This is a genomic window from Bacteroidia bacterium (genome assembly GCA_040880525.1).
Classification (GTDB): Bacteria; Bacteroidota; Bacteroidia; order CAILMK01; family JBBDIG01; genus JBBDIG01.
The window spans coordinates 1-42,967 of sequence record JBBDIG010000013.1 but is presented as its reverse complement, the minus strand read 5'-3'; the positions used below and the strand labels follow the sequence as shown (position 1 = coordinate 42,967).

33 protein-coding genes, 1 tRNA gene and 2 pseudogenes are annotated in these 42,967 nt (G+C 45.5%); 19 read left to right on the top strand and 17 right to left on the bottom strand.

Annotation, left to right across the window (positions count from 1 at the left end; all coding sequences use genetic code 11):
* Window positions 1-103 precede the first annotated feature (103 nt).
* From WD077_02405 to WD077_02395, 3 genes are all read right to left on the bottom strand, one after another.
* Window positions 104-736: an MCP four helix bundle domain-containing protein gene (locus WD077_02405; protein ID MEX0966061.1), complete on the bottom strand. Its 633-nt coding sequence runs from the start codon at window positions 734-736 to the stop codon at window positions 104-106.
* A gap of 162 nt (window positions 737-898) precedes the next feature.
* Window positions 899-2,194, bottom strand: a complete 1,296-nt coding sequence (locus WD077_02400) for a cation:proton antiporter (protein MEX0966060.1) — start codon at window positions 2,192-2,194, stop codon at window positions 899-901.
* Window positions 2,195-2,247: 53 nt separating this feature from the next.
* Entirely contained in the window at window positions 2,248-3,387 is a 1,140-nt protein-coding gene (locus tag WD077_02395; protein ID MEX0966059.1) for a PQQ-dependent sugar dehydrogenase, read from the bottom strand.
* A 435-nt stretch (window positions 3,388-3,822) separates the two neighbouring features.
* Between WD077_02395 and WD077_02390 the strand changes: the two genes are divergently transcribed.
* From WD077_02390 to WD077_02365, 6 genes are all read left to right on the top strand, one after another.
* A complete protein-coding gene (locus WD077_02390; protein MEX0966058.1) occupies window positions 3,823-4,371 on the top strand; it encodes a DUF4168 domain-containing protein in 549 nt (182 codons plus the stop codon).
* A gap of 32 nt (window positions 4,372-4,403) precedes the next feature.
* On the top strand, window positions 4,404-4,847 hold the full coding sequence (locus WD077_02385; GenBank protein ID MEX0966057.1) for a DUF4168 domain-containing protein: 444 nt from the start codon (window positions 4,404-4,406) through the stop codon (window positions 4,845-4,847).
* Window positions 4,848-5,241: 394 nt separating this feature from the next.
* Window positions 5,242-6,414, top strand: a complete 1,173-nt coding sequence (locus WD077_02380) for an acetyl-CoA C-acyltransferase (protein ID MEX0966056.1) — start codon at window positions 5,242-5,244, stop codon at window positions 6,412-6,414.
* 71 nt (window positions 6,415-6,485) lie between these two features.
* Window positions 6,486-8,270, top strand: a complete 1,785-nt coding sequence (locus WD077_02375) for an acyl-CoA dehydrogenase family protein (protein ID MEX0966055.1) — start codon at window positions 6,486-6,488, stop codon at window positions 8,268-8,270.
* A 257-nt stretch (window positions 8,271-8,527) separates the two neighbouring features.
* A complete protein-coding gene (locus WD077_02370) occupies window positions 8,528-8,668 on the top strand; it encodes a hypothetical protein (GenBank protein MEX0966054.1) in 141 nt (46 codons plus the stop codon).
* Window positions 8,649-9,182, top strand: a complete 534-nt coding sequence (locus WD077_02365; GenBank protein MEX0966053.1) for a hypothetical protein — start codon at window positions 8,649-8,651, stop codon at window positions 9,180-9,182. Before WD077_02370 ends, WD077_02365 begins: the two co-directional genes overlap by 20 nt.
* 689 nt (window positions 9,183-9,871) lie before the next feature.
* Here WD077_02365 and WD077_02360 read toward each other — a convergent pair.
* The 6 genes from WD077_02360 to purH all read right to left on the bottom strand — a co-directional run bounded on the left by WD077_02360 (window position 9,872) and on the right by purH (window position 17,029).
* Entirely contained in the window at window positions 9,872-11,041 is a 1,170-nt protein-coding gene (locus tag WD077_02360; protein MEX0966052.1) for a tetratricopeptide repeat protein, read from the bottom strand.
* 12 nt (window positions 11,042-11,053) lie between these two features.
* Window positions 11,054-11,602 carry a hypothetical protein gene (locus WD077_02355; GenBank protein ID MEX0966051.1) on the bottom strand — a complete coding sequence of 183 codons (549 nt, stop codon included), beginning with the start codon at window positions 11,600-11,602 and terminating at the stop codon, window positions 11,054-11,056.
* 220 nt (window positions 11,603-11,822) lie between these two features.
* Window positions 11,823-12,593, bottom strand: a complete 771-nt coding sequence (locus WD077_02350; protein MEX0966050.1) for a hypothetical protein — start codon at window positions 12,591-12,593, stop codon at window positions 11,823-11,825.
* Window positions 12,594-12,641: 48 nt separating this feature from the next.
* Window positions 12,642-13,766 carry a hypothetical protein gene (locus WD077_02345; GenBank protein MEX0966049.1) on the bottom strand — a complete coding sequence of 375 codons (1,125 nt, stop codon included), beginning with the start codon at window positions 13,764-13,766 and terminating at the stop codon, window positions 12,642-12,644.
* A 701-nt stretch (window positions 13,767-14,467) separates the two neighbouring features.
* A complete protein-coding gene (locus tag WD077_02340; protein MEX0966048.1) occupies window positions 14,468-15,490 on the bottom strand; it encodes a rod shape-determining protein in 1,023 nt (340 codons plus the stop codon).
* Between the two features lie 9 nt (window positions 15,491-15,499).
* Complete coding sequence (gene purH, locus WD077_02335; protein MEX0966047.1) at window positions 15,500-17,029, bottom strand: bifunctional phosphoribosylaminoimidazolecarboxamide formyltransferase/IMP cyclohydrolase; 1,530 nt, start codon at window positions 17,027-17,029, stop codon at window positions 15,500-15,502.
* Between the two features lie 315 nt (window positions 17,030-17,344).
* Here purH and WD077_02330 point away from each other — a divergent pair, with 315 nt between their 5' ends.
* Window positions 17,345-18,901 carry an ATP-binding protein gene (locus WD077_02330; protein ID MEX0966046.1) on the top strand — a complete coding sequence of 519 codons (1,557 nt, stop codon included), beginning with the start codon at window positions 17,345-17,347 and terminating at the stop codon, window positions 18,899-18,901.
* 155 nt (window positions 18,902-19,056) lie between these two features.
* Here WD077_02330 and WD077_02325 read toward each other — a convergent pair whose 3' ends face one another.
* Entirely contained in the window at window positions 19,057-20,169 is a 1,113-nt protein-coding gene (locus WD077_02325) for an AI-2E family transporter (protein MEX0966045.1), read from the bottom strand.
* Window positions 20,170-20,345: 176 nt separating this feature from the next.
* Between WD077_02325 and WD077_02320 the strand changes: the two genes are divergently transcribed.
* The gene (locus WD077_02320) at window positions 20,346-25,964 is read left to right on the top strand and encodes an MG2 domain-containing protein (GenBank protein MEX0966044.1); all 5,619 of its coding nucleotides are present in this window, start codon (window positions 20,346-20,348) and stop codon (window positions 25,962-25,964) included.
* Between the two features lie 125 nt (window positions 25,965-26,089).
* On the opposite strand, the gene WD077_02315 is transcribed toward WD077_02320, so the two are convergent.
* The 3 genes from WD077_02315 to WD077_02305 form a co-directional block, all read right to left on the bottom strand.
* Window positions 26,090-26,689 (bottom strand): SPOR domain-containing protein, encoded by a 600-nt coding sequence (locus WD077_02315; protein ID MEX0966043.1) that lies wholly within the window; start codon window positions 26,687-26,689, stop codon window positions 26,090-26,092.
* Between the two features lie 405 nt (window positions 26,690-27,094).
* On the bottom strand, window positions 27,095-27,973 hold the full coding sequence (locus WD077_02310; protein MEX0966042.1) for an alpha/beta fold hydrolase: 879 nt from the start codon (window positions 27,971-27,973) through the stop codon (window positions 27,095-27,097).
* Window positions 27,974-28,069: 96 nt separating this feature from the next.
* Window positions 28,070-28,630, bottom strand: coding sequence for a cyclic nucleotide-binding domain-containing protein (locus WD077_02305; protein ID MEX0966041.1), 561 nt, complete (start codon window positions 28,628-28,630; stop codon window positions 28,070-28,072).
* Between the two features lie 243 nt (window positions 28,631-28,873).
* Here WD077_02305 and WD077_02300 point away from each other — a divergent pair.
* Window positions 28,874-29,008, top strand: a pseudogene (locus WD077_02300) (toxin-antitoxin system HicB family antitoxin).
* Between the two features lie 151 nt (window positions 29,009-29,159).
* Here WD077_02300 and WD077_02295 read toward each other — a convergent pair.
* The 3 genes from WD077_02295 to WD077_02285 form a co-directional block, all read right to left on the bottom strand.
* Window positions 29,160-29,233 (bottom strand) — tRNA-Arg (locus WD077_02295).
* 225 nt (window positions 29,234-29,458) lie between these two features.
* On the bottom strand, window positions 29,459-29,620 hold the full coding sequence (locus WD077_02290) for a hypothetical protein (GenBank protein MEX0966040.1): 162 nt from the start codon (window positions 29,618-29,620) through the stop codon (window positions 29,459-29,461).
* Window positions 29,621-29,655: 35 nt separating this feature from the next.
* Window positions 29,656-31,371, bottom strand: coding sequence for a T9SS type A sorting domain-containing protein (locus tag WD077_02285; protein MEX0966039.1), 1,716 nt, complete (start codon window positions 31,369-31,371; stop codon window positions 29,656-29,658).
* A gap of 41 nt (window positions 31,372-31,412) precedes the next feature.
* Between WD077_02285 and WD077_02280 the strand changes: the two genes are divergently transcribed.
* From WD077_02280 to WD077_02235, 10 genes are all read left to right on the top strand, one after another.
* Entirely contained in the window at window positions 31,413-31,556 is a 144-nt protein-coding gene (locus WD077_02280) for a hypothetical protein (GenBank protein ID MEX0966038.1), read from the top strand.
* A 23-nt stretch (window positions 31,557-31,579) separates the two neighbouring features.
* Window positions 31,580-31,819 carry a hypothetical protein gene (locus tag WD077_02275; GenBank protein MEX0966037.1) on the top strand — a complete coding sequence of 80 codons (240 nt, stop codon included), beginning with the start codon at window positions 31,580-31,582 and terminating at the stop codon, window positions 31,817-31,819.
* A gap of 18 nt (window positions 31,820-31,837) precedes the next feature.
* Entirely contained in the window at window positions 31,838-34,345 is a 2,508-nt protein-coding gene (locus WD077_02270; protein ID MEX0966036.1) for a PIG-L family deacetylase, read from the top strand.
* A gap of 55 nt (window positions 34,346-34,400) precedes the next feature.
* Window positions 34,401-35,072, top strand: a complete 672-nt coding sequence (locus tag WD077_02265; protein ID MEX0966035.1) for a rhomboid family intramembrane serine protease — start codon at window positions 34,401-34,403, stop codon at window positions 35,070-35,072.
* A gap of 131 nt (window positions 35,073-35,203) precedes the next feature.
* On the top strand, window positions 35,204-36,520 hold the full coding sequence (locus WD077_02260; GenBank protein ID MEX0966034.1) for a peptidoglycan DD-metalloendopeptidase family protein: 1,317 nt from the start codon (window positions 35,204-35,206) through the stop codon (window positions 36,518-36,520).
* Window positions 36,521-36,758: 238 nt separating this feature from the next.
* Complete coding sequence (locus WD077_02255; GenBank protein ID MEX0966033.1) at window positions 36,759-38,051, top strand: hypothetical protein; 1,293 nt, start codon at window positions 36,759-36,761, stop codon at window positions 38,049-38,051.
* A gap of 105 nt (window positions 38,052-38,156) precedes the next feature.
* Entirely contained in the window at window positions 38,157-38,699 is a 543-nt protein-coding gene (locus WD077_02250; protein MEX0966032.1) for a glutathione peroxidase, read from the top strand.
* Between the two features lie 118 nt (window positions 38,700-38,817).
* Window positions 38,818-40,275: an Asp-tRNA(Asn)/Glu-tRNA(Gln) amidotransferase subunit GatB gene (gene gatB, locus WD077_02245; protein ID MEX0966031.1), complete on the top strand. Its 1,458-nt coding sequence runs from the start codon at window positions 38,818-38,820 to the stop codon at window positions 40,273-40,275.
* Window positions 40,276-40,308: 33 nt separating this feature from the next.
* On the top strand, window positions 40,309-41,625 hold the full coding sequence (locus WD077_02240) for a TlpA disulfide reductase family protein (protein ID MEX0966030.1): 1,317 nt from the start codon (window positions 40,309-40,311) through the stop codon (window positions 41,623-41,625).
* Window positions 41,626-41,630: 5 nt separating this feature from the next.
* Complete coding sequence (locus tag WD077_02235; GenBank protein ID MEX0966029.1) at window positions 41,631-42,362, top strand: RluA family pseudouridine synthase; 732 nt, start codon at window positions 41,631-41,633, stop codon at window positions 42,360-42,362.
* A gap of 106 nt (window positions 42,363-42,468) precedes the next feature.
* On the opposite strand, the pseudogene WD077_02230 reads toward WD077_02235, so the two are convergent.
* Window positions 42,469-42,681 (bottom strand): annotated as a pseudogene (locus tag WD077_02230) (Fic family protein).
* Window positions 42,682-42,967: the final 286 nt, after the last annotated feature.

The window sequence follows — 42,967 nt, the reverse complement described above, 5'->3', positions numbered from 1 at the left end:
TCTTTAACATGGAGCAAAAATAACATATTGCTACCTAAGCGCCTATACCTATAAAATTAATTTTAACCATAATTTTAAATAAAAAAATGGTTTTGCAATTATTTTAATTCAAATTATAATTTTGGTCAAATTTATCTTTTAGCGATTGTGAGGCCAAAAGCAATCCCTGAAGTGCCAATCCAATTATAATTAAAAGTGCCATATCAAATTGCGAGGATACAGCGCTACCGAGCATTAACTTTTTTGATTCGTCCTTTATTCTCGCGCCCTCTGCCACTTGTATATCCGAGAGTTTAGAGAGGATCAGCAGCGATGATCTTATTTTTTTTTGCTCCTCTGCCCTTAAGGAACCACCATTGCTTTCTGCCTTTTTCCCGTCATCCAGAATATCCTTTAGCCTTTGAAAATATATTGCCTCAGCGGTGGTGAGAAAAGTAACTTCATATTGTGCGATTAAGTCATTTATTTCATTATCTAATTTATGCAATTCTTTTTTGGTACTTCTGCTATTTCCGGAATTTGAATTTATGATTGCCTCTTTTTTATGCAATAATTCCGAAAGCTTGTATATATAGCTTTCCACTAAAAGCCGGTCTTCATAAATGGAAACAAATGAGTGATTAAGTTTTTCCAATTTATTTCGTTCTGAAAGATTGCTCCATACGGCCATCGCCAATACTACGATCAGCGTCACTGCAATAATCAATTTTTGCTTTCGGCTGTATATCCATTTCATAAGTTCTCGTCTTTAAGTTTTTAAACCAGTTGTTCTTTTCTACCCACCGGTCAAAATTAAGTATTTGGCCGCAGAATAACCGGTATTGATGAAAATCGAAAAGCATTCCAGAAATGTGTTTTCAGGTTCGTCTATGGATGTAACTACGTTGAAAATTCAGTTTCAGGTGCGCATTTTATCTAGCTTCTCAGTTATGGGCGTGGCAGTGATTCCATGTACAAATATTGAAATTACGATCACCAGGGCCACCAGCGCCCAAAGCGTTTCGGAACCGGCAAAATCCTGCTGATTAAGGGCGTAGGCAAGATAGTACAATGATCCAATTCCCCTGATCCCGAGGAAGCTGATGGCCAGTCGCTCGCGCCACGGAGCAGCTTTAGATCCTGCAAGCCCGGCCATGCCGGCTACCGGACGTACAACGAAGATGATCAGTACGGCACAAACGATCAGCTTCCAGTTGAGTGCGGCCAACAGACCCCCTGCAATGGCAGCGCCCAGTGCCAGCAGGATAATGGCAGTTAAGATGCGTTCTAATTTTTCAGTAAGAATATGCATTGGTTTATGAAGCGGGTGGTGAGGTTTATATTGCCGAATCATCACAGCGCCTACAAAAGTTGCCAGAAATCCGTAGCCGCCAAAAAATTCAGTGGTTCCGTACAAAAGCAGCGTAGCAGCCAATGCGCCCAAACCGGTCATGGCTTTGGCGATATGGCTATCGGCCGGAATTGCCATCAGCAAACGGGCCAGCAAATAACCCAGCCCAAGTCCTATAATTACCGCCACCGCCATTTCGTACAGCACATGGATCGAAAGCCAGGTGCCGAACCAGCCGGCCGGATGAGCACCGGCAATCACCATGGCAATGGCCATATTTGTAAAGGGAAATGCCAGGCCGTCATTGAGGCCGGCTTCAGAGGTGAGCGCAAACCGCAGTTCATCCTCGGCTTTGTGATGCGCACGTTGGGAATCTTCATCATCCGGTGCAGATTTACCCGGAGAAGCTACCTGCACTTCTGAGGCGAGGACAGGATCGGTAGGGGCTATAACGGCTCCGAGCAGCATGGCCGTGGCAGGTGCAAAGGCCAGAAACCACCACCCGATAAAGGCTGAAAGCGCGATCGTAATGACCATCGTAATGCCGAGCAGCCGCCAGGTTACGCTCCATCCCTTCAGGCTTGGCGGACGGTCAATCTTCAGTCCTGCTCCCATGAGCGATATAATCACGCCCAGTTCAGTGAGGTGTTCAGCAAACTTGCTTTGTGCATTGACATCCGGTGCATCTAAACCGAAGGGCAAGGCAACAACAGCATAGCCAAAAACGAGCAAACCAATTGGCATGGAAAACGGGAAGCTGGCCAATATCCGGGGAAGGACTGAAACCGCAATGATGGCAATACCGATGATTACCAGCCATAAGCTATAGCTGCTGAAGGTGTGCAGCGCTTCTTTTATTTCCATTTATAGATCAGGATATTAAAGCCATGAACAGACCTTATAGATTCCTCTTCATCTTATTTGGTCAGCCGCAAAATTTTGCCATTGTTCTGGTCCGTTAGCAAATAAACAGAACCATCGGGTGCTTGCTTTACATTCCTGATCCGCGCTCCCAGATCAAGCCTGTCAGATTCTTTGGCCTGTTCGCCATTTACCGTTACTACCACCAGGGCCTTTGAGGACAGGCCGCCAATCAGCATTTTCCCCTGCCATTCCGGGAATATATCTCCGGTGTAAAATTCCATACCGGAGGGAGAGATTACCGGTGTCCATTTCACTACAGCATCTGTAAATTCGGGGCGTGTCGGAGGATCTGGTATATCGGAGCCGTCATAGTTTTCGCCCCATGACACGATGGGCCAGCCATAGTTATTTCCAGCCGTTATCAGGTTTAGTTCATCACCATCTTGCGGGCCCATCTCGGCCACCCAGAAGTTTCCGGTATTCGGATCAATAGCCGCAGCCTGGATATTTCGATGACCATAAGTCCAGATGGCATCTTCAGCATCATTCTGATCAGCGAATGGATTATCCGGTGGAATAGAGCCGTCCCGGTTAATGCGCACAATAGCACCGAGATGATTGGAAAGATCCTGTGCCGGATCAAATTTGAAACGCTCAGCAAGTGTCAGAAATATCTTGCCTTTAAAAAAGACGATCCTGCTTCCAAAGTGATTCGAACCATCCACCTTTGGCTCCTGCCTGAAAATGACCGAGAAGTCGCGGATGCTGTTGCCCTCAAGCCTTCCACGGCCCAGCGCTGTAGAAGCAGTATTATCCGGGCCGGGTTCCGCATAAGAGAGATAGACGAGGCTGTTTGTCTCAAAATCAGGGTCAAGGGCTACATCCAGCAAGCCCCCTTGTCCTTTGGCAAAAACTTCGGGAACACCCTGGAGCGGATCAGACAGCGTGGTATCGTTTGAGAGGATCCTGAGCTGGCCGGAGCGTTCGGTAACCAGCAACCGGCCATCCGGCAAAAAGGCCATTCCCCAGGGATGCTCCAGGTTTTGGGCAATCTCCCGGACCGCTACTTCGCCCTGTTCCGTTTCTACTTTCTTTTTCTGTCCGCAGGCTGAGCCAGAAACTAACAGGAAAAAGAAGGTTGCTGCCAGATAAATTTTTACCTGAGAAAGAATGTATTTTTCTGAACTATTCATAGTGCTTTTTTTGAAAGACTATAACACCTTCTGAATATCAATGTTGAAGTTTTTTTGGCTCTTTGAAAATCCAGATATTGGATTTCTTAAATAATTTGCACATTTTATTTAGTTGCTTTTTTATACCTATATTTAATATTATAATATATGTGTAAAATCATGAAATTATTGATGCGGCCTATGTGTGAAAAACGGGCAGGAAGTCTGCTTAAATCAACAATGCTTTTTGGTATTGATTCTGATAAATAATGAAGGTTTTTCCGATCGCAGGAATTATTTTAAAAATTGTTCTGAAAAAAGTGCAATATGATAATAATTATGGCGTTACTGCAATATTTTTTATCTTCGCACCCTTTTAAATTTATTTCAACATTTTTTAAGCGTTCCGGTTAAAAATTCGGGAAGGTTTATTCACAATCAAATTCAATTAAAATTATGAATTTAAAGTATTTTGGAAGCATCATTGCGGGCCTGCTCTTAATGTTTGGCTGCCAACAGGAAACAGCAGAAAATAACAATGATCAGGAGGTGGATGATCAGACGGCAATGGAACATGATCCAGCCGAGGCCCCACAAGATCCTGAGCCATTTCAGCAACAGCAGCCAGAGGCAACGGAGGTAAGTGATGAAGAACTTCAGCAGTTTGCTGAGGTGGTGGAACATGCCCAGGTCATCAACAAGGAAGCACAAGATGAAATGGTAACAGCTATTGAAAGTGAGATGGATGTCCAGCGATTCAGCGCAATACAGCAGGCAGAGCAGGACCCCACACAGCAAGCAGACGCTACAGAAGAAGAGCTTCAGCAGTATAATGTCGTGAGCCAGGAAGTGGAAATTATTCAGGCCGGGGCGCAGCAAAAGATGCAAGAGAAAATAGAGGAAGCAGGACTGGAAGAAACGCGGTATCAGGAAATTGGAATGGCACTGCAAGCCGATACACGGTTACAGGAAAGGTTCCGGGAATTGCAACAACAACCGAATTAATAATTTACATCACCTAAATAAAAATTGAAGCAATGAAAAAGATCACGAGTTTATTAATGATTATTCTTTTTGGTGCTACGGCTGGTTTCGCCCAGACGGAGACCCAGAAGGAAGTTTCTGAGAAGGAAATTGAACAGTTTGCTGCGGCATTCCAGGAAGTGCAATCCGTTAATCAGGAGGCACAGCAGAAAATGGTAGGCGCAGTAGAAGAACAAGGCTTTGACGTGCAGCGCTATAACGAGATTCAGCAGGCCCAGCAGAACCCTGAAGCCGAGATTGAACTTACGCCAGAAGAGAATAAAAACTATGAAGCTGTAGTTCAGGAATTAGGAACGATCCAGACCGAAGCCCAAAAGAAGATGGAAGAGAAGATCGAAGAGCATGGATTGAGCATTGAGCGCTATCAGGAAATTGCATCGCAGATGCAGAGAGATCCTGAATTGCAAAAGAAACTACAGGAGCACATGCAAGGCTAAGAACTGCAGGAAAATGAGCACTTAGCCGGGAAATAAGAGGACAGTTAAATTCCCCTTTTGTTCCCTGTTTCAACACCTGAAGCGAATGTCGTATTTGATATTCCTTCAGGTGTTTTTTTGTGCCCTGAAATACGGACAACCAACATCAGCGTAATATCCGGCCATTGAAACCTGAGCTTGGCTATCCAGAGTGGCACGGGTACATGCTTCCCCTTCAATAGCCCTGTCCTTCATTCAGGGCAGGGTAAAAACGAGCCCTCTTTTCCTCAAGGCTTCAGCCCTCTTCGTACCATTGGATATTGTGGGCAGATCAAACCAATTCTTTTCACGTTCATTTAAACACAATGGGGAATCTCTATTTGAGAATTTTCCCTGAAATTAAATACGATAACTTATGGACGCATTCATAATAAAAGGATTCAGAACAGCGGTTGGCAAGGCTGGTAAAGGCGGTTTCAGGTTTTACAGACCCGATAATATGGCGCGCGATATAATCCGGCATTTGCTGGAACAAACGCCTGAACTGGACCCGCAAAGAGTGGATGATCTGATTGTAGGCAATGCCGTACCGGAAGCAGAACAGGGCCTGCAGATCGGGAGGATGATCGCGCTCATGAGCCTTCCGGAGCATGTGCCGGGCATGACGGTCAATCGCTATTGCGGCTCCGGATTAGAGACCATCGCTATTGCTACGGCCAAGATAAAAATGGGCATGGCGGACTGCATCATTGCTGGCGGCACAGAAAGCATGAGCCTGGTTCCTACGGTGGGCTGGAAGACGGTTCCCAACTACGAGGTGGCGAAGGAAAATCCGCATTACTACCTGGGCATGGGATTAACGGCTGAGGAAGTGGCAAAAGACTACAAAGTGAGTCGGGAGGACCAGGATGAATTTTCTTATCAAAGCCATCAGAAAGCGCTGAAAGCCATAAAGGAAGGACGATATAAAGATGAAATAGTTCCGGTGGAAATTGAGGATGTATATGTGGCCGAGGGAAAACGCAAAACCCGCAATTTCACAGTAGATACGGACGAGGGGCCGCGCCCGGATACTTCGCTGGAGGTGCTTTCCAAACTGAAGCCCGTCTTTGCAGCAGGCGGTTCGGTAACGGCCGGAAATTCCTCGCAGACCTCTGATGGCGCAGCTTTCGTGCTGGTGATGAGCGAAAAAATGGTAAAAGAACTGAAGCTGGAACCGGTGGCCCGGCTGGTAAGTTGTGCGGCTGTCGGTGTGGATCCGCGCGTGATGGGCATAGGCCCGGTGAATGCTATCCCGAAAGCGCTGAAGCAGGCAGGATTGAGCATTTCGGATATCAACCTCGTGGAATTGAATGAAGCCTTTGCTGCCCAGTCCCTTGCAGTAATTCGTGAGGCGGGCCTGAACCCTGAGATCGTAAATGTAAACGGTGGTGCCATCGCCCTCGGCCATCCATTGGGTTGTACCGGTGCCAAGCTCTCGATAAGCATCATTAATGAATTGAGGCGCAGGAATCAGAAATTTGGTTTGGTAACCGCCTGCATCGGTGGAGGGCAGGGAATTGCGGGAGTGATTGAAAGGCTTAATTAAGTTTTCCCGTTAGCCAGTTGAGATTTAGTATTCAAATATTTTAATGTTCAAAAATTTAAATACCAATCAGTATGAAAGGTGGAGAATGGCTAATAAAAGAAATAGCTCCTGAAGATATTTTCACACCATCTGATCTGGATGAAGAATCGAGAATGATGGCAGATGTTGCGCATGAGTTTATTGAGAAAGAAATATGGCCTCATGTGGAAGATATTGATAAGCAAAAGCCGGGATTAGTACAGGAACTCCTGGACAAGGCAGGTGAAATGGGCCTGCTGGGCACAGCGCTGCCGGAAAAGTATGGTGGCCTCGGCAAGGGATTCAATACCAATACGGCTATTTCTGTAGCCATTGGCAAAAGCAATTCTTTTGGCGTTTCGCTGGCGGCCCACACAGGCATCGGCACGCTGCCTATTCTCTATTACGGCACTGAGGCCCAGCGCCAGCAGTATTTGCCCAAGCTTGCTACTGGCGAGCTAAAAGCGGCCTATTGCCTCACAGAGCCGGGATCCGGATCGGATGCACTGGCAGCCCGGACAAAAGCCGAACTCTCCGAAGATGGTAACCACTATTTACTGACCGGCCAGAAAATGTGGATCACCAATGGCGGATTTGCTGATCTCTTCATCGTATTTGCCCAAATTTCAGGCGATAACCTGCCGGACGACAAGCAGGGCTTTTCTGCCTTTATTGTGTCGGCTGATAGCGAAGGGCTGAAGCGTGGAGACGAGGAACGAAAGATGGGAATCAAAGGCTCTTCTACCACGCAGATCTTTTTTGACAATGTAAAAGTGCCGAAAGAAAACCTCCTGGGCGATGCCGGGAAAGGGGCCAAAATCGCTTTTAATATTCTCAACATCGGGCGCTTCAAACTCTGCGCTATGGTAGTGGGCGGTGCCATTACCTGCCTCAACAGGTCAGTGCAATATGCCAATGAACGGCAGCAGTTCGGGCAAGCCATTTCTGGTTTCGGAGCCATTCAGCATAAACTGGCAGAACAGGCCATTCTCATATTTGCAACAGAATCGGCCACCTACCGGGTAAGCGATCTCATCCGCCAAAAGGGCCAGGAAATGGAAGATGCAGGCAGCGAATACTCTGAGGCATTAATGGGCGCTGCGGAGGAATATGCCATTGAATGCGCCATGCTGAAGGTGCTTGGATCCGAGATGCTGGACTACGTGGTGGATGAGATGGTGCAGATCTATGGTGGTTATGGCTATAGCGAGGAATATCCCGCTGCCCGCGCCTATCGCGATTCACGTATCAACCGCATTTTTGAAGGAACCAACGAGATCAACCGGCTGCTCACGGTGGATATGCTGATGAAGCGCGCCCTTAAAGGCCAGCTCGACTTAATGGGCCCGGCAAAGGCGGTGCAGGCAGAGCTGATGTCAATCCCCGACTTTGGCGAAAGTGATGAAAGCCCCTTTGCCGCAGAACTGAAGGCTATTGCTAATACTAAGAAGGCGATCCTGATGGTGGCCGGGGCTGCCGCACAAAAGCTGATGCAGGACCTGGAAAAGGAGCAGGAAATCATCATGGATATAACGGATATGATGATCAAGGTATTTGCTGCGGAATCGGCATTGCTGCGGACAATGAAGCGCACCGGGAGCAGTGGCGAAGACGAATCTTCGCCCTACATGTGGATGACGCAGGTTTATCTGAGCGATGCTCTGGAGCAGATCAACCTCTGCGGCAAGCACGCCATTGCAGCTTTCACCCACGGAGACGAACAGCGCATGATGCTGATGGGCCTCAAGCGCTTCACTAAATTCAAAATAGTAAACACGGTGGCGTTAAGGAGGAAAATTGCGGGTAAATTAATTGAAAGCGGGAAGTGGGTATTTTGAAGAGTTGTTTTAATGCCTGCGCTGATTTTAATTATTTATGATATAGCACAAGCTGGGATGTTCGCGCCAGAGGTTGGGAGTTTATAGGCACGACAGCCTCGTGCTAAAGTGGTTTCATTACAAAGGGAAATTTGACCATATTGTGGTTACGCTTACCGAAACTGCATATTTGGATTCAGGGACTACGGTTATGGATACAGTGAATTTACAGCGCTGCAGAGGTAAACGTTTATTCGAGCTTACCAACCATTTGGGAAATGTACTCTGCTGTTCCTGATTATCGTGATGATTATAATAAAAATCTTCAAGAAACAGGGAAGTATTTATATGATAATAGAGAGAAAATTCTAAAAGGTGAAAACCCGATGGCTAAAGAAGATGAAAGCACCACAGAATAAGGCTTGTGGAGTAGTTTTACTTCCCGTATTAATAACACTTTTTTTAAATTCCTGCTGTTCTACTAAAAAGGAATATTATTCAAATTACGAGGAAAAAGAAGAACGTCTAAAATACATTTATCAAATAAATACAATAAATGGAAAAAGATGCGGGAAATTTGTGTGGTTAGCCGAAACTGGTGATACAATAGAAATTTCATACTTTAAAAAGGGGAAGCTCAATGGAATTTCTAAATCTTTTTTTGAAAATGGAAGAATACAAATAGAAGTTGAATGTTTTAATGATATATTTCATGGAACCTTAAGAGAGTACTATGAGAATGGGCAATTACGTTGTGAACTTCTTTATAATTTAGATAGGCTGTGGGAAATTAAAGCTGTTTATGATAGCTCTGGAAATGTTTTGAATCCCGGTAATTTGAAAGAAGGAAACGGATTAGTAAAAATTTTTTATCCTGATGGACAAGTTCAATATAAAGGGGCATTTGAAGATGGGGTAAGGTCTGGTTATTAGAAATTTTTTACTGAATCCGGTAGTATGATTGATTCCATAAAATATCAGGATGGTTATCGGGAAGGTTCTATAACAATAGAAAACACATACTGAAAATACCTCGCTCCGCGCTGGTGCGAGTTTAGCGATAGCGTAACTCGTACCTTTACCAACTAAGCAATGCACGAAGAGATCACAGAATTTTACGCACTTTCAAAACTGCCAGATGAGATAGAGACCGAAATTTCAGGCAGTGATTATGATGAACTGATGAACTGATTGAACGATTAGGGCTGAATGGCACGTTGTACGTTAGAAAGTCGTCTGGATCAGGAATTATGTGGAAGATTAAAAGTGAACAACAAATTGAAACCCTCAAGGATGTTCTTACGGAATAGCATAATATTTCTGCTAATTTTTACAGGTAGCATTTTCCAGATGTCCTTTGCCTGTGAAATTAAAGGACAGATCTTTTTTCATGGCTATAAAAAGAAGCCTGTGGTTGGTGCAATCGTATATGTACTCAGAGAAGAAAAGGTGATTCAAATGACCTCCACTAATATAGACGGCTCCTATCGTTTTGACTTTGATGGAACTGGCAAATATGATATTTTGGCTAGTTTTGAAGGTTCTCAAAGCCTTTATAGAGATGTACCCTGTGGCAAGACTATTTCTATCCCTGATCTTTTTATCAATTTGGGATGGCCTTATCAGGAAACGGCTCCTTCAGCAGAGAGGGCAAGGATTATCCTGGGTATTTCTTCTTTAAATGCTTTTAATGGTAGAAGAAACAACACACCTCCTCCGATAGAGGAATAAATAGTAATCCGGCTAATTTGCTTTTGCTTCTGAAGGAGTTCAATCTCCGTTTGCTTTTTGGATAACTGCAACTCTGACTGAATACTGAGAACAGCTTTTAAATTGTCAGCAGATAAAATGGAATCCCTGATGCCGTAATATTTTTCCTGGTAGACGTAGGCCCGGGCAAAATCTCCCTTTTGCAGGTAAAGGGTTGAGAGCATTTTGGCGGCAGGTTCAGAAACGAGGAAAAACCCACGGGCATAGGAGATTTCAAAAGCCTCCTCTGCTTTCTGTATAGCCTGGTTTACCTGACCTTTCTGCTTATACACTAAACTTAAACCATAAACGCACTTAGAAATTCCCTCCAACTCATCCTGATGAGACCGGAAGCCTGATAAAGCTTTGCTGTAATAACTTTCAGCTTCATCATACTTACCTGACTTTAGGTAAAGATCAGCCAATCCTACTTCAGACTCCAGAAGGCGTTTAGGAATGCCGGAATCTTTAAAGAATTGTTGTGCCTTAAGCAGGTGGCTTTCGGCCTGATTAAAATTCCCTGTTTCAGAAAAGCACAGGCCTGATAAGTAATGCAAGGTTGCCGTCTGCACATCATTAGCGGCTGAACCTGCTATTCCCTTGCTGAAAAAATATTCTGCATCCTTAAACTTCTTCTGGTTAAAATATACCAGTCCTAAATGCATTTCACATTTAGCTATACCACTTAAATCGCCTTGTTCTTCATAAAATCCCCGGGCAATCCTGACCTGGTGAATGCTTTTGTCAATCAATGATTTTATGAGGTAATATTGAGCAAGGTTGAATGCGGCATCAGCTTTACCCCGGGTGTATTGCGATTCTTCACTTTGCTGCATAGCAAGTGTGGCAACTTTGTATGAAGAATCGAGCAGGTTTTGCTTCCTAAGCCCGGCCGAAAGGCCATTCAACTCATCCACATTGGAAAATTCTGGTTTTTGAGCTGAGTTATCCAGCTTTTCTGAATGAACTGGCAAGGCGATTAAAATGATAAACATCACCGGCAGAAGCAAGCGCTTGACGAATGTTCTGAAGGTGATGTTCATCTTACATTTTCTTTAATAACCTAATGGACGAACGTTAACACAGTTAAATGGACAATATCCGGTTAGCTTAACACTTGTGGCATTGAAGAGCGCTTCATGTACTACAATATTATGTTGTATGGAGGGTTCGCAATGGATAACCAAACCTTCACCGTCAATATATCCGGCATACATCATAATGCCATTGGCACGCGGATGTCTTAGAAAAATACCGTCTATCAATGGTTTTGCAAGAAATGCAGCATGTCGTTCATTGCCTTCAAGCCTGCCAGGGGTTAAGAATTCTGCGGTTAACCTCTCTCTGACTTCTATAGTACTTTCACTGGCTGCCTCTCCCAAATCGTTATCCTCATATCGTTCACCATCCTCTATGCATACTTCTTTATGATCTCCATCTGACCACATGAGTTTTTGCATCGTGATTAGCCCCAAACCGACTGTAGTGGCCAGAAAAACTCCGGAAAGGAATTTAGCCCCTCGAGTCCTTACGAAAAAAAATAATACTGTGAAAGCTGCGCTTCCAACAGTAATGGCAAGGTGAAGTAAATCAATGTCCTTCATAGCATTGGTTGATTATTAGGTATTTTCCGGTAAAATTATGAAATATTTCAATTGCTAGAGTAGAAAATTAATTGGGCTGAAACCGCTGTCAGGAGTGGGTTTGCGGCTAAAATAGGAGTGATGCCCTTTTCTGAAAGGCCCTTGCATGAGCCTGGAATACATTAAAAAGAGGGACTTAGTAAGAGGATAACCGGAGATCAGTTATCCTCTTACAAAATCCTTAAAGTGCCAGGGAAATAGAAGCTGAAGTAGTAACCGGTGCAAATCCAAATAAATTAACATTTGTTTTACCATTGTTATCACCATTCAGTTGTCTTCCATCCCTGTAGTATTCTTCTTCGCCCCCAACCCTGGCGTATTGAAACCCGTAGGAAACTTCTGCCCCAATTCCCAGTTTCTTGGAAACCATATACCTTACGCCTCCAAATCCTTTGATGCCTATGGAAAAACCACCGTCCATTTTGGTTGTTCTTACCTGTGATTCTGCAAAGGGGTTGTCGGGATCAGTGATGCTGTCGTTTGATTCACTTACAATTTTACCCAGAGCAGTAAAGGGTAGCTGTCCGCCTATATAAGTACGGAATTTTGACCCGTTCTTTTCTGTTCCATCTGCCGCTACACCGGTAATGTAATGACCAAAGCCCAAAGCAAACGTCATGGAGGTTTGGCGCACCCTATAGATGCCGGCCTGTGTTCTTGAAGTTCCCGGATTAAAGAAATCGGTACTACTGCTTGTATATTCTTCTTGAGCTGACCAACGGGTGATACCGGCTCTGGTTCTGAAAAACTTAGTTTCAGATGTGTTAAAATCAGCCACAAGATCACAGGATAAAACCCTTAGTTTAATGTTAACATCAGATTCATAATAGTCATCTTGGTAGGAAGAATTTATACCCCCTCCTGCAAATTGATTCAGGCGGAGTGACAAGACAGATTGCGAACTTCCTAATAAAGGAAGTAAAAGCAGTGTAAACATTAAGATTGTTTTCATGACATGTAAATTTTAAGTGTGAATATGAATTATGAAGTGCGGTGTAAATTACTTTTCCGGTTTGTCAGTCTTTTTTGAATTAAAGCCCATTATCAACCCAAGTCGCTGGGACTTTTTCCCCGGAATGACATAGAGGTTAAGTGGGATATTTACCCTCCCTGATTTAAAGCTCTTTCCCAGGGCAAATACAAAGGCAGAATGTAAACCCGGGAACCCCCGTATGTCAGTGTTTTTTACAAATTCAACATCACCGTGTTTTTCCTTATTGTAGTCCCTTTTTAATATCCATTTGCCTTGATAATGAAAACCTTCGGCAATTCTATTTAACGTGAAGTGTGGCCCGAAACCAAACTCCCAACCATTGTAGTTATTACGAAAACCATTGAGGAGGCTGAGACTTGGTATAAATAGTCCTTGATCCATTCCTGATATAGCCGGAATGATTTCGAAAAGAGCCTGAAAAGCTCCGGAATTCAAATACTGGATTTCCTGCTGATAGCCAAACACGAACATGAACGGATAGCCATCAAAACCACCCTCGCTCTTAGGCGCCATCAAACGATTGGCTGCCTCGCCTGCAATAAAGGAAATTCCTGTACGCGGACCATTGAGTACCAGCCGGGTTTGTCCGGGATTGTTGATTTCGCTTTCGTATTCTGTGATCAGCGAGAGCTTGGAAGCCACATCAGTGTTATAGGGCAGTCCAAACAGTTTCTGAACGCTCACCTGAACCATTTCCTGAATACTCTCCGGTAAATATAAGTATTCATCAATTTGCACCTTCTCAATGCCTCCGGCACTTACATTTATTAGCCGCAGCGAAATAATAATCTTGTCACCAAACTTTTCGATGGCGCCACCGATCATTTTATCAGCGTTTACCCCTTTTCCAACTGCAATCAGGCAATTCATTCCGAGGCAGGTGGCTTGTGTATAGGTTGTATCTCTTTCGAAATAAGTGGCAAGATCGTGCTTGTCAACCACTGCATATAAGCCGGTTTTTTCGATTTCCAACCGCACCAGGTTGCCGGCACTTTGCTCGTCAAGCATTCCGCCATTTGCCTCAATGTTGAGTACACCTAATACAGGTTGGGTTTGAGCATTCGACTTCATACAAACTAGCAGAGAGATAGTGAAGAAGCCTTTGATCAGGAATTTGATAGAAGTTTTCATAACTGTTCATTTTTAAAGTTTACTCACAAATGAACAGCGACATAAAGATGTATGAAAACTAAGTTTTAAGGCAAGTACCTGACTTTTTTACAGAAATTGCAAATTCAATGAAAGTTCAATATTTTCCGGAAGTTTTATCTGAAAACCAACAATGTGGAGTATTAAAAATGGCAAAAATTGCTAAAGTTATTTTATGCAATTGCTTTCTTTGCTGATATTCAGCGTGAATAGAAAAACATCCATTTGGATTATTAAGGAATGTTTTGGTTTTAAGAGAAAAACAAACCTATGAATGAGCCGCTACAACTCCAGATTTCCCTGTTCCAAATGATGGAAAGCCTAAAACAGGGAAGCCCTTTAAGAGCACCCGTCTTCGCAGCATTTACATTCCCCCAATCTGGCGTGAGGTTTTCCTCATGTCTTCCACATGACTCTTTCATTTCAGGACCCCGAAACATCAGTGGCCCTGACCTTTAGGGCAGGGTAAAATGAGCCATCTTTACCTAAGGGCTTCAGCCCTTTTTGTACCCTCGGGTTTGCCGGAAAGAGCTAAAGCCCTGCAAGGGGTTTGGAGCATTTTCCTCCGCCCTGAAGGACGGAGTTACTGATCGAAGAGTGGTGCCTGGAAATCACAAACGAACGCTTGCGACAGAGAGCCTCGAAGCCAAAGCATGGCTACCCAGGGCGGCCCACCCACTCCCCTACGTCATCAGGAACTTGAATCGATGGATATTCTTCAGGGCGATGCCGGTACCGCGGACTACTGCGCGCAGGGGATCTTCGGCTACGTAAACCGGCAGCTTGGTCTTTTTGCTGATGCGTTTATCAAGGCCGCGGAGCAGGGCGCCTCCACCGGTGAGGTAAAGGCCGGTTTGGTAAATGTCGGCTGAGAGTTCCGGGGGTGTAATTTCCAGCGCTTTCAAAATAGCCTCTTCTATTTTTGCTATGGACTTATCCAGCGCATGGGCAATTTCGCTGTAGCTCACGGTTACGGACTTTGGAATGCCCGTCATAAGGTCGCGGCCATTTATAGAGAAATCCGGGGGCGGGTTCTCCAGTTCCGGCAGCGCGGCCCCCACTTCTATTTTGATCTTTTCTGCAGAGCGTTCTCCAATCAATATGTTGTGCTCCCTGCGCATATATTCAGCAATGTCGTTTGTGAATTCATCACCGGCAATTCGGATGGACTGGTCGCATACGATGCCACCCAGGGCAATTACCGCAATTTCGGTAGTACCGCCTCCAATGTCAATCACCATGTTGCCCACTGGCTCTTCCACGTCAATGCCGATACCGATTGCTGCTGCCATTGGCTCATGGATCAGGTAGACTTCCTTGCTGCCGGCCCGTTCGGCAGAGTCTTTTACCGCACGTTTCTCCACCTCCGTAATCCCGGAAGGAATGCAGATGACCATGCGCAGGTGGGGCGCGAAAAAGCGGTTGCGCTTGTTTATCATGTTTATCATGCCGCGCAGCATCTGCTCTGCCGCCTCAAAATCTGCGATTACCCCATCCTTCAGCGGGCGGATGGTTTTGATGTTCTCGTGGGTTTTCCCGTGCATCTGCATCGCCTGGCTGCCAATGGCCACCACCTCTGCCGTCATGCGGTTTTTCGCAATGATGGAGGGTTCATCCACCACCACCTGGTCTTTATATATAATGAGGGTATTGGCCGTTCCGAGGTCAATTGCCAACTCCTGTACAAAAAAATCGAACATTCCCATTTCTAAAACCTAATGTTTAAAGTGCCTGGTACCAGTTACTACCATTGCAAGGCCATGTTGGTTGCAGTAGTTTATTGAATCTTCATCGCGGATGGAACCTCCGGGCTGTATAACTGCGGTTATGCCAGCCTTGTTTGCCATCTGCACACAATCAGGAAAAGGGAAAAAGGCATCAGATGCCATTACTGCCCCTTTCAGTTTCAAATCAAAATTAGCGGCTTTTTCTATTGCCTGCTTCAAGGCATCTACACGCGATGTTTGCCCTACGCCAATTCCCACAAGCTGTTTATTTTTTACTAAAACAATAGCGTTGCTTTTTGCGTGCTTCACTATTTTATTTGCAAAAATTAAATCGGCAACTTCATTTTCAGTGGCCGTTTTTTGGGTAACGTTTTTTAAATCGCTTATTGATTCCGTTTTAATATCCTTGTCTTGCATTAAAACCCCGTTCAATACGCTCCTGAACTGCGATTGTGGCCATGCTGTTTCCTTTTGCTTCAGGAGGATCCTGTTTTTTTTCTGTTTTAAAATATCCAGGGCTCCGCTGTCAAAATCCGGTGCAATTAAAACTTCAAAAAACAAGTTATGAATTTCTTCGGCCAGTGCTGCAGTCAATTTTTCATTGGTAATAATAATGCCTCCAAAAGCGGATACCGGATCGCCAGCGAGTGCATCTTTCCAGGCTGCTTCGGGATTTGCCCTTGTGGCAACCCCGCACGGGTTGTTGTGCTTTATCACCGCAAATGATCCCGATTCCAGGTCATTCATCAAATTAATGGCAGCGTCAATGTCCAGCAGGTTGTTGTATGAAAGCTCCTTGCCGCTCAACTGTTCAAGCGCCTGCTCCAGTTCTCCGATGAAGAAGCCGTTCTGGTGCGGGTTTTCGCCATAGCGCAGCGGTTTTCCGTTTTCCATTCCGGGCATTGCCGGTGCCTCTGCTGAACCTCCGGAAAAGTAGCTGCCAATATTTTTGTCGTAATGTAAGGAAATTCTGAATGCTTCGCCCGCCAGCAATTTCCTTTCGTCAGTATCAAAGGAGAATTTTTCCTGAGAGAGTTTTTCTTCAAGATATTTATAATGTTCCCTTGAAGGAATGATGACCACATCCTGGTAATTTTTGGCTGCGGCCCGAATCAGTGCAATGCCGCCAATATCTATTTTTTCAATAATATCTTCATGCCCGGCTCCGCTTTCCACAGTTTCTTCAAAAGGATAAAGATCAACGATCACCAACTGGATAGGCATAATGCCATGCTTCGTCATCTCATCCTGATCAGTGCGGTTCCGGCTGCGGCTGAGGATGCCGCCAAATATTGCTGGATGCAACGTTTTTACCCGGCCATCTAAAATGGACGGATAAGACGTAAGTTGCTCTGCATCTGTTACCTCAAACCCCTCATTGCGAATAAACTTTGCCGTCCCACCGGTAGAGATGATCTGAACGTTGTGCTCCTTTAGCAACTTGAGCAGGGGGGAAAGTCCTTCCTTGTGGTAAACAGAAATTAGCGCGGTGCGGATTGTGGTCTGATTGTCTGCCAATGCTGATAATTAAGCCGCAAAAGTAGAAATTATTCGTATCATGAAGACTACGAATCTTGACGCCTGAGCTTTTCATTTCTTTTCAAAATCCGGAAGAAAATCCAAAAATCCTGCAGACACAGAGACCTTATAAAATAACTCTCCTGAGCAATGGCGTCATCGGGTCTGAAATTCTGATTTGGCACCGGGTTCCCAGGTATGGACTGAAAATATCACCAGGCTTTTCTGTTAATTATTCAACCATTTGCACTTATTGCAATTTAATTGAAGGTAACAACTGAACAAAAATATTATACATTAAACCTTATAAGGATTTTGGCACCTCAACAAAATTTGGTAAATGCAACTGATACAGAACGGTTTAAGGCTATCTTAAACCAGGTTCCCGCTTGGGTGGCCTATATAAATGCGGATTTGCTGTTTGAATTCTCAAATAATCATAACAAGGTATTGCCGGGCCTGCCGGGGAATGACGTACATGGGAAACCCATCAATGAAGCACTTGAACCTCCGGCACTGGAACGGCTTCATCCCTATATTCAGAAAGGCCTTGAAGGAGAAAGAGTATCTTCTGTGGAGCCTGTGATCAATACCAGCGGAGAGCAGAAGACGCTGAAAATAGAGACGGTTCCGGACAAAACTCCGGAAGGTGCTGTCCGGGGGCTGCTGTTGATGGTGGAAGAAGTGACCAAATCTATATGGAAGGAGAAAAAACCCGCAGGATCATCCTCTGCGGGGGATCTGCGGTTGGGCAGGCAGCAACTGGTAGTGGAATCTATTCCTCAAATGGCCTGGACTATGATGGGTGATGGCGTGCTGGATTATCATAACCAGCGATGGTTTGAATATACCGGGATGAGCATTGAGGAGGTGCGGGTAAAGGGATGGTTTCCCATTGTGCATCCTGATGATTTCCTGAAGCTCCGCAGAAAATGGGAAAAGGCCACTGAAAAGAAACAGCCCTATGAATTTGAATTGCGCCTGAAGAATGCCGCTGATGATAAATATTACTGGCACCTCCTGCGCAGCATCCCTGTCCGGAATGAAAAGGACGAGATACAAATGTGGGTGGGCACCGCTACCAATATTCATGACCAGATCACTTTCCAGGAAAAACTGAAGGAATCTCAGGAGCACCTGGAAAAGATGGTGCAGGAACGGACGGCTGAGATCATCAGTGCGAACCAGGAGTTGGTGAATACTAACAATGAACTGAATCGCTTTGCGTACGTCATATCGCACGATCTGAAGGCTCCGTTGCGCGGAATCAGCTCCTTAGCTACATGGCTGCATGAAGACTACGAAAAGGAACTTGGGCCTGAAGGCCGCGAACAACTCAACCTCCTGATGCAACGGGTGAAACGGATGCATGACCTTATTGAAGGAATTCTACAATACTCACGTGCCGGCCGCGATATGGACGAGGAGGCAAAAAAGGTAAACGTGAAAAAAGTAGTGGAAGAGGTGATCGCCAGCCTGCCGAAACCCGATTCCGTTTCTATTTCCGTACCCAGCACCATGCCTGTGCTCGAATTTCAGGAAACCAAAATTTATCAGGTATTTCAAAATCTGGTATCGAATGCCATAAAATTTAATGATAAGCCAAAAGGAAAAATCGAAATTGGCTATGAAGATGAACCGGGGAAGTACCTGTTTTATGTAAAAGATAATGGCAGTGGAATTTCTGAAAATTATCACTCCAGGATATTCCAGTTGTTCCAGACGCTGAGCGCTGAAGAAGATACCGAAAGCACAGGTGTGGGACTGGCCATCGTCAAAAAGATCATCGAAGCTGCCGGAGGGAATATTTGGGTGGAGTCAACCGAAGGTGCCGGTTCAACTTTCTTCTTTACGATATTAAAAAAGCAATAAACTGAATTCCGGCAACTTTGATAAGAAGAAAATTTTATTAAAATGAAGTGCGGACGCACGCTCACTTGAGGAGGGGGCCAGGTAATGATAGAGAAAACTTAGTGTGACTTTGTAACTTGGCGCCTAAATCTTTAAAATGATCCGGGTCTTTTAAATCATTGATCGTTCTTTCCAAACCATCTTTTGAATTTACTTTTAATGCCCTCCCAGGAAATGGAATGATGTTCCGTTCCGGTAGTGCTCATCAGGAAAGCCAGAGGTTGCAGTGTAGGTATGTGCTTAAACACGATCAAGAGCATGGCTAAATACGGAATTACGACAAACATGCCTGCCAACCCCCAAATTGTCCCCGAAATAATAAGGGATACAATGGCCACCATCGGATTGATCTTCACCTGCGAACCGGCAATATTGGGTGTTAAAATATTATTCTCAACGAATTGAACGATGAAAAAGAACGGAATTATTCTCATCGCAATATTGATATCCTGCGTAGCCAACGCAAAAACCAATACTACCAGATAGCCGATAATAGTTCCGAGGTAAGGAATAAAATTAAAAATAGCGGCAATAAGGCCAAAAAGGATGGCGTGTTTTATTCCGATTAAATAAAGCCCGGTAGAATTTATGAAAGAAAGGATCACCACTACAAAGGTCATTCCGCTCAGATATTTTGTGGCGACATGAGATATTTCGGTAATCATATTTTCCACTGTATGCCTGCTGCGGTCAGCAATCATCTGGTGAAGAAATATTCTGAATTTATCCCTGTAAAACAATACCAGGAAAACGTATACAGGCAGCAGAAAAAACTTGAATACTGTAGTTGCCGTGGCCGAAAAAACCATTTTTCCGAAATTGCTGACAGAATCATATATCGCGTCTGATTGTTTGCTCAGCATCTCATCCTGTTTTTCTTCCGTTACGCCTATCCAGTCATTTATGGTTTGTTGAAATTCGCTGAGGTTTTCTTCAACCTTTTCTTTCATACCCGGCACATCGCTCATAAAGCTGCCGATGAGTTTCGCCATTAAGAAGATCACTCCAAACAAGACGGCTCCGGCCAACAGGATCACCATTAAATTGGCCAGTATCCTTGGCACCCCCTTCTTCTCCAAAAACTCCGCAACAGGATATAGCATAAAGCCCAGCAATACGGAAAGTGCTATTGGGATCAGGATATCACGGGCTACTATCAGACAGAATAAGATTGTGATAATAAGCCATAACAGCAACAGTATTTTTACGATCGGTTGTAAGTTTCTCATACACAAATAATAATTGCCTGCCCTTTTTGGTTGAAGTAATTCGCCAACAAAGTTTTAGTTTGAATTCTGAATTTAATCCTCTCCACGGTTATTTTTAATGGCCTTCCATTATTCTCCCCGGATGCCTATATTTAGCCACTATTTCCCAAACACTTTAAAAGATTTTATCTCTCATTATGGTTCATCAAAAAATTACTTCCGGTAAATGGCTACTCTTGCTTATTGCTCCCCTGTTTTTCAGCACCTGTTCCAAGAAGGCTCCCGAAAAAGTAGAGATAGACCCGGCCTACGGTGAGTTCATCTCAGGCTATACCAGTGGCGTTATTTCCAGCAACGGAACGATCCGCGTGCGGATGGCTGAGCCCGTTGCGGATCCTTCACAATTCAACGAGCCGCTTAAGGATAATCCCTTCAGCTTCGATCCCGGAATAAAAGGTGAAGCCTATTGGCTGGATGATTTCACCCTGGAATTTAAACCTGCGGCTCCGCTCCCGTCTGGCGAAGAATATCTTGCTAAGCTGAAGCTGGGAGATCTGATTGAGGTCCCTGAAGAATATAAGTTGTTCTCTTTCAATTTCTCTGTGTTGCAGCAATCTCTGGAGGTGAGGATAGACCAACTGCAGGCTTACAGCAATACAGAGCTGACAAAGCAAAGGCTGATTGGCCGGGTGCTTACGGCTGACATGGCCGGGGAAGATGCAATAGAAAAGGTTTTGAGCGCTTCGCAAAATGGTAAGGATCTCCCTCTAAACTGGCTTCATAACGAGAACACCACCACACATGATTTCGTGGTTGAGGAAATAAACCGTGGTGAAAAAGCTTCGGAAGTAAAACTTACCTGGAAAGGTACACCGCTGAATGTGGACGAGGACGGAGAACTGGTTTATTCCATTCCGGCTCTGGGAGATTTCTTTGTGATGGATGTGCGCGTGGTACCGCATCCTGAACAACACGTCATTATCCAGTTCAGCGATCCGCTGCTGGCTGACCAGGATCTTGAAGGATTGGTGACACTCACCGGGACCGCAAATCCGCGGACACTCGTCAATGGCAATCAATTGCTGCTCTACCCCGGCATCCGGCTGAAGGGAGATCAGACCGTGAAAATTGCACAGGGAGTAAAAAATGTACTCAATTATAAACTGAAAGAAGCCAAAGAATGGAATGTCCACTTTGAAGAAATGAAACCTTCAGTGGAACTCGTGGGCAACGGAACGATTATGCCCAACTCAGGTGGGTTGTTTCTGCATTTCCGTGCCGTCAGCCTGAAAACAGTGGATGTGATGGTGCTGAAAATTTATGAGAATAACATCCCGCAATTCCTGCAGGTAAACGACCTGCCGGGCGATTATCAGATGAGCCGCGTGGGGAAAACGGTATTGCAAAAGCAGGTTTCGCTGGAAAATATGAACCCCGCTGATCTTGGCCGCTGGGCCACTTATTCGCTGGACCTGAGCAAACTCATTCAAACTGAACCGGGTGCTATTTACCGGGTCAGGATAGGCTTCAGAAAAGACTACAGCACATACGATTGTGAAAACGGAACAGCCGAAACCACAGATGATGACGAAGATTATTATGAAGGAGATTATTATTATGAAGAAGATGGAATGACCCCGGTAGGAGGCAATAGCTGGAATCACGATGATGATTTCTGGAACTACTATGACCAATATTATTCCCGCGGCTACCGATATAATCAGCGCGACAATCCTTGCCATGAATCCTACTATGGCGCGCGAAGGGTTGTAACCCGTAATGTGCTGGCCAGCGACCTGGGCATAATGGCGAAAAGCGGAGAAGATAGCAAACTGCTGGTTTTTGTAAATGACATCAAAAGCACGCAACCCCTGGGCGGAATACAACTCGATCTATATGACTACCAGCAGCAGGTAATTGACCAGGCAGAAACCGGTGCTGATGGCATCGCGGTTTTCCAGGCCTCGGAAACGCCATTTTTAGTGGTTGCCAGGAAAGGCAGTCAGCGCGGATACCTGCGGCTCGTTGATGGCGGTTCGCTGCAACTGAGCCAATTCGATGTATCGGGCGAAAAAGTGGAAAAAGGGCTGAAGGGATTCATTTATGGCGAACGAGGCGTGTGGCGGCCCGGGGACTCCTTGTATCTCACCTTCATCCTGGAAGATACGGAGGAGAAAGTGCCGGATAATTATCCCGTAATAATGGAACTTTACGATCCGCAAAACCAGCTCGTAACCAAAAACGTCAACACCCACGGCAGCAGTGGATTTTATGCCTTCAGAATGGCTACACCGGCTACGGCCCGCACAGGCAACTACCAGGCACGCATAAAGCTGGGCAATGTGGTTTTTAATAAATCATTAAAGATTGAAACCGTAAAACCCAACCGCCTGAAGGTAAAACTTGATTTTGGAACGGAAGCGCTGGTGCGGGGTGAATCAAATTCAGGGATGTTGCAAATCAACTGGCTGCATGGCGCAGCAGGAAGAAACCTGAAAGCGGATATTCAGGTGAGTTACTCAACTGGCAAAACAAACTTCAGCAAGTTTCCCACCTTCCGCTTTGACGATCCGATGCGGACATTTAATACCGAGAGCAACCAGATTTTTGATGGGCAGGTTGGCGAAAACGGACACACATCATTTTCATTTAAACCGGAAGCGGGACACAACGCGCCCGGAATGCTCAATGCCAAATTCCTGACAAAGGCCTACGAGCCGGGAGGAGATTTCAGCACCAACACAATGACCATCCCTTATCATCCATTTAAATCATATACAGGAATAAAAATGCCTCCCGCTGACCGCAGCCGGGGCACCTATCTCACGGATACGAACCATCTTGTGAAGCTGGTGGCTGTTGATAGCGATGGTCAGCCGCTGGCAAATAAAGAATTAAAGATACAGCTTTATGAGCTACGCTGGCGCTGGTGGTGGGACAGGTATGATAACCAGGGAAACTATAACAGCCGGGTATATGAAAATGAACGGCAAACGGCCTCCGTCACCACCAACAGCCGCGGAGAAGCTTCATGGATACTGCGGGTTGACAACCCGCTTTGGGGCCGTTTCCTTGTCCGTGCGTGCGACCCGGAATCCGGACATTGCGCAGGAGATGTTATTTATTTCGACTGGCCGGGCTGGGTGAGCCGCCAGCGCCAGAATACCCCCGGAGGCGCTTCCATGCTGGCTTTCAGCACAGACAAGGAAAAGTATAATGTGGGCGAAAAAGCTGTGCTTACCATTCCTTCAAGTGCAGGTGGGCGTGCACTGGTTAGCCTTGAATCCGGCAAAAGCGTAGTGGAAACCCATTGGGTAGAAACGCAGCAGGGCGAAACCCGTTTCAGCTTTGAAGTGACTGAAAAGATGGCGCCCAATATTTTCGCCCATGTTACCATGCTCCAGCCTCATGCACAATCCATTAACGACCTTCCCATCCGGATGTATGGCATCATGCCGCTGCTCGTGGAAGATCCGAACTCACACCTCGAACCCACTATACGAATGCCGGACGTGCTGCGACCCGAAAAGCCTTTCCAGGTAAACGTAAGTGAGGCTACAGGAAGACCCATGACCTATACGCTGGCAATGGTGGATGAAGGATTGCTGGATCTTACGAATTTCAAAACTCCGCAGCCCTGGGATCATTTCTATGCAAGAGAAGCCCTCGGAGTTAAAACCTGGGATATTTATGACCAGGTAATGGGAGCTTTCAGTGGCAGGATGGATAAGCTCCTCGCAATTGGCGGGGATGGCGAAATCGTGAAAAAAGATGACGGGAAGGAACTCAACCGGTTTAAGCCCGTGGTAAAATATATCGGCCCTTTTCATCTTAAAAAAGGAGAAACCCAGACCCACACACTGGATATGCCGCAATATGTAGGATCCGTAAAAGTCATGGTAATAGCAGGTTTCGAGGAAGCTTATGGTTCTGCAGACAAGGTAGTACCGGTCCGCGCTCCGCTGATGGTCCTGGGCACATTGCCCCGCGTATTAGGTCCTGATGAAATGGTGAAACTGCCGGTCTCGGTATTTGCAATGGAAAGCCAGGTGAAAAACGTGCAGGTGGAAATTACCACCAATGATATGCTGACCATAGAAGATGGAAGCTCCCGTTCGCTTTCATTTTCCAAAACCGGAGATGAACTTGTTACTTTCTCATTAAAAGTGAAACCCCTGACCGGAGTGGCCAAAGTAAAAATAAAAGCGAGAAGTGGTAGAGAAACAGCAGAACAGGAGATCACCCTTGAGATCAGGAATCCTAATCCTGAAGTTACCAATGTATTCGATACGGTATTGGAGGCCGGAGCTGCCTGGAATATCAATTATGCACCAGTGGGAATGGCAGGCACCAACTATGGTGTACTGGAGCTGAGTTCAATCCCACCGCTGAACCTGGATGAACGGCTGGAATTTTTGATCCGGTACCCTTATGGATGCATCGAGCAAACTACCTCCTCGGTATTTCCACAGCTTTTCGTAGAGCACCTGATGGACCTTCCTCCTGCTGAAAAGGCACAAATAAAGGCGAATGTGGCAGCGGGGATAGCGCGCCTGAGTGGCTTCCAGGTAAGCGGGGGCGGATTTGCCTATTGGCCCGGCCAGCGGAATGTGGACGACTGGAGCAGCAGCTATGCAGGCCATTTTCTTGTGGAAGCAAAGAATCTCGGCTATTCGGTGCCGGAAAATATGCTGAGCCGCTGGAAAAATTACCAGACCAACATAGCCAATTCATGGGTGGCCGGAGGTGGCGATTATGGCTACCGCAGCGACTTTGTACAGGCATACCGGCTATATACGCTGGCCCTCGCAAAATCTCCGGCTCTGGGCGCCATGAACCGACTCAGGGAGCGAAGTGAACTCACGCCCACAGCACGCTGGCGGCTTGCTGCTGCATACCAGCTTAGCGGTAAACCCGATGTAGCTAAACAACTGGTAAGAGAGCTGCCCCTGCGCGTAGAGGCATACCGCGAACTTTCTTACACTTACGGCTCCGGAACACGCGATGAAGCAATGATCTTGGAGACACTCACGCTGATGGGTGAAAAAACCAAAGGTGCCGAACTGCTCAAACATGTTTCGGGCGAACTCAGCAGCAACCGCTGGATGAGCACACAAACTACTGCTTATACCCTGATGGCAACTTCTAAATTTCTGGGAAATTCTACGCTACCCACAAAAATGGATTATACCTACAGCCTGAATGGCGGCAGCAAAACCAATGCGGCCAGCAATACACCGCTGAACCAAGTTCCGCTCAGCATCAAAGGCACCCAGGGTGGCAACGTATCACTCAAAAACAATAGTGACGGGATATTATTTGCCCGTGTCATATTGCATGGGATACCCATTACGGGAGATCAAACATCGGCTGACAATGCACTGAAGATTGACGTGAACTATAAACTCCCAGACGGCACTCTGCTCGATCCGCAGTTTCTTGACCAGGGAACGGATTTCGTAGCAGAAGTCACTATTTTCAATCCCGGCTATCGCGGTCATTATCAGGAAATGGCGCTCACGCAAATATTCCCTTCGGGCTGGGAAATCATCAACACGCGTTTGCTGGATTTCGACTCCGGAAGCAAAGAAGACAAAGCAGAATACCTTGATATCAGGGACGACCGCGTGTATACATTTTTCGACCTGAGCAGGAACGATTCAAAAACTTTCCGCGTAATGTTGAATGCCAGCTACCTGGGCCGCTATTATCTTCCCACCGTGAGTTGCGAAGCCATGTATGATGAAACCATAAACAGCCGCAGACCGGGCCAATGGGTAGAGGTGGTTAAAGCCGGAGATGCCCGGATGAACTAAAATCTGCGATTCCGGTCTGGCCACAGGAGAAATGAACCTGAAGCATACCAACTAAAAGCCCCTTCCCGTGCAGAACAGGATGGGGCTTTTGATTTTATAAAAAGGCGCCTGAAAAGTAAAACCGGCTATTTTATTTTTACATAGATCCACGCATCAGGAACTACATCCCTGCGGATGCGCAAAATGTTCTGTTCGGCCTCCTCAATCGTTCCGGCCTGCTCCACATAGATATAGTGAAGGTTCCGCTCTTTATTATACAGGGATTGTGACTGGATTCCTTTTTCACTCATTTGGTTCTGAAGCTTTGCCGCATTTTCAGGAATTTCAAAGGCTCCAACTACCAGATAAATATCGGCATTGCTGAAATCAGGATTTTCCGTTGAATGCTTATTCTCAATGTCAAAAATATCAATTGGAATATCAGATTTTTCAGGTTCTGGCGCCACTTCAGGAATATTGTCCGAAGCGATTAACGAATCTACTTCCACCTCTTCGGGAGTTTCCAGTTCCGGCAATACCATCCCGTTGACAATCTCCATTTTTACATCGGCCAAAACTGATTGTACCTGAAGATTTACCTTATGATTCTCACTTTCAGCGGCACTCGTTTCCGAATTCGAAACGCGTTTAGATTTATTATCCTGCTTGTTGAACGGAAGAACCTGCGCCTGGGAAATTGTGATGGCTCCCATTGCAATAGCCATTGTCAGTAGTGCTTTTTTCATTTTAACTTATTTTTTAAATGTTCCGGGTAAAATTCATTTTAGGCTGATTTTACAGCTTGGTTACACATGTAAGAACGAGTTCAGCATTTAAGCCTGTTTCCTGTTCCGAATCTCGTTTTTCGATCCGCATCCGAGCGATTTTGTAATGAAAAAAAGCAGGTAAAAACCGCTACTGCCAATCCAGATTCTTTGCTTTTCAAGGCGTTTACGGCTTTTGACGATGCTTTTTCTTTCAGCACATCATAAAGATATGGCGAAATAAAACCCGGAACAGCATCGCCACCGCGCCAGGTGCAACAAGAGGCTGTAAGGAATCCCGGTTGCAGATTATATTTTCATCCACTTATTTAAAAAGTAAATTGGCTCTGCTGATATTTTAAAGGAAGAGCGTTATGCCTCAATAGCTTACTCATCACTCAGAAAGTCTTTCATTGCAATGATGGCCTCCCCGGACATTTCTTCCTGCACAAAATGCCCGCAATCCATTTCCACGATCCTGGCTTCAGGAAGCCTTGTCCTCCATTTTTCCAGGTAACCCGTTGTGATGAATTTATCCTTCGTGCCCCACACCAGGAGCCACGGCTTATCGCTGATTTTGTGCAACAATTCCCATTGTTCCTGATACCAGGAAGATGCGCCAACCAGCGATTTCGCCAGCCTCAATAGTGGATAGCGGGAAGTTTTGTCAGGAAAAGGAAGGAGATATTGCCGGTGAATATTTTTCGTCAGATTGGCTTTATCCGCAAATCCTTTCTTCAGCAAAACTTTGGGTGAAAAATTCATTCGCAGGTAGAGGAACCGGCCCAGCGCGCTGTTCACGATCTTATCCACCTTTCTGGCTCCGGGGTCAGAGGCCGTCTCCCACAGCCATGTATTGAAGAGAACGATTTTCTTTATCCGCACCGGTTCGGCTATAGCGGCAGACAATCCGATGGGGCCACCAAAGTCATGTACCACCAGGGTAATATCTTTCAGGTCCAGCGCCTGTATAAAGGCGGACAAATTCCGGGCGTGGGCCTGCGGTGTTCCCGGAAAATCCTGCGGCTTATCTGAGAGTCCGAAGCCGAGATGGTCTATCGCGATGCACCGATGGCTTTTGGAAAGCTCCCTGATCATATCGCGATAAAGAAATGACCATGTTGGCGTTCCATGTACAAACAGGATCACCTCTCCTTCTCCTTCGTCAACGTAGTGCATCCGTCCCGCTTCCAGTTGGAAATAATGGTGGGCGAACGGATATTGAACCGTGTCAACCCAAGATTGGGCTTGCATTGTATTATTCATAGTAATCAGCATTATTAAAGTGAAAAGATGTCTCATCATTTTTTTGAGGCAAATCTCACCTGACAAATGCCGGCAAACCTTTGTCTATACCAAGATTTAAATGGTTACCGATGAAAGGAGCTTACTGAAATTTGTGGGGTTTATGCGCAGGTATGAGGCGAGATCCTTGTGCGGGATCATATTCAGCAGGTGCGGACTTCGCTGCATCATCGTTTTAAAACGCGTCTCAATATCGAAAGCCATTAACTCGTGATGCCGCTGTATCAAACCTATAAGTACCATTTCGGTGGCAATTCTGAAGAGTGTTTCTTTTGGCCTGTAACGCGCCATCATTTCCTGGTGCATCCTGTAAGACAGGCGCAGGAACTTGCTGTCAGTGATGGTTTCCAGGAAATACTTTGAAGGCTTCTGCGGCAGGAACGAATCCGGGATCCCGGAAAATGATGGCGGGTATGTGAAGGCGATTACATGCTCTTTCCCATCATCAATGTAGTAGGACTTTTGAATTCCTTCCCGCACAAAGAACATGTGCCGCTGCACCTGATCTTCGGCAGTGATAATGGTTTTTCTTTTTACGCTGAACTCCTCCCAGCATGAAATGTACTCGTCAAGGATCGCATCGTCCACCGCATGGATGGCTTTGAGGAATTGTTTCATAAATCTTCTATTAATTTTATGAATTAATTTTCAGTTGTCTTTAAATTTCAAATCCCTCCCGGAAAACAAATTTAGGTTATTGGGTGAGGGTGAGCCATACTTTCCCGCTTCGATGTCCGGCTTTAAGTAAACCTTCGCTTAAAACCTAATTTTGGTTTTCTTAAGGATATGAAAAAGAATTCACTTACCTGTAAAAACTACATTACCACGGTTTCTTTCAGTGCGTAAGATAAGGATCCCGGGAAAGGTTATAGGGGTTCATTTAACGTACGAAAAATGCCTGAACTGCATCAAAAGGCGATGAGAAGGGCTTTGGGATCCGGGCTTTCTTTAAATAAATTTGTGAAGCAAGCAATTTCAGATAAGGTGAAAAAATAAGGCTTGTTCTTACCCCGCCCTGAAGGACAGTGTTACTGATCTTTTGCCGCCTAAAGAGTTTTTATCACGATAGAAAAAGCGAAGGACATGCGCGGCAGCGGCACCTAAAACAAAAAGCCTTGCGAAGATTAACTTCACAAGGCTTTCTATGTGAACCCGAAGGGATTCGAACCCCAAACCTCCTGATCCGTAGTCAGGTGCTCTATCCGGTTGAGCTACGGGTCCAATGCCTTTGCAAAGCACTTCCCCAGATTGCTGAACAAGGTCAAATCCGTTCGCTGCCGGAACATACCCTTGGTGGTCATCACTGAATATTTGGTTCCTGCGCTGGAAAGCTGCTCTTTGGTGCTATGCATCTCAGGCTGCCTGGTAATCAATTAAAAAAAGAAAACCGGCTTGTAGCAGAAGCTACAGCCGGTTCCTGGTTTTAATAGCATATACTGTTGCTTATTAAGCCTGGGCCATTTCCTTTTTTCCGCTGCCTTTTTTGGCAAGTTCCAGCTTCTGGATGTTGCTTTCCGCAATATTTGCGGCAACTTCAAAAGCTTCTGCGTAGGAATTTCTGCAAGCCAATACCTGGTTTTTCTTAATAACCAAATACAATGTGTCCATGATAATGTAAAATTGATAAATGTGAAAAAAAATGATTAGCTTCTTTTGATTAGCCTCTTCGTTACTTTAGCGCCATTTTGCTCAAGCACAAGGAAATAAATTCCGCTTTCGAGGCTTCCACCTTCTAAGTATGTGTATGCGTTAACTCCTCTGTTGCTGTTGATGATTTTGGTGTGGAGCAGCCTGCCATTAAGATCCAGGAGAGTAAGGTTTACGGGAGACGTATTGCCGGCCCGGTAGCTCAGGCTAAATTGCGATACGAAAGGATTTGGGCCTATTTCCTTTAATGCCAGCGGCTCTGCATTGATATTAGTATTTCCACGGTTTACCCACTTTACCGGAAAGGCCTCGATTGCGCCATCAAAACCGGTCTGGCGAAGTTGATAATACGAGGTGCCAGGCAACGGACTTTTGTCCAGAAATGCATATTTTTTCGTTTGCTGAGAAGTGCCTGCACCCTTTACTGTGGTGAGGTGGCTGAAGGTATGGCCATCACTGCTGCGTTCCAGCGTAAAGTAATCGTTGTTCAATTCTGAAGCGGTAGCCCATGCCACCACCACATTGCTATTAAGCGGCTTCACGTCATACGTGAGAAGATCTACAGGCAGCGGATTGCCTTCCGGGTTCTCAGTTTCTTCACCAGGACCCATGATATAGCTGGCACTGTTTCGCTTCTCAAAATTTCCGGCAGGGCCGAAGGTTATTTGATTTTTCTGAGTGGTTTCAACAATGCCTCTTTTAAAACTGAATTTTCCTTTAATAAATACAGTGCCTTCAAGCACCACTTGCGGAACAGAGGCTGAACTGTTATTGATTTTAACATTATTATAATATATACCGTCAGTTCCTGCACCCGCACTGGCGGACAGCAACTGCTTGTCAGAGCCGGCAAGCACAAGCGTGGCATTTTCCGTGGCTGAGAATAATCCAAAGTTCGCTGGCGCTGCCATCCGATGAATATTTCCGTTGAGCGTAAGAACAGATTGATCATTGAGTAAAAGCGCAGCCTTGCCTTCTTCCGATGCGGAGAATTTAATATCTCCCGCTATGGCCACTTCGCTGGTGTGGTCCTGCTTAAATGAAACAATGGCCCCGGCCCCGTTCTGTTGCAGGTTGAGGTTTCCGGCTACCTGGGTTGTGGCATTGCCAAAAGTGTAGTACATAATGCCGGCCTGCTCTTCTGCATTCAGGTTTATATCACCGGAAATTTCGCTGTTGCTGCTGTCAAACCAGAGGTAGGTCCATGAGGTGCCCTCCCCTTTCACATTAAAATTACCGGCTACTTTTAATGCCCCTTCCTGATCTACCAGTACCGCGAGACTTTTGGAATCGCCATTCATATCTATATTAATGTCTCCGGAAACCTCCAGTGTTTTTTTGGCGCCAATTGTAAATGTGGTAATAGAGGAAGAACCGGTAATAAAAATCGATCTGCACTTTTCATTACGTTTCACTCTGACGTCAGCGCCTTTAATATAAACAATATCATTTTCGCCCGGTATGGAATGCGCCTTTTCGCCATCATGCCCGGTTGATGACCAGGTATTTTTATCGTTCCAGTCTCCGCTGGTGCGCGAATAATATGTCATATCAGTTCCAGCCAATACATCCTTTATACCTCCTACATTCAGGAAAATAAAAAAGGCAAGGATCAATCCCGTACCTGAGCTGGTGAGGGCCGCAATCGTTACCGCCCGCGTCATGTCCGTTTTTTGTACCTGCTTCTGTTTTGAGTAAAGCTTGTGTTTCATACTTAAAATTTTAATTTTATGGATAAGTAAAAGCAGGAGAAATGCACCTCTCAGACAGCATTATTCTCCCTTTACCAATTGATAGTTTTATCATCAGCAAATTTAATTGCGGTGCAGCCGCAGGCGTGGTAAAAGAGCCGCGCTCTGCCTCAGATGTAAGACTTTGGAAAATGTACCGGAGCTGAATAATGATTTGCCTGAAAAAGGAATGGAAATATTCTATTATTCTGGCTCCGGCATGTTATTTTGTAATTACCGGAAACGGGCAATATCATGGTTGCCGGGAGCATTTCAATACTTATTCTACGTCTCTTTGCCGGTATTTCGATTAATTAATCAGGAGAATCCTTACATCAGGAATTTTAATTTACGCTCAATGGAGCATCACAACCTCCGGAAAGGCGACTTTCCTGAGCCGCACAAGCATTTCCTATCTTTGACGCCATAATTTAGAATGATGATAAAAATGAAAAAATCCTGGTTGCTTATATGTCTTCTGATCATTTCTTCCACGGCTGCTGCTCAGGTGCCAACCGGAAATTCTCCCGGAGATCTGTTGCTTGCCATGAAGAAAATGAATCAACTCGTCAGCGTGCTTTACATCGCTGCGCATCCTGATGATGAAAACACACGATTGCTCTCATATCTTGCTTCTGAGAAACTGGCGCGTACCGGATACCTCAGTCTTACCAGAGGTGATGGCGGCCAGAATCTTATCGGCAATGAAAAAGGGGATCTGCTGGGCCTTATCCGTACGCAGGAACTGCTGGCTGCACGCAGGCTGGACGGGGCCGAGCAATTCTTTACACGCGCAGTTGACTTCGGCTACTCCAAGACTTCAGAAGAAACTTTCAGCAAATGGGGCTACGACTCTATATTGAATGATGTGGTGTGGGTGATAAGAAAGTTCAGGCCGGATATCATTATTACGCGGTTCCCAACCAATAACTATGGAGGCCACGGACACCACAGTGCTTCCGCCATCCTGGCCGAAGAAGCATTCCATGCTGCCGCTGATCCTGAGAGGTTCCCGGAGCATTTCGAGTTTGTGGAAGTATGGAAAACAAAAAGACTCTTAATGAACTCCAGCACGTGGTGGTTCCCTGAAATCCGCGAAAAGGCCAAAACCTCTGATTCGATCCTGACAGTGGATGTGGGAACATACAATCCGCTGTTGGGGCAGTCCTACGCAGAAGTGGCGGCCAGGAGCCGGAGTCAGCATAAGAGCCAGGGTTTTGGAGCTTCACGGCAATTCGGCACGCAAGAGGAATATCTCACGCTGGTTAAAGGAAAGCTCCCTGAGAATGACATTTTTGACGGAATCAAAACTTCCTGGGGCCGGATAAAAGGGGGGAAGGAAATAGAGAAACAGATCGCTGACGCTATTGAAAAGTACGATCCTGCAAGGCCGGAGGAAATACTGCCTCAACTTCTTGCAGCATATAGTGCTATAGAAAAACTCCCGGATATGTATTGGAAACGCGTAAAAGAGCGTGATTTAAAATTGATTATTGCCCAGGCTGCCGGCTTGTTCATGGAAGCACGCGCAGAAGACAAAGTGGCAGCAACCGGTTCAGAATTAGAGGTAAACCTGTTTATCGTACACCGGGCTGATATTCCGGCCAGAGTTTCCGGGTTTCAATATAAAATGGAAGACAAAACCATTGCTGCTGGAACTGCCCCTGAAGAGGGTGAATTAAGCTACAATATTCCTATAGAAATTAAAACGCAGCTTTCGATCCCGGAGGATGCGTCTCCTTCAAACCCATATTGGCTGGAACAGGCTTCCGGCACGGGGCTATTTAATGTAGCCTGGCCCACTGACCCCAGCCGGCCCGAAGGCGAAGCGGCAGTTATGGTAAATGTTGACCTGAACATTGGAGCTCAGAATATATCTTATGAGTTGCCTGTGGTGTATAAATCCACTGACAGGGTGCGTGGCGAACTGAGTCAGGATCTCGAAGTGACTCCGGCCGTTATGATCAACGTTGCCGCTAACTCTTACATCTTTTCCAATAATGAACCCCGCAACGTGGACTTGCTGATAAAGGCAGGCCGTGATCTGGAGCAGGAGCTTAGGGTGAAGCTGGAACTGCCAAAAGGCTGGCGTGCAGAGCCCGAGACACAGCAGGTGATGATGGGTACAAAGGGTGATGAACAGCGCACTTCGTTTCAGGTATTTCCGCCAGAGGGAGCCTCTACAGGTACGCTCACCGCCAGCGTTGAAACGGGTGCAGGAAATGGCATAAGCACCTTTTCGCGTGGATATCAGGTGATAGCGTATGATCACATTCCTACCCAAACGCTTTTTCCAAAGGCGGAGGCAAAGCTGGTGAAGCTGGACCTGAAGATTGAAGGACGGAATATCGGGTATATCACAGGATCAGGTGACGAAATCCCGGAGAGCCTGCGGCAGGTAGGCTACAACGTGGTATTGCTAACCGATGAGGAAATTGAGAACGGAGACCTTTCAGAATACGATGCAATAATTGTCGGGATCCGTGCTTTCAATACGCGCGAACGCCTGGCTTTTCAGCATGACCGGCTTATGGAATATGTAGAACAAGGCGGCACTTTCATCGTGCAGTACAACACAAACCGCGGACTTGTTACGGAAGACATCGGACCTTTTCCTTTCCGCATTTCCCGCGACCGTATCACGGTAGAAGAAGCGGAATTGACCGTACAGCATCCGGAGCATCCTATTTTCAATGTTCCCAATAAAATAAGCATCAATGATCTGGAAGGATGGGTGCAGGAACGGGGATTATATTTTGCGGATGAATGGAATGAAAATTATCAAGCTCTGCTGAAGGGCCAGGATCCGGATGAGGAGCCAACGGAAGGTGCGCTCCTCTACACCCGGCATGGTAAGGGCGCATTTATTTATACCGGACTTGCTTTTTTCCGTCAGTTGCCTGCCGGAGTGCCAGGTGCTTACCGGCTCTTTGCAAATATGATCGCAGCCGAATAATCGCATTGCGCCTGGCAGTTTATTTATTTAAAACAGGAAAGGAATAATATAAGGAATGAAAGAGGAACTCAGGAGAATGAAGCAAAGCGTAATACTGCCGGCTGCGTTTGTTCTGCTTATCTGGCTCATTATGCTTGTGGCCTGGGTATTCGATCTCAGCTATGGAGGAATGGGCGTTTATCCGCGCCATCTCAGCGGAATCACCGGAATTCTTACATACCCATTTTTCCACGGAAGTTGGGGGCATTTGGCTGCCAATACCATCCCTGTTTTTGTGCTCAGCACCTCCATCATTTATTTTTATCGTCCGGTAGAAATGCGCATTCTTTTATTTATTTACCTCATTAGCGGTGGCCTGCTTTGGCTGGTTGGACGGGAGGTGCATCATATCGGAGCCAGCGGGCTTATCTACGGTTTTGCAGGCTTCCTTATGTTCAGCGGAATTATGCGCAGGAACATGCGGCTGCTGGCCCTTTCGCTGCTGATGTTCTTTTTATACGGTGGCATTTTCTGGGGCGTTCTCCCGGCTGATCCGCAGGTTTCATGGGAAGGGCATCTCAGCGGACTTATTACCGGGATTGTTGCGGCTTTTGTTTTTAGAAAAAGGGGGCCTGATGATGACCGGCATCCGTGGCAAGACCAGGAGCCTGATGAAGAATCCGTTCCCTATTGGGATCATAACCGCTATTTTCCATCAAAGAAAGTTGGCGTTCGCAATGAGGAATGAACAAGGAAATGTAATTTCTTACACAATGAATTTTCATAATATTTCAATATGCGTGGATTTACGTATAGTTGAAGCTTAAAATTTGCTAAAACTTGCGAGGCAGTTAGTTCACAATCAAAACCCAAATTATTTTGAGATTAAGGATCATCACTACGCTTAGCGGAATATTTATCATTGTTGCAGCCTACTTTGTTTTATTTAATGAGGATAATGCTCAGCAACTTGCCCCTTCAGCAGAGGACAAAATCTTCGAACCGGAATGCTATCATGAACCTGAGCGGATCTATGGATTCAACCTCGATTCTTTTGATGTGCATCATGCCCTGGTTCAGCGAAATGAGAATCTCTCCGTAATTCTTTCCTCGTTTAATATCAGCAGCTCGCTGATCCATTCACTGGCCACCGGAAGCCGTGAAGTTTTTGACGTAAGAAAAATTGTTTCAGGCAGGCCTTACTGTATTCTGACCTCAAAGGATTCGGTGCAAAGCGCATCTTATTTTATTTATGAAAAAGACCCGGTCAATTATGTGGTTTGTGAACTTTCGGAAAGAGGAAAAATAACTGAATTTAAAAAAGAAGTAACTACAAAAGAGCGCACAGCGGCAGGGATCATTGAATCATCGCTCTATGAAACGCTTCAGGATTATGACGTCAGCCCTGCGATGGCCATAAAACTTTCAGAAGTGTATGCCTGGTCAATTGACTTCTACCGCCTTCAGAAAAATGATAAATTTAAAGTAGTATTTGAGCAGGATTATGTAGAGGATAAACCCGTGGGTTTAGGAAGAATTAAAACTGCCTTGTTTGAGCATGCCGGAAAAGAATTTTACGCTTATTCTTTTGAGCAGAATGAGGGAATTGATTTCTTCGATGAAAATGCGGAGAGCCTGCGCAAAGCATTCCTGAAAGCACCTTTGAAGTTCAGCCGCATCAGCAGCCGCTATACCATGAAGCGTTTTCACCCGGTGCAAAAGCGCTGGAAAGCCCACCTCGGCACCGACTATGCCGCACCCACCGGTACTCCCATTTATACGGTAGGCGATGGCGTAATTACCGAAGCCTCATATAATGGCGGGAATGGACGATATGTAAAAGTTCGGCATAACGGCACTTATACAACTCAATATCTGCACATGAGCAAAATTGCCAACGGCATAAAACCCGGAAAGCATGTGAGCCAGGGAGAGGTCATTGGCTATGTGGGCAGTACGGGCCTCGCTACCGGGCCGCATCTCTGCTTCCGGTTTTGGAAAAATGGCCGCCAGGTAGATCCGTTCAGGGAAGAGATCCCGCCTTCTGAACCGGTAAATCCTGAAAATACGGAGCGTTACCAGCAGGTAATGGAAGCTTACAATCAGCAACTTGACGGCATTCAATACGAGCGCAAACCTGCTGAACAACAAGAGCTGATCACCACCAAAGATGCAGCCGGGAAACCCAGGAGCTAATTTGTAGTGCGAGTGTATTTGTCGTTTTTTATTTATTTCGATAAGTAATAATTATTTTTCCGGAACAGGCAAATCTGAGCTTTTTTAGTATTCTGTAAATGAAAATATCGCTTCGCAGTTTTCGAATTGCAGAGCACGTGGTTTTAAATTATAGCTCCTTTAAACCCGAAAGTTTGGAGATAAGCCGGGACTGACGATTGAGGTTGCAGAAGTGTTATTTGATAAAGTTCTTTATGAAATGAAACCCTTAAAGCTTCTGTTTCTCATTTTTTTATTCTTGTCAGTTGCAGGCACTTTTTACCAGGTCTTTTTTAATGTACCGCAACTGGAGCAGATTGATCTCCGGAACCGTATTGTCGCCTCCAGACTCACTGAAACCGGGCATTCGCCTTACCACTATAAATGGAAGCCGGGCGATAGCCAGCGATTGCTGAACCGAAGAGAATTCACTACCGGGTTTTCAGAAATGCCTGTTACCTACACCACGGTATCACCTTCCGTACTCCTGATTCATCAGCCACTAAGCAAATTTAATTATCTGGTAATTAAAAATATTTGGTTGTGGTTGCAACTTGCATTTTTGCTTTTTATGATTTTATGGTTCGCTTATACTTCAGAAAGAGGAAATGAGGCTTTGAAAATATGGGTTCTGTTTACAGGGTGCTTATTCAGCATTGGCTTCGCCTGGCACTTGCATCTTTCAGTAGGCCAGTTTTATATTATTTATCCATTTATAATGACGCTTGCTTTTGCTTCCGCCATTTGTGATAAAAAGGTATTGAAATTTGCAGGTGGTTTTCTGGCAGGCATGGCAATATTATTCCGGCCTTCTTTTGCTATATTTTTCCTTCCATTTATTTTTAACAGGCAGTATTTAATGCTTGTGGGCGCGCTTTCTGGTGTGGCCACAGGTATTTTAATTTTTGTGCTGCCCTATATTATTCTGTGGGAACAATACCTTGACGCTATGAAATTCTGGGCCACTTATAATATACTTGGCGGTGGAAATTTGAGCGGCCTTTCTACACCGCAATGGTTGCCCGATACGGTGGAAGGGTTCTCGCCTTCTGAGGGCTCACCCTTTCGGGGAAGAATTGAGAATACTTCGATCCAGTATCTTTTTTTCAAATTTGCGAATATTGAGCTGACTTCAATTTATTTGACCGGTATGTTATTTTTAGTTATTTCCAGCGTATTCATTTTTTTAAGGAAAAGACTATTCCGGCTTTCCATTACCGGGATATTTTTATTGGGCGCTTGCCTGGTGATCGTCTCAGATTTCTTCCTCCCAGCTCCAAGAATGCCATACAACGCTGTGCAATGGATATTCCCGCTTTTGCTGGTCTCTATGTATTTTAAGAGGAATTTCAACTACATAAATATACTCATTGTGAGCGGCCTGGTACTAAATCTGTCGTCAGTCTGGTGGTTACAATATAACATGTGGCTGGGCGAAATTTTAATATTTTCAGGAATCCTATTATTTATTAAAGAGGATGACTCAGAACTTGTAAAATCCATAACGGCTTGAAAATCGAATTTCAATCATATTGATTATAATCCCATAAATATTTGGAAGGGAACAACAAAATTTGTTTCTGCTGTTTGCTATTAAAATTAAAAATTATTCAACATGATGAAAGCAGTGCTTTTCTCCTTTTTGCTTCTTTTACCTTTTGCCGGGACGCGGGAATCGGTGTATGACTTTACGATGGAAGATATTGACGGCAGGGAAGTGAAACTGGATACATTCGAAGGCAAAGTGCTGGTGATCGTAAATGTGGCCAGCAAATGCGGCCTTACGCCACAGTACGAAGAATTGCAGCAGTTTTATGAAACCTACAAAGACAGGGAGGTAGTGGTGCTGGGATTTCCGGCCAATAACTTTCTGGGGCAGGAACCCGGCACTGATAGCGAGATCAGGCAATTTTGCTCTGAAAACTATGGCGTTACGTTTCCGATGTTCAGCAAGATTTCAGTTAAGGGAAAGGATCAGCATCCGCTTTACGAATACCTGACGCAGAAAAAAAAGAACGGAGTTCTGGACGCGCCTGTAAAATGGAATTTTCAGAAATTCCTTGTGGATAAAAACGGGAAAGTGCGCCAGGCCGTGGAACCTAAAAAGTCAATTTTGGACCCGGAAGTGATCCAGGCTGTGGAGACATTGATGGAGGAGTAGCGGCTATGGATTCCAAATCAGGATAGCGAAGTAAATCTCTGGATGCTGTTGTTTCAATGCTGTTCCCTCACCTCCCAAAACCGCTAACTTCGCGGCTTCAAAATCTGAGAAGCGATCAATGGAAATCAGCAAGAAATATGTGATGGTAGTGGGGCTGGAGGTGCATGCGCAATTGCTTACGAAGAGCAAAGCTTTTGCACCTGACCCGAATTTATACGGAAGCCCTCCAAACACCAACGTAAGCCCGATAACGCTGGGCCATCCGGGTACATTGCCGCAGCCCAACAGGATGAGCCTGGAACTGGCCCTGCGAATGGGAATAGCATTGAAATGTACGATCAATCGCCACACCCACTTTGCACGAAAAAACTACTTTTACGCTGACCTGCCAAAGGGCTATCAGATCACCCAATTTCCACTGCCGGTCTGTACGGATGGGCAGATTACCATAAAAGATGCTGATGGAAACCCGAAGAATATTTTTATTGAGAAGATCATTCTTGAGGAAGATTCGGGCAAGAGCATCCATGATATTGATCCCTTTTCTTCGCTGGTGGATCTGAACCGGGCAGGCGTACCGCTTATCGAGATCGTTACCGGCCCGGATATGCGCCACCCGAAAGAGGCTTATAATTACCTGACTGAAATACGCAAACTGGTGCGCTACCTGGATATTTGCGATGGCAACATGGAAGAAGGTTCTTTGCGCTGCGATGCCAATGTTTCCCTGCGCCCACGTGGGCAAAAGGAACTCGGAACTAAGGTAGAGGTGAAAAACATGAACAGCATCCGGCACGTACAGAGAGCACTGGAATACGAGATTGAACGTCAGCAAACAGCGCTTGAGAATGGCGAACCCATCTATCAGGAAACCCGGAATTTTGATGCTGTAACGGGAACAACCGTTTCAATGCGGGGTAAGGAAATGGCCCACGATTACCGCTATTTTCCAGAGCCGGATATTCCCCCAATTGTCATTTCGCTGGAGCAGATAAGTAAGGTGGAAGAGACAATGCCTGAACTGCCGGCAGCCCTCCACGAAAAATTCATTGCCGAGTATGGGCTGAGCGAGTATGATGCTACCATTCTTACCTCGGAGAAGAATTTTGCCCATTATTTTATGGAAGTAATTGAAGATACAGAACAATATAAAGCCGCCACCAACTGGATGATAGGGCCCGTTCGATCCTACACGAATGAGCAGGGAATTGATATTTCAGAATTCATGCTGAAACCGGCACAAATAGCCGAACTTGTGGAACTTGTGGAGGCTGGCAAGATGAATTTCTCTATCGCTTCCACCCGCCTTTTTTCTGAATTAATGAAAAATCCTGAAGTGGATCCTGAACGGCTGGCAGAGCAAATGAATCTTATACAGGAGGGTGATGAGGATCTTATCCGGAAAATAACCCGCGATGCTATTGCAAAGTATCCGCAAAAGGCAGCAGACTACCGGGCCGGCAAAAAAAACCTACTCGGCATGTTTATGGGAGAAATAATGCGTGCCAGCAAGGGCAAGGCAGATCCTAAAAAGGCCAGTCGCATATTGACTGAGGAACTGGAAAACCAAGAATAAGGTTTGACTTTTTTCAATTTAAAAATTAAGAACATGTATTTAATAAGAATATTAACGCTCTCTGTAGTCGCCATTTTTTGTTTGAATTCCTGTGATGGCGATGGGAATAATGAAAACCGGGAGTATGATGGATTTGAGAAGAAATATGATGGTGAGGTTCAGCAAAACAGTGATGAATCCGCAGGCAACCAACCGGCTCCTACTTTTACGGATGGCAGTTCTGAGAATGTGGTGATTTACGGAAAGACAGAAGGACAGCTTGATTTGCCCAACAATCCAAACCTGCCGGGCCGGAAGCTTGAGGGTGAATATCTGGATTTTGTCATTGAAGGGTATCTCTTCAATGGCGCCAACCTGGAACTGATCATTGATGAACTGGACGGAACCAGCATTAATCCGCTGCAGACTACCGTGGTGAATGAGGATGACTACTTCAGGTTTGAGGGCAGCCATAAAGCCCCGACTCTTTACCAGCTTCGAACGCCAACCGGAGTTATTCATCTCCTTGTGGTTTCAGGAAATATCATGGTAGAAACCACATATCCCAGAATTGGCGACTATACGCTTTCCGGTGGTGGGGCAACGGAATCGCAGCATTTGCTGGAAATGTATAACCTGCTGAACCTGTCAAATGAAAAAGCAGAGGCTATACAACAGCGAATGGATAATTTAACCAATAACAAGCTTATTATTCAGATGTACGATTCACTGCCAATTATCAATGCTGAAGTGCGCAATTTTAAAAGCCGCACACTCAAAGAATTTATTCGTGAAATAGACAAATCGCTGGTGGCACCGCTCACCGCCATGCGGCTGGATGTAGCTACTAATATAGATTTCCTGGATTCGCTCAACAGAAAGTTCAATAAGCTATATCCCGGCAATCAATTCGTGAGGCAACTGGACGATAAAATTTCTCCTTATATCATGACGGCTGCGGGCAAGGATGCTCCGAATATTGTACTGCAAACGCAGAATGAAAAGCCGCTGGAATTGAAGTCTCTCCGGGGAAAATTGGTGCTGATAGACTTCTGGGCCTCTTGGTGCAAGCCATGCCGCGCGCAGAATCCTGATATGGTGAAAATGTACCAGCGCTACCACAACCGTGGTTTTGAAATATATGGCGTGAGCTTCGACAAGGATAAGGATGAGTGGAGGCAGGCGATAAAGGAAGACGGCCTGCCGTGGGTACAGGTAAATGACCCTTTGGGATTGGAAGAATCGCCTCTTGTGAATGTGTATTTAATAAGCGGAATTCCAAAAACAATATTGGTAGATCGTGATGGGAAAATCGTGGCGAAAGATCTTCCTAAGGCGGAGCTTGAGCAGGCAATCAAGAAATATTTGTAGCCGGAATGGCAAAACGCATTTCCTCGCTCAGTGAAATTATCCTGTTCGAGAATGAGCATCTGATGGTCGTGAATAAACCACCCCATCTCAGTTCTCTGGACGAGAGGAGCGGAGGCACCTATAATTTGTTGGGCCTCGCAAGGAAATATGTTTCCACTGCGCAGCTTTGCCACCGGCTTGACAAAGAGACTTCGGGTGCTTTGGTGATCGCAAAAACTTCTGAAACCTATCGCCATATTTCGCTTCAGTTTCAGAACCGGCAGGTGCGCAAACTTTATCATGCTGTTGTTTCCGGTGTGCTGAGTTTTGGGAATGAAGAAATGGAAATACAGTTGCCACTCACTGCAATAAAGGGCAAGGCCCGGATTGATAAGCATAAAGGCAAACCGGCTGTAACGATTGTCCGTCCTAAAGAAAACTTCCGGCATTTTACGCTGTGCGAATGTCAACCGCTTACGGGCCGGTTCCACCAGATCCGTATCCATTTATCGGCAGTAAAAGCACCCATCGTATCGGATATACTTTACGATGGCACTTTGCCCATGCTGAGCAAACTAAAGCGGAAATATCATCATGGCCAGGAAAAAGAGGAGAGGCCCATAATGCAGCGGGTGGCGCTCCATGCACACACTTTGGAGTTTACTGACCCTGAAGCCAAAGCCATAGCGGTGGAAGCGCCATATCCTGATGACTTTGCTACCTTGATGAAACTCCTGAGGAAGTACGATTCCCTATAGTTCAATGAGGGGGGAAAGGGCGGGCTGACTTCAGGTTACAGTTCAAGTAAAACTGCTGATTTAACCAACCGAACTGCCACTTTTGGATTGGTGCTGTTAGCTGAGGTTATTCTTTGTTCTCCAATATTTCTAATAGTTTTGGGTTCAAGTATAGTTTCTCTTTTCCCACTTTCTCTGATTTCAAAAATCCTTTTTCTTCCAACGCCATCAAGTAATTTCCGACTGTCTTTAGGTTTCCGATATTTTCATCAAGCAAGTGTTGGCGCTTGGTGTAAGGTAAACGGAATAAAATCTCAATCAAGTCTTTTGAATAAACGTTTGGTAATTTCCCCCGCTAGCGCGCGTTTAGCGAAGCGTAACGCGTACAGTCCTTGGATTTTCAGGACGAGACAGCTCGTGATTACCCGCATTATTTCAGCAAAGGAAGGCATGTGCTAATTTTGAGAGTGAAACCGGGCAAAGCCCTACCTGCATATTTCGTCACTTGGCAGAGCCAAGCGACTGAGTAAGGAAGCACCACCCAGGCCTGCACTTGACTGGAAATCCCTTTCCCTCCAACGCCTGGACTACGATCCTGACCTGTGCCTCTATTGCAAAAAGGGGCA

Bases quoted from the DNA above. Each gene is read 5' to 3' on its own strand.
- WD077_02405 (MEX0966061.1), bottom strand. From the start codon at position 736: ATGAAATGGATATACAGCCGAAAGCAAAAATTGATTATTGCAGTGACG.
- WD077_02400 (MEX0966060.1), bottom strand. From the start codon at position 2,194: ATGGAAATAAAAGAAGCGCTGCACACCTTCAGCAGCTATAGCTTATGG.
- WD077_02395 (MEX0966059.1), bottom strand. From the start codon at position 3,387: ATGAATAGTTCAGAAAAATACATTCTTTCTCAGGTAAAAATTTATCTG.
- WD077_02390 (MEX0966058.1), top strand. From the start codon at position 3,823: ATGAATTTAAAGTATTTTGGAAGCATCATTGCGGGCCTGCTCTTAATG.
- WD077_02385 (MEX0966057.1), top strand. From the start codon at position 4,404: ATGAAAAAGATCACGAGTTTATTAATGATTATTCTTTTTGGTGCTACG.
- WD077_02380 (MEX0966056.1), top strand. From the start codon at position 5,242: ATGGACGCATTCATAATAAAAGGATTCAGAACAGCGGTTGGCAAGGCT.
- WD077_02375 (MEX0966055.1), top strand. From the start codon at position 6,486: ATGAAAGGTGGAGAATGGCTAATAAAAGAAATAGCTCCTGAAGATATT.
- WD077_02370 (MEX0966054.1), top strand. From the start codon at position 8,528: ATGTACTCTGCTGTTCCTGATTATCGTGATGATTATAATAAAAATCTT.
- WD077_02365 (MEX0966053.1), top strand. From the start codon at position 8,649: ATGAAAGCACCACAGAATAAGGCTTGTGGAGTAGTTTTACTTCCCGTA.
- WD077_02360 (MEX0966052.1), bottom strand. From the start codon at position 11,041: ATGAACATCACCTTCAGAACATTCGTCAAGCGCTTGCTTCTGCCGGTG.
- WD077_02355 (MEX0966051.1), bottom strand. From the start codon at position 11,602: ATGAAGGACATTGATTTACTTCACCTTGCCATTACTGTTGGAAGCGCA.
- WD077_02350 (MEX0966050.1), bottom strand. From the start codon at position 12,593: ATGAAAACAATCTTAATGTTTACACTGCTTTTACTTCCTTTATTAGGA.
- WD077_02345 (MEX0966049.1), bottom strand. From the start codon at position 13,766: ATGAAAACTTCTATCAAATTCCTGATCAAAGGCTTCTTCACTATCTCT.
- WD077_02340 (MEX0966048.1), bottom strand. From the start codon at position 15,490: ATGGGAATGTTCGATTTTTTTGTACAGGAGTTGGCAATTGACCTCGGA.
- WD077_02325 (MEX0966045.1), bottom strand. From the start codon at position 20,169: ATGAGAAACTTACAACCGATCGTAAAAATACTGTTGCTGTTATGGCTT.
- WD077_02320 (MEX0966044.1), top strand. From the start codon at position 20,346: ATGGTTCATCAAAAAATTACTTCCGGTAAATGGCTACTCTTGCTTATT.
- WD077_02315 (MEX0966043.1), bottom strand. From the start codon at position 26,689: ATGAAAAAAGCACTACTGACAATGGCTATTGCAATGGGAGCCATCACA.
- WD077_02310 (MEX0966042.1), bottom strand. From the start codon at position 27,973: ATGAATAATACAATGCAAGCCCAATCTTGGGTTGACACGGTTCAATAT.
- WD077_02305 (MEX0966041.1), bottom strand. From the start codon at position 28,630: ATGAAACAATTCCTCAAAGCCATCCATGCGGTGGACGATGCGATCCTT.
- WD077_02290 (MEX0966040.1), bottom strand. From the start codon at position 29,620: ATGGACACATTGTATTTGGTTATTAAGAAAAACCAGGTATTGGCTTGC.
- WD077_02285 (MEX0966039.1), bottom strand. From the start codon at position 31,371: ATGAAACACAAGCTTTACTCAAAACAGAAGCAGGTACAAAAAACGGAC.
- WD077_02280 (MEX0966038.1), top strand. From the start codon at position 31,413: ATGCACCTCTCAGACAGCATTATTCTCCCTTTACCAATTGATAGTTTT.
- WD077_02275 (MEX0966037.1), top strand. From the start codon at position 31,580: ATGGAAATATTCTATTATTCTGGCTCCGGCATGTTATTTTGTAATTAC.
- WD077_02270 (MEX0966036.1), top strand. From the start codon at position 31,838: ATGAAAAAATCCTGGTTGCTTATATGTCTTCTGATCATTTCTTCCACG.
- WD077_02265 (MEX0966035.1), top strand. From the start codon at position 34,401: ATGAAAGAGGAACTCAGGAGAATGAAGCAAAGCGTAATACTGCCGGCT.
- WD077_02255 (MEX0966033.1), top strand. From the start codon at position 36,759: ATGAAACCCTTAAAGCTTCTGTTTCTCATTTTTTTATTCTTGTCAGTT.
- WD077_02250 (MEX0966032.1), top strand. From the start codon at position 38,157: ATGAAAGCAGTGCTTTTCTCCTTTTTGCTTCTTTTACCTTTTGCCGGG.
- gatB (MEX0966031.1), top strand. From the start codon at position 38,818: ATGGAAATCAGCAAGAAATATGTGATGGTAGTGGGGCTGGAGGTGCAT.
- WD077_02240 (MEX0966030.1), top strand. From the start codon at position 40,309: ATGTATTTAATAAGAATATTAACGCTCTCTGTAGTCGCCATTTTTTGT.
- WD077_02235 (MEX0966029.1), top strand. From the start codon at position 41,631: ATGGCAAAACGCATTTCCTCGCTCAGTGAAATTATCCTGTTCGAGAAT.